This window comes from Streptomyces marinisediminis, assembly GCF_026262575.1.
GTDB classification, from domain to species: domain Bacteria; phylum Actinomycetota; class Actinomycetes; order Streptomycetales; family Streptomycetaceae; genus Streptomyces; species Streptomyces marinisediminis.
Map to the genome: position 1 here is coordinate 227,633 of NZ_JAPKFL010000003.1, position 57,671 is coordinate 285,303.

Below are 57,671 nucleotides of genomic sequence, written 5' to 3' on the forward strand. Positions count from 1 at the left end.
TGCTCACCGAGGCGGTGGAGCGCGCCCGGAGCGGCGGCGGTCCCACGCTCGTCGAGGCCGTGACCTACCGGGTGGACGCTCACACCAACGCCGACGACGCCACCCGCTACCGGCAGGACGCCGAGGTGGCCGCCTGGCGCGAGCACGACCCGATCACCCTGCTGGAGACCGAGCTGGCCACCCGCGGCCTGCTGGAGCGCGACGGCACGGACCTGCGCGCCACCGCCCGGGACGCCGCCGAGCGCATGGCGGCCGACCTGCGCGAGCGCATGCACCGCGAGCCCGCCCTCGACCCGATGGCGCTCTTCGACCACGTCTACGCCGAGCGCACCGGTCAACTGCGCGAGCAGGCGGAGCAGCTGCGCGCCGAGCTGGCCGCGCAGGAGGACGCCGACGACGCCCGCCCCGACGCCGACGACGCCGAAGGAGACGCCCGATGAGCACGGCGGCCACCAGCCACGCAGCGGCCCCGGCCCCGCCCGCGCGGGACCCGGCGCGCAAGCCCACCCCGCTGGCCCAGGCGCTCAACCGCGCCCTGCGCGACGCCATGGCCGAGGACCCGTCCGTCCACGTGCTCGGGGAGGACGTGGGCGCCCTCGGCGGCGTCTTCCGCGTCACCGACGGGCTGACCGCGGAGTTCGGCGAGGACCGCTGCACCGACACCCCGCTGGCCGAGGCGGGCATACTCGGCGCCGCCGTCGGCATGGCCATGTACGGCCTGCGCCCGGTGGTCGAGATGCAGTTCGACGCGTTCGCCTACCCGGCCTTCGAGCAGCTCGTCTCCCACGTCGCCCGGATGCGCAACCGCACCCGGGGCGCGCTGCCCATGCCCCTGACGATCCGGGTGCCCTACGGCGGCGGGATCGGCGGCGTCGAGCACCACAGCGACTCCTCCGAGGCGTACTACATCGCCACCCCCGGCCTGCACGTCCTCACCCCGGCGACGGTGGCCGACGCCTACGGGCTGCTGCGGCAGGCCATCGCCTCCGACGACCCGGTGGTCTTCCTGGAGCCCAAGCGGCTCTACTGGGCCAAGGACGCCTGGGACCCGGGCGCGCCCGCCGCCGTCGAGCCGATCGGCCGCGCCGCCGTCCGCCGCGCCGGCACCTCGGCGACGCTGATCACCTACGGCCCGTCCGTGCCGGTGTGCCTGGAGGCCGCGGAGGCCGCCCGCGCCGAGGGCTGGGACCTGGAGGTGGTGGACCTGCGCTCGCTCGTGCCCTTCGACGACGAGACGGTCACCGCCTCGGTGCGCCGCACCGGGCGGGCGGTCGTCGTCCACGAGTCGGGCGGCTTCGGCGGCCCCGGCGGGGAGATCGCCGCCCGGGTCACCGAGCGCTGCTTCCACCACCTGGAGGCGCCGGTGCTGCGGGTGGCCGGATTCGACGTGCCCTACCCGCCGCCCATGCTGGAGCGGCACCACCTGCCCGGCGTGGACCGCGTGCTGGACGCGGTGGACCGGCTCCAGTGGGAGTCGCGGTGGACGGAAGGGGGCGGGCGCTGATGCCCGAGGTGCGCGAGTTCACGCTGCCGGACCTGGGTGAAGGGCTCACCGAGGCCGAGATCACCCGCTGGCTGGTGGAGGTCGGCGACGTGGTCACCGTCGACCAGCCGGTGGTCGAGGTGGAGACGGCGAAGGCGATGGTGGAGGTGCCCTGCCCGTACGGCGGCGTCATCACCGGGCGGTTCGGCGAGGTCGGCGCGGAGATCCCGGTCGGCGCGCCCCTGGTGACGGTCGCCTCCGCCCCGGACGGCGAGGGCCACGGCTCGGGGTCGGCGTCCGGCTCCGGCTCCGCGTCGGCGTCCGGCTCGGCTTCGGGCTCCGGCGCGGGTTCCGGTTCCGGTTCCGGGAACGTGCTGGTCGGGTACGGCACGAGCGAGACGCCGCGCCGGCGCCGCCGCGCCGCGCGCCCCGGCACCGCTCCGGCGACGCCCCCGCCCCCGGCCCCGGCCCCGGCTCCCGTCGCGGGCACCGCCCCGGCCGCGTCGGTGAACGGCTCGCGGACGCCGGCCGTCATCTCGCCGCTCGTCCGCCGCCTCGCCCGCGAGCACGGCCTGGACCTGCACACGGTCACCGGCAGCGGCCCGCAGGGACTCATCCTGCGCGCCGACGTCGAGCGGGCCGCCCGCCCGGCCCCGGCCGGAGCGCCCGAGGCCCCGGCCGCCCCCGCGCCGCGCGCCGAGGGCGAGCGCGTGCCGCTGAAGGGGGTGCGCGGGGCCGTCGCCGACAAGCTGTCCCGCAGCCGCCGCGAGGTCCCGGACGCGACCTGCTGGGTGGACGCCGACGCCACCGAACTGCTGGCCGCCCGGCGCGCGATGAACGCCGCGGGCGGGGCGAAGATCTCCCTGCTGGCCCTGCTGGGACGCGTCTGCACCGCGGCCCTGGCGCGCTACCCGGAGTTGAACGCCACGGTGGACACCGCGGCCCGCGAGGTGGTGCGGCTGCCCGAAGTGCACCTGGGGTTCGCGGCCCAGACCGACCGGGGCCTGGTCGTGCCCGTCGTCCGGGACGCCCACCGGCGCGACGCCGAGTCGCTCCACGCGGAGCTGCACCGGCTCACCGAGGCGGCCCGGGAGGGAGGGCTCTCCCCGGCCGAGCTCACCGGCGGCACGTTCACGCTGAACAACTACGGCGTCTTCGGGGTCGACGGCTCCACGCCGATCATCAACCACCCCGAGGCGGCGATGCTCGGCGTCGGCCGCATCGTGCCCAAGCCGTGGGTGCACCAGGGCGAGCTGGCGGTGCGCCAGGTGGTGCAGCTCTCGCTGACCTTCGACCACCGGGTCTGCGACGGCGGCACCGCGGGCGGCTTCCTGCGGTACGTGGCCGACTGCGTCGAGTCCCCGGCGGTGCTGCTGCGCACCCTGTGAGCCGCCGACCGGCTCCCGCCCCCGACCCGGGGCGGGAGCCGGTCCCCCTCCACCCCGGGCCTACCCTCGACGGGTGGACACCTACGGCGCGGACCCCGGCGACGCTCCCCCCTACGACGCGGTGATCCTGGCCGGCGGGCGCGGCGCGCGGCTGGGCGGCGTCGACAAGCCGCAGCTCACCGTGGGCGGTCGCAGCCTGCTGGAGCGCACGCTCGCCGCCTGCGCGGACGCGGCGCGCACCGTCGTCGTCGGCCCTGGGTACCCCACCGGCCGCCCCGTGCGCTGGACCCGCGAGCCGAGCCCGGGCACCGGCCCGCTGCCCGCCCTGCACGCCGGGCTGGCGCACGTCACCGCCGACACCGTGCTCGTCCTCGCCGCCGACCTGCCCTTCCTCACCCCGGACGCCGTGCGCCGGCTGCGCGCCGAGCTGGCGGCCGCCCCGGCCGGCACCGACGCCGCGCTCGCCGTCCGCGCGGGCCGCGACCAACCGCTGCTCGCCGTCCACCGGACCGCGTCGCTGCGCCGCGCGCTCACGCTGCTGACGACCGGTCACGGCCGCCTGGAGAACCTGCCGCTGCGGCTGCTCACGGCCGAACTGGCCGTGCACCGCACCACGGCGGTGGACGCCGCCGACTGCGACACCTGGCAGGACATCGCCGCCGCCCGCGCTGCGATCAGGGAGCATGGACGTGTGCTCGAAGAATGGACTGCCGCGGTGAACGCGGAACTCAACCTCGACCTGGACGTCGACGTGCAGGCGGTACTCGACCTCGCCCGGGACGCGGCGCACGGCGTCGCCCGCCCCGCCGCACCCCTGACCACCTTCCTCGTCGGCTACGCCGCGGCCCGCGCCGGCGGCACGCCCGAGGACATCGCCGTCGCCGCCCGCAAGGCGGCCGCCCTGGCCGACCGCTGGGCCGCGGAGTCCCAGGACGGCCCGGCCCCCGGCAAACCCCCCACCAGCCACTGACGGCGGCGAGGAACGTGACCGACATGAGCGACGACTTCGACGACGCCCTCGCCCTGGCCAACGGCTCCCGGCCGAGCCTGGGCGACGCCCACGGCCGCCCGGCCGTGCCCCGGGACCGCACCGCCGGGGCGCCGGGCCACCCGGACCCCGGCGGGGCCGGCGGCGGCCGCGCCGCCACCCCGTGGGACGAGGCCCGCGCCCTGGCCCGCGCCGCCCCCTCCGGCGGCGCGGTGCGGGACCTTCCGCTGGCCGAAGCGCTGGGCCACGTCCTCGCCGAGCCGCTGCCCGCCCTCACCGACCTCCCGGCCTTCGACACCTCCGCCATGGACGGCTGGGCCGTGGCCGGACCCGGCCCGTGGGCGCTGGACCCCGACGACCCCGGCGTCCTCGCCGGGCAGACCCCCGCCCGGCTGCCCGACGGGCACGCCGTCGCCATCGCCACCGGCGCCCGCGTGCCGCAGGGAGCCACCGCCGTCCTGCGCACCGAGCACGCCTTCGCGGGCGGCGGCCGCATCACCGCCCCGGCCACCCCGCCGCAGGGCGCCGACATCCGGCCGCGCGGCCAGGAGTGCCGGGCCGGGGACCTGCTGCTGCCCGCCGGCACCCCCGTCACCCCGGCGGTCCTCGGGATCGCCGCTGCGGCCGGGTACGACCGGCTCGTCGTCACCGGCCGCCCCCGCGCCCTCGTCCTCGTCCTCGGCGACGAGCTGCTCGACGCGGGCGTGCCCGCCGACGGCCGCGTCCGGGACGCGCTCGGGCCCATGGTCGGCCCCTGGCTCACCGCGCTGGGCGCCGAGGTCACCGCCGTGCGGCACGTGGGCGACGGTGCGCAGGCCCTGCGCACGGCGCTCACCGGCGCCGACGACGGGGACGGGCGGCCCGACCTCGTCGTCACCACCGGCTCCACCGCCGCCGGGCCCGTGGACCACCTGCGCCCCACCCTGGAGCACGTCGGCGCCACCCTGCTCGTCGACGGCGTCGCCGTCCGCCCCGGGCACCCCATGCTGCTGGCCGCGCTGCCCGGCGGCGGACACCTCGTCGGCCTCCCCGGCAACCCGCTGGCCGCCGTCTCCGCGCTGCTGACCCTCGCCGCGCCGCTGGTGCGCACCCTCGCCGACCGCGCGCCGGACGAGGGCGACCCCGCGCCGGCCCGGCTGTCCGAGCGGGTCCAGGGCCACCCCCGCGACGCCCGGCTCGTGCCCGTCGCCCTCACCGGCGGCACCGCCCGTCCGCTGCGCTACCACGGTCCGGCTATGCTCCGGGGGGTCGCCTCCGCCGACGCGCTGGCGGTCATCCCGCCCGGCGGTGCCGGTGCGGGCGCCCCCGTCCACCTCCTAGGCCTCCCCCGGAACTGACCGGTGACCTCCCCATGAAGCTCAGCGTCCCGATCGCGGCGCGCCGGCGCAAGAACATCACCTACGCCGACGAGTACACGTTCCGCGTACAGCTCCCCCGGCAGCTCACCGGGCCGCTGATCCAGGTCGCCAAGCGGCTGGTCATGGCGCACGTCGTGCTGTTCGTCGCCGTCGCCGTCGTCTACCTGGACCGGGACGGCTACACGGACGCCGCCGGTGGCCGCATCGGGTTGCTGGACTCGCTCTACTACGTCACCGTCTCGCTCTCCACCACCGGCTACGGCGACATCTACCCCGCCTCCGAGACGGCGCGGCTGCTCACGACGTTCCTCATCACGCCGCTGCGCATCCTCTTCCTGATCATCCTGGTCGGCACCTCCCTGGAGGTGCTGACCGAGCGCACCCGCCAGCAGTGGCGGCTGTCCCACTGGAGGTCCGTCGTGCGCGACCACACCGTCATCGTCGGCTTCGGCACCAAGGGCCGCTCGGCCGCCGAGACCCTGCTGACGGCGGGGGCCACCAAGGAGCAGATCGTGGTGGTCGACCCCAGCGCGAAGGTCATCGACGCCGCCAACGCCGACGGGTTCGCGGGTGTCGTGGGCGACGCCACGCGCAGCAGCGTGCTGGAGCGCGCCCGGCTCGACCGGGCCCGGCAGATCGTCATCGCCACCCAGCGCGACGACACCGCGGTGCTGGTGACGCTGACGGCCCGCCAGATCAACAAGCAGCTCAACATCGTCGCCTCGGTGCGGGAGGAGGAGAACGTGCCGCTGCTCAAGCAGTCCGGCGCCGACTCCGTGATCACCAGTTCGGGGGCGGCCGGGCGGCTGCTGGGCCTGTCGCTGATCAGCCCCAGCGCCGGTCACGTCATGGAAGACCTCATCCAGCAGGGCGAGGGCCTGACCCTGGCCGAGCGCCCGGTGACCAAGGCCGAGGCGGGCCGCTCGCCGCGCGAGTGCCCGGACCTGGTGCTGTCCGTCATAAGGGGCCACCGGCTGCTCAACTTCGACCACCCCGACGCGCGGGTGCTCCAGCCGCAGGACCGCCTCGTCGTCATCCGCCGCGCGCACGACGAGCAGCCCGCGCCCAGGCTCCGCCGGCGGAGCGACGACGACGACACGGGTGAGCTGCGCACGCCGCCCAAGATGCAGCCCGCCCGGCGCGACTGGCAGGCCCCGCGGGACGACCTCGGGCAGTAGCCGGCGCCCGCCCGGGACCCCCGGAGCCGCCGGGCGGGGGATTGCGGGACTCCAGTCGGGGCACGCGTACGGGAGCGTCGGCGTGCGGACACGTCGGCGTCACGGAGCCGTCCCGGGGAAGGAGTAGCGTCAGGGCATGCACGCGATCACGATTCCCGAGTTCGGCGGGCCGGAAGCGCTGACCTGGGCGGAAGTACCCGACCCCGAGCCCCGCGAGGGCGAGGTGCTCATCGACGTCGCGGCCAGTGCCGTCAACCGGGCGGACCTGCTGCAGCGCCAGGGACACTACCCGCCGCCGGAGGGCGCCCCGCCCTACCCGGGCCTGGAGTGCTCGGGGCGCGTCGCGGCCGTGGGCCCGGGCGTGGGGAACGCCTCCGCCTCGTCCGCCGCCGCGGGCGGATGGGCCGTCGGGGACGAGGTGTGCGCGCTGCTCAGCGGCGGCGGCTACGCCGAGCGCGTCGCCGTCCCGGCCGGGCAGGTCCTGCCGCTGCCCGAGGGCGTGGACCTCGTGACGGCCGCCAGTCTGCCCGAGGTCACGGCCACGGTGTGGTCCAACGTGTTCATGCTCGGCAACCTGCGCCCCGGCGAGACACTGCTCGTGCACGGCGGCGCCAGCGGCATCGGCACGATGGCCGTCCAGCTCGCGAAGGCGGTCGGCGCGAAGGTCGCCGTCACCGCGGGCAGCGCCCAGAAACTGGCGCGCTGCCGGGAGTTGGGCGCTGATATTCTCATCAACTACCGGGAGCAGGACTTCGTCGCGGAGCTGCGGTCCGCCACGGACGGCGCCGGGGCCGACGTGATCCTGGACATCGTGGGCGCCAAGTACCTGGAGCGGAACGTCAAGGCGCTGGCGGTGAACGGACGCATCGTGGTCATCGGACTCCAGGGCGGGGTGAAGGGCGAGGTGAACCTGGGCGCGCTGCTCACCAAGCGCGGCACGCTCGCGGCCACCTCCCTGCGCGGCCGCCCGGTGGCGGAGAAGTCGGCGATCGTCGCGGCCGTGCGGGAGCACGTGTGGCCGCTCATCGGCAGCGGGCGCGTGCGGCCCGTCGTCGACCGGACGCTGCCCCTGCGCGACGCGGCCGAGGCCCACCGGGCCCTGGAGCGCGGCGAGCACGTGGGCAAGATCGTGTTGACCCGGTGACCGGCGACCGCGTCGTCACGCCGGGTGCGTGCCACCGCCCGAGATGCCGGACGGGGCACCCCGTGTGACGCTGGTCACTGGCCGGGGTGGGCCGAATGGAGGAACGAGGAAGGCGGCCGACGGCGCGGTCGGCACCGTCCGCGCCGGGGACGGACGAGAGCACCGAAAGCGACAAGTGCGACGCACGCGACGAAAGGGGTGAGACGCGGTGAGGGTGACGAGAACACGGAGCGCGGGCGTCGTCAGCCTGCTCGTCGGCGCCGCGGTCCTGCTGCCGGTCCCCGCCGTGGCCTCGGGACACACGACCCCGGGCCACCCGGACACGGGCCGGCCGAGCGCCAGCCACAGCCAGGCGAGCCCCACCCCCTCCGGTGACCCGGAGACGCCGCCGGAGTGGCTCCCCACCGAGGCCCCGCGGTTCCCGCCCCACCCGGGGGCCGGGCCGGACGGCCCTCCCGAGTGGACCAAGCCCTCCGCGCCGCCGAGCTCGCCGACACCCTCGCCGAGCACCGAGCCCGCCTCCCCGGCCCCCAGCGGCAGCCCCCCACCGAGCGAGCCGCCCGCCCCGTCGCCCACACCGACCGAGCAGCGGCAGGACGCGGCCCCGCCGCCCGTGGAGCAGCGGCAGGCGCCGGAGCGCACCGACCACGGTCACCGCTGGGTGCCGCTGCCCGACGGGCCGCAGGAGACGTTCGGCTCCTACGACCTCTACGCCGACTACGCGGAGGAGAGCGAGGCCCGGCCCGAGCCGGTCGCCGCCGGGACCACCAGCGGGCCCGTGCTCCCCGTGCTCTCCCTCGGCGCGGGCCTGGCCTCCCTCGGCCTCGGCCTCGCCTTCATCGCCCTCCGCCTGCGCCGCGGCTGACCGCTCCCGCGCCGCGCGGAAGCGCCGCTCGGCGCGCCGCGCCCGCGCCGCACCCGCCGCACGCTCATGGCGGCACGGAGCCGCCCGGCTCCGTGCCGCCATGAGCATGCGGGCGCGGACGGGACGCGCGGATCGGCCGTCGCCCTGCCTCCGCGCGGGCTGCGGTCTGCACGGGGCGCGCGGGCGGGCCGCGGCGTGGCGTGCTGCGCGAGCCGGAGCCCGGGCGGGACGGCCGCCCGGTTCCCGGCGTCCACCGTGCGGTCCGCGCGGGGCGCACGGGGCGCGGCGGGGCCTTCGTCGCCCCGGCCCCGAGGGGCGGCCGGTACCTGGCCGGCGGGGTCGGCGGAGGACGGGCCGCCGCACGCCTGCGTGCCCGCCCGCGGCGCCGCACACCGGGGTTCCCGGAGCCGACGCGGCCCCGGCGCCGACGCGGCCCCCGGCCCGCCGGAGGCGTCCGGGGGCCGGGGGCCGCGGGTGGTGTGGTGGGGCCGGGTTACAGGTACGGGCCGCTGCGGCCTTCCGCGCCCTGGGCCGGCTCGTCGGGGATCGCGCCGGGCGGCAGCGCGCGGCGCATCTGTTCGAGCTGGGCCCGCGCCGCCATCTGCTGGGCGAACAGTGCCGTCTGGATGCCGTGGAAGAGGCCCTCCAGCCAGCCGACGAGCTGGGCCTGCGCGATGCGCAGCTCCGCGTCGCTGGGCACGGCGTCCTCGGTGAAGGGCAGCGAGATCCGCTCCAGCTCCTCGATCAGCTCGGGGGCCAGTCCGTCCTCCAGCTCCTTGAGCGAGCTGCGGTGGATCTCCTTCAGCCGGGCGCGGCTCGCCTCGTCCAGCGGGGCGGCCTTCACCTCTTCGAGTAGCTGCTTGATCATGCTGCCGATGCGCATGACCTTCGCGGGCTGCTCGACCATCTCCGTCACCGGCGTCTCGTGCGACTCGTCGTCGCCCTCGCCGCCGGGCTTGCCCAGCGCCATTCCGTCCGGGCCGACCACCAGGACGTGCGAACTCTCCTGCGACCGTTCGTTCATCGGCTGACTCATACCCCCATTCTGCACGCCGACCCGCGGCCGGGCCGGTCCGTCCGACACCGGGTGCCCGGCGGGCCGCCGACCATGCGGCCCCGCGGTCGGCGGGACCGCGGGGGCCGCGGGTGGCGAAGGGGGCGCGGCCCGGCCCGAACGGGCCGGGCCGCGCCCCGCGCTCAGGACCAGGTGATCAGGCGCTTGGGGCGCTCCAGCACCGCGGCCACGTCGGCCAGCACCTTCGAGCCGAGCTCGCCGTCGACCAGCCGGTGGTCGAAGGAGAGCGCCAGCGTGGTGACGTGGCGCGGCTTGACCTTGCCCTTGTGCACCCACGGCTGTTCCCTGACCGCGCCGAAGGCGAGGATCGCCGACTCCCCGGGGTTGAGGATGGGCGTGCCGGTGTCGACGCCGAAGACGCCGACGTTGGTGATGGTCACCGTGCCCCCGGCCATGTCGCCGGGCGCCGTCTTGCCCTCCCGGGCCGTGGACACCAGCTCGCCCAGCGCCCGCGAGAGCTCCGGCAGGGTCATGGCGTGCGCGTCCTTGATGTTCGGCACGATCAGACCGCGCGGGGTCGCCGCCGCGATGCCCAGGTTGACGTAGTCCTTGTAGACGATCTCCTGGTTCTCCTCGTCCCAGGAGGCGTTCACGTCCGGGTGGCGCCGGATGGCCACGAGCAGGGCCTTGGCCACCAGCAGCAGCGGGTTCACCCGCAGCCCGGCCATGTCCTTGTCCTGCTTGAGCTCCTCCACCAGCCGCATCGTGCGCGTGACGTCGACGGTGACGAACTCGGTCACGTGCGGCGCGGTGAAGGCGCTGCTGACCATCGCGGACGCGGTCGCCTTGCGGACGCCCTTGACCGGGACCCGGCGCTCGCGGATGGCCGCCATGGACTGCGGCGCCACCTCCACCCGGTCGGCCCCGGCCGGCTCGGCCGCCGGGGTGGCGGGCTCCGGCTCGGCGGCCGGGGCGGGCGCGGCCGCCGCGTGCACGTCCTCGCGGGTGATGACGCCCTCCGGCCCGCTGGGGGTGACGCGGGCGAGGTCCACACCCAGGTCCCTGGCCAGCTTGCGCACCGGCGGCTTGGCCAGCGGCCGGGTCGCGGCGGGCGAGGTGGGCGCGTCCGGGGCGGGGGTGCCGGGGACCGTGCCGTTCAGCTCCGCCTGCAGCGCCTCCTTCGCGCCCTGCTCGGGCGAGGCGGCGGCCTGCTTGCGCGGCCGGCGCTTCGTCGACGCGGTGGACACCCCGTACCCGACGAGCACGGGTTGCCGCTTGCCCTCCTCCGGCTCCGCCGGCTCGGCGGCCGGGGCGGCGGGCTCCGGCCCGGCGGCGGGAGCGGACTCGGCGGCGGGTGCGCCGCCCGCGTCGGCCGGGCCCTGCCCGGGGTCGGTGTCGACGGTGATGATCGGCGTACCGACGTCCACCGTCGTGCCCTCGTCGAAGTGCAGCTCGCTGACCACCCCGGTGAACGGGATCGGCAGCTCGACGGCCGCCTTGGCCGTCTCCACCTCGCACACCACCTGGCCGTCGGTGACCTCGTCACCGGGCTTGACGTGCCAGGACAGGATCTCGGCCTCGGTCAGCCCCTCGCCGACGTCGGGCATCTTGAACTCGCGGAAGCGCTGCGCGTTCGCGGTCATCGTCACGACTCTCCTCAGCCCTCTCAGTACGCCAGGGCGCGGTCGACGGCGTCGAGCACCCGGTCCAGGCCGGGGAGGTACTCCTCCTCCAGCCGGGCGGGGGGGTACGGCGCGTGGAAGCCGCCGACGCGCAGCACCGGGGCCTCCAGGTGGTAGAAGGACCGCTCGGTGATCCGGGCGGCGATCTCCGCGCCGGCGCCGAGGAACACCGGCGCCTCGTGCACGATGACCAGGCGCCCGGTCTTCTCCACCGAGCGCTGCACCGTGTCGAAGTCGATCGGTGAGATCGAGCGCAGGTCCACGACCTCCAGCGAGCGGCCCTCCTCCTCGGCGGCCGCCGCGGCCTCCAGGCAGGTCTTGACCATCGGGCCGTAGGCGGCGAGCGTCAGGTCGCCGCCCTCGCGGGCCACCCGCGCCCGGTGCAGCGGGGCCGGGATGGCGGAGGTGTCGACCGCCGCCTTGTCCCAGTAGCGCCGCTTGGGCTCGAAGAAGATCACCGGGTCGTCGGACTCGATGGCCTGGCGCATCATCCAGTAGGCGTCGCTCGCGTTCGAGGGCGAGACGCACTTCAGGCCCGCCACGTGCGCGAAGAGCGCCTCGGGCGACTCGCTGTGGTGCTCGACGGCGCCGATGCCGCCGCCGTAGGGGATGCGGATGACGACGGGCAGCCGCACCTTGCCCAGCGCCCGGGCGTGCATCTTGGCGAGCTGGGTGACGATCTGGTCGTAGGCGGGGAAGACGAAGCCGTCGAACTGGATCTCGGCCACCGGGCGGTAACCGCGCAGCGCCAGGCCGATCGCGGTGCCGATGATCCCCGACTCGGCGAGCGGGGTGTCGATGACCCGGTCCTCGCCGAAGTCCTTCTGCAGCCCGTCGGTGACGCGGAAGACGCCGCCGAGCTTGCCCACGTCCTCGCCCATGACCAGGACCTTGGGGTCGGCCTCCAGGGCCGAGCGCAGCGACTCGTTGATCGCCTTGGCGATCGGGAGCTGGCCGGAACTCTTCGCAGCAGCCATGGTCAGTTGCCCCTCTCGGCGGCGGAGTCGGCGGGGTCGTCGGCGAAGGACGCGAGGTACTCGGCGAACTGCGCGCGCTCCTCGTCGATCAGCGCGTGCCCGTCGGCGTAGGCGTTCTCGAAGATCGCCATGGTGTCGGGGTCGGGCATGGTGCGGATCTTCTCCCGCACGCCGCGGCCCAGCTCCTCGCTCTCTTCCTCCAGGCCCGCGAAGAACGCCTCGTCGGCCAGGCCCTCGGCCTCCAGGTAGGCGCGCAGCCGCTGGATCGGGTCCTTGGCCTCCCAGGCCGCCCGCTCGCCGTCGGTGCGGTAGCGGGTCGGGTCGTCGGAGGTGGTGTGGGCGCCCATGCGGTAGGTGAACGCCTCCACCAGCATGGGGCCCTGACCGGAGCGGGCGTGCTCCAGCGCGGCCCGGGTCACCGCCAGCACCGCCAGCACGTCGTTGCCGTCCACCCGCACGCCGGGGAAGCCGTAGCCGGCGGCGCGCTGGTAGATCGGCACCCGGGACTGCTTCTCGGTGGGCTCGGAGATCGCCCACTGGTTGTTCTGGCAGAAGAACACCACCGGCGCGTTGTAGACGGCGGCGAAGGTGAACGCCTCCGCGACGTCGCCCTGGCTGGAGGCGCCGTCACCGAAGTAGGCGACGACGGCCGAGTCCGCGCCGTCCTTGCTCACTCCCATGGCGTAGCCGGTGGCGTGCAGCGTCTGGGAGCCGATGACGATGGTGTAGAGGTGGAAGTTGTTGCTGTTGGGGTCCCAGCCGCCGTTGTTCACGCCGCGGAACATGCCCAGCAGGTTCGCCGGGTCCACGCCCCGGCACCAGGCCACACCGTGCTCGCGGTAGGTGGGGAAGACGTAGTCGTCGTCGCGCAGCGCCCGGCCGGAGCCGATCTGCGCGGCCTCCTGGCCCAGCAGCGAGGCCCACAGGCCCAGCTCGCCCTGGCGCTGGAGCGAGGTGGCCTCGGCGTCGAAGCGACGCGTCAGCACCATGTCGCGGTACAGGCCCCGCAGCTCGTCCGGGCTCAGGTCGATGGCGTAGTCAGGGTGCTCGACGCGCTCCCCCTCGGGGGTGAGCAGTTGCACCAGCTCAGGCTGCGCGGGGGCGGCCGGAGCGGTGGGCTGCGCGGCCTTCCGCTTCGCGGGCGCCTTCTTGGCGGGCGTCTTGGCCGCCGTGCGCTTTCCGCTGCTGCGCGTCGTCCCGCGCGCGGCAGTGCTTTCCACGGTCACGTGTGCTCCTCCGTCTGTCCGGCCCCCGGGGTCTCCGGATGAGCCAGTGCGGCTCGCCCGGTGCCGCTACGGCGCACGGGGTGGGGTGCGGCGCGGTCGGCCCGAGCGGTGACAGCTTGTCCCGTTCGACGGCCCGCCGAGGGCACGTTACCCAGTCTTCCCGTATGGGTGCGAAGCACCTCTGACCTGCAATTTTCCTTGGATTTCCAAGTAAACCGCGCGTGGGGTGGGGGTCAGCCGGGAACGTCACTGGTCACAGCCTTGCAGGCCCGAAGGACAAGCGCACGTTATCCGAGGGGGACGGGCTTCGGGAAGAGCAAGCGGGGGATCAGTATGTGAGACTGGCGTTGTGGGCGAATCGGGTCAGATCCGGGTGTTCCTCCTCGACGATCACGAGGTCGTCCGCCGCGGGGTGCGCGAGCTGCTGGCCACCGAGGCGGACATCGAGGTCGTCGGCGAGGCCGGCACGGCGGCGGAGGCGCTCACCCGCATCCCGGCCGTGCGGCCGGACGTCGCCGTGCTCGACGTGCGCCTGCCCGACGGCAGCGGGGTGGAGGTCTGCCGCGAGATCCGCTCCCGGCACCAGGAGGTGCGGTGCCTGATGCTCACCTCCTACGCCGACGACGAGGCGCTCTTCGAGGCGATCGTGGCCGGGGCCTCCGGGTACGTGCTGAAGGCCATCCGGGGCACCGACCTGCTCGGCGCGGTGCGCGACGTCGCCGCCGGCCACTCCCTGCTCGACCCCGTGGCCACCCAGCGCGTGCTGGACCGGCTGCGCGCCGCCCCCCGGGGCGGCCCGCTGGCCGGGCTGACGGACCAGGAGCGGCGCATCCTCGACCTGATCGGTGAGGGCCTGACCAACCGGGCGATCGGCGCGCGGCTGCACCTGGCGGAGAAGACGGTGAAGAACTACGTCTCCGGGCTGCTGGCCAAGCTCGGCATGGAGCGCCGCGCCCAGGCCGCCGCCTACGTCGCCCGCCTCCACGCCGACGAGTCCCACCACTGACGGCGCCCCCGCGCGCCGGACGCGCCGGGTCGGGGCAGCCGTCCGTCCGGCGTTCCCGGGCCGGGCCCCGCGGCAACGGGGCGGCGGGACTCCGGCGGAGGGCGCGGGGCCCCGGAGCGCGCGGCCACGGGCGTGCAGGCGTGCGGACGGCGTCCGGGCCGCACGGAGCGAGCCGTGCGGACGGGACCCCGGCCGCACGGACGCGAGCCGCGTGGGCGATATCCGGGGTGTGGGGACGCACGCCGTGCGGGAGGGGACCGGGGCGGCCCCGGCCCCCGCGGGCGGGGCCGGGCGTTACGGCGTCGTGCCCACGCCCTCCGCGGTGCCACCCGGCTCGCCGCCACCGGTGTTGCCGCCCGAGGTTCCGGCCGGGTCGCCGCCTCCGCCGCCGGGGGCGCCGCCCTGGTCCCCGCCGCTGGCTTCGCCGCCAGTGGCCTCGCCGCCGCCGCCCGCGTCGTCGCCGCCGCCGCCGGTGTCGCCGCCGCCGGTCTCGCCACCGCCGCCGGTGTCGGTACCGCCGGTGTCGCCGCCGCCGGTGTCCGTGCCGCCGCCGTCCGTGCCACCGGTCGTCGGTTCGCCCGACGGACCGCTCGGGTCGTCGGAGGGCTCCCGCGGAGTGATGGGCGGGTCCGGGGTGCCCGGGTCCCGGGGCTCCGGGTAGCCGCCGCCCGTCCCCTCCTCGGTGGGCGCCTCGTTCGACGGCGTGTCCTCCGGCTCCTGCGACGCCTCGCTCTCCTCGTCGGAGGGGGTGGCCGAGGTGGTCTCGGTGACCGGGCCCGTGCCGCCGCCGTCCTCACCGGTGTTGTTCAGCGCGAACAGGATGCCCGCCGCCACGGCGAGCACCGCGAAGAAGGAGACGAGGGCGTACTTCAGGCCGCTGCCGCCGCGGCCGCCCTCCCGGGGGTCGCCGTCGTAGCCCCCGGAGGCCGCCCGGGGGTGGCCCCAGTCGTCCCGGTCGGGGCGGCCCAGCAGCATGCCGGGCTGCGCCGCGGTGTCGCCCAGCCGCGCGGTGGCGTCGTACCCGCCGCCCGCGGCCCCGGCCACCGCGCCCAGCCCCATCGCCGGGGTGGCGCCGGTGGTGTGCACCGAGCCGGTGTTCCACAGGCCGCCGGTGTGGCTGCCCTGCTCCTGGAGCTGGCGCAGCGCGTACCCGATGAGGCCGCGCATCTCCTCGGCGGACTGGAAGCGGTCGTCCGGGTCCTTGGCCAGCGACCGCATGACCAGGCCGTCCAGCTCGGGCGGCACGCCGTCCGTGACCTCCGACGGCCGCACCGGCTCGTCCTGCACGTGCTGGTAGACCACCGACAGCGGCGTCTCGCCGGTGAACGGCGGGCGGCGCGTCAGCAGCTCGTAGAGCAGGCAGCCCGTCGCGTAGAGGTCGGAGCGGGCGTCCACCGTCTTGCCGAGCGCCTGCTCGGGGGAGAGGTACTGCGGCGTGCCCATGACCATGCCGGTCTGCGTCATCGTCGTGGAGACGCCGTGCAGCGCGCGGGCGATGCCGAAGTCCATCACCTTGACGGCGCCGGTGTCGGTGATGATCACGTTGGCGGGCTTGATGTCGCGGTGCACGATGCCGTGCTGGTGGCTGTAGGCGAGGGCCTCCAGCACGCCGGAGACGATGATCAGCGCCTGGTCCGGGGGCGGGGCGTCCGCGGTGAGCAGCAGCTCGCGGATCGTGCGGCCCTCGACGAGCTCCATCACGATGTAGGGCACCGTCGCGCCGTCCGCCGTGTCCTCGCCGGAGTCGTACACGGCGACGACGGCGTGGTGGTTGAGGCCCGCGACGGACTGCGCCTCGCGGGTGAAGCGGGCCTTGGCCGTCGGGTCCTCGGCGAGATCGGCGCGCAGCAGCTTGACGGCCACGGTGCGGCCCAGCCGGACGTCCTCGGCGGCGAAGACCTCCGCCATGCCGCCCCGGCCCAGGCGCCGCGTCAGCCGGTAGCGGCCGTCCCCGACGAGACCGCCGTTCCCCCACCCTTCGGACCCGGAGGGCGGGGTGGACGCGCCGTTGCCCGGCTCGTCGGGGCCCTGGGGGCCTCCCGGGGTCTGCGTCTGTCCCATCAGTCCTCGCCGTGTCTGGAACCCGCCGGGTGCGGGCGCGCGTGTGGGGGGATGGAAGAGCCATCCAAGCCGCTGCGGGTTGGGCGTGGCAAGTCGCGTCCACGGCGCCGGCTCCGCCCCGGCGCCGGGCCCGCCACATCCCGTGCAACCGGTCACGGAACGGGCACGTGGCTTGACTCGTCACACCCCTGGGGCAGACTTGGGCTGGCATGGGGGAAGCCCGAGCAGCTACAGCAACCGTACATGCGCAGAGCCCGGGCTCCCGGGCCTGCGGCGCCGAGGGGGAACAGGCACCATGAGCGAGGTCGGCGGCGCGCAGCCAGGCGGTTTCGAGGGCGGCACCGTCGGAGGCGGCCGCTACCAGCTCCGGGACCTGCTGGGCGCGGGCGGCATGGCCTCCGTCCACCTCGCCTACGACTCGGTGCTGGACCGCCAGGTCGCGGTGAAGACGCTCCACTCGGAGCTGGGCCGCGAGGCCGCGTTCCGCGAGCGGTTCCGCCGCGAGGCGCAGGCCGTCGCCAAGCTCGCGCACACCAACATCGTCTCCGTCTACGACTCGGGCGAGGACACCCTCCAGGGCGCCGTCGTGCCCTACATCGTCATGGAGTACGTCGACGGCAAGCCGCTGCGCACCGAGCTGGACGAGGACATCCGGCGGCACGGCGCGATGCCCACCGAGAAGGCGCTGAAGATCACCGGTGACGTGCTGGCGGCGCTGGACGCCAGCCACGAACTGGGCCTGGTGCACCGCGACATCAAGCCGGGCAACGTGATGATGACGCGCCGCGGCGTGGTCAAGGTCATGGACTTCGGCATCGCCCGGGCGATGGAGTCCGGGGTGACGTCCATGACGCAGACGGGCATGGTCGTCGGCACCCCGCAGTACCTCTCCCCCGAGCAGGCGCTCGGCCGCGGCGTCGACGCCCGCTCCGACCTCTACACCGTCGGCATCATGCTCTTCGAGCTGCTCACCGGGCGGCTGCCGTTCGACGCCGACTCCCCGCTGGCCATCGCCTACGCGCACGTCCAGGAGGAACCGGTCGCGCCCTCCTCGATCAACCGCTCCGTCCCGCCCGCCGCGGACGCGATCGTCGCCCGCGCGCTGCGGAAGAACCCGAACGAGCGGTTCCCCACGGCCGAGGCGATGCGCGCCGAGTGCGCCCGCGTCGCCGGCTCGGGGGCCGCGGCGGGCGCGGCACCGGTGATCGTCAGCGGCGGCCCCGCCCCCGGCAGCGGCGCGGGGGTGGCGCAGTCCGTCTTCCCACCGGTCAGCGCCACCGGCACCCCGCCCCCGCCGAGCACCCTGCCGATGGGCGGCATGGGCGGCCAGGGCATGGGCGGGCAGCCCGCGGGCGCACAGGGCGGATACGCGGCGCCGTACGGGCAGCCGCAGGGCGGCTACGGCCCGTCCACCCCGCCGCCCGGCCACCCCCAGGGCTACGCCACGCCCCCGCCCGCCTACGGCTACCCGCACCCGCAGGGCCCCGCCACGCCCCCGCCCCAGGGCACCCCGGGCGCGGGCGGTGGCGGCCGAGGCAACCGCGGCGTGCTGATGATCGCGCTGGCCGGGGTCACCGCCCTGGTGATCATCGCGGCCGTGGTCGCCGTCAACCTGCTCAACGACGGCGGGGACGACCCGGTGGCCAAGCCCACCCAGGGGGCCACGGAGGAGCCGGGCGCCACCGAGGGCCCCGGCGGCGAGCCGGGCCCGGACCCCGACCCGACGTTGGTCGGAGACGGCCAGGACGGCGAAGGCGAAGACGACGGCGCGGGCTTCAAGGACGAGGACAAGACCAAGACGATCGACGCCGAGGAGTGCACCGAGGCGTACGACTACAACTGGGGGGACGAGGAGGACGAGGAGGACAACCGCGTGTCCATGCCCGACCTCACCTTCCACCACATCGACTCGGTCAAGGACTGCGTCCGCGAGGCGGGCTGGGTGCTCGACACCGACCTGTCCTACGAGGACGAGAACATCTACGGCAAGAACACCGTCCTGAAGCAGTCCCCGAAGCCCTACGAGGCGTTCGACCCGGACGAGGACAAGGTCAAGCTCGTCGTCTCCACCGGCAACGCGGGCTGACCCCGGCGCCGTTCGAGCAGCCCGCGCACCCGGGCGCCGCCCGCCCCTCCGGGGCTCCCGTGACGCCGCCCGGGTGGGCGCTGGCCGCCCCCCCCGGGGGCTCCCGCGCGGGCGTCGTCCGAGGGGTTGGGTGCCGTGCCGTCCGCTCCGGTGTGTGGCGCGGGCTCGGCCTGCTCGCGTTCCGTGCGTACGTCCGTCTCCGTGCCGCCCGCGTGCCGTCTCCGTGCCGCCCGCGTGCCGCTCCGGCTGAGGGTGCTGCCCGACTCCGGGCGTCCCCGCGCCGGTGCCGCCCACGGTGCTGCGCGCTGCGGCGTCGGTGTGCGGGAGGCGTCGCCGGGTTCCCGCCCGGCACCGTCCCCGAGCCCTCGCGCCGCGCCCGCCGCGGGCTCCCTCGGTGCGGCCGGCGCACGGCGGCGAGCGGTCGGCGTATCGCATCGCGGACGGGGGGCGGGCGTGCATACCTGTTGTATCTAAGATGTGTGCATGCCTTCCGCCGCGCGTGTCGCCGCCGACGCCCCCGCCAAGCCCGTGCCCGCCGCCGAACGGGTCTACGGGCACGTGAAACAGGGCGTGCTGGAACGGCGGTACGAGGGCGGGACGCTGCTGACGGAGGGCGAGCTCGCCGAGGCCGTCGGGGTGTCGCGGACCCCGGTGCGCGAGGCGCTGCTGCGGCTGGAGGCGGACGGCCTGCTGCGGCTGTACCCGAAGAAGGGCGCCCTCGTGCTGCCCGTCTCCGCGCAGGAGATCGGGGACGTCGTGGAGACCCGGCTGCTGGTCGAGGAGCACGCGGCGCGCAGAGCCGCGCCACCGCCACCGGGGCTCGTCGCGGAGCTGGAGGAGCTGCTGGCGCGCCAGCGGGCGCTCGCCGAGGCCGGGGATCTGGCCCAGGTCGCCGTCGTCGACCGGTGCTTCCACGCCACCATCGTCCGCGCCACCGGCAACCAGATCCTCACCCGCCTGTACGACCAGCTCCGCGACCGCCAACTGCGCATGGGCGTCGCGCTGATGCACGCCCACCCCGGCCGCGTGGCCCAGAACCTCACCGAGCACGGCGAGATCCTCGACGCCCTGCGCGCCGGGGACGCGGAGGCCGCCGTGGCCGCCGTCCACCGGCACGTCAGCTCGGTGCACCGGCTGCTGCGCGGAGACCTGCGGTGACGGCCGCCGCCCGGCCGCCCGGGGACCCGCCCGGCGGCCGGCGCGCCGTGGCGATGTGGGGCCTGGGCGTCACCGTCTACTTCGTCGCCGTCACCTACCGCACGTCGCTGGGCGTCGCCGGGATCGAGGCCGCGGACCGGTTCGCCGTCAACGCCTCGGCGCTGTCGACGTTCTCCCTGCTGCAACTCCTGGTCTACGCGAGCCTCCAGATACCCGTCGGCCTGCTCGTGGACCGCTGGGGCACCCGCAGGGTGCTGTCGCTGGGCATCGTGCTGTTCACCTGCGGCCAGTTCGGCTTCGCGCTCGCCGAGTCCTACCCGGTGGCCCTGCTCTGCCGCGCGCTGCTGGGCTGCGGGGACGCGATGACGTTTATCAGCGTGCTGCGGCTGGGCGGGCGCTGGTTCCCCGGGCGGCGCGGTCCGCTGGTCGCCCAACTGGCCGCGCTCATCGGCATGGCGGGCAACCTCGTCACCACGCTCGTGCTGGCCCGCGTGCTGACCGCCTTCGGGTGGACGCCGACGTTCGCCGGGAGCGCCGTGGGCGGCGCCCTGGTGCTCGTGCTGGTGCTGCTGTTCCTGAAGGACCAGCCGCCCGGGTACGAGGCCGGCCCGGTGCGCCACACCGGCCCCGGGTACGTGCGGCGGCAGATCGTCGCGGCCTGGCGGGAGCCGGGCACGCGGCTGGGCATGTGGGTGCACTTCACCACCCAGTTCCCCGCCATGGTGTTCCTGCTGCTGTGGGGACTGCCGTTTCTCGTGGAGGCCCAGGGGATGTCCATCGCGGGCGCGGGCGGGCTGCTCACCGTCGTCGTGCTGTCCAACATGGTGATCGGACTGGTGTACGGACAGACGATCGCGCGGCACCACGGGGCCCGGGCGCCGCTGGCGTTGGGCACCGTCGGCGCCACGGCGCTGCTGTGGGGAACGGTGCTGGCCTGGCCCGGGCAGGCGCCCCTGGCGCTGCTCGTCGCGCTCTGCGTGGTGCTGGGCGCCTGCGGGCCGGCGTCCATGATCGGCTTCGACTTCGCCCGGCCCGCGAACCCGCCGGAGCGTCAGGGCACCGCCTCCGGGATCGTCAACATGGGCGGTTTCACGGCGTCCATGACGACGCTGCTGGCCATCGGCGTGCTGCTGGACGTCACGGGGGACGCCTTCCGCGTCGCCTTCTCGGCCGTGTTCGTGCTCCAGGCGCTCGGCCTCAGCCAGATCCTGCGGCTGCGGCGGCGCGCGGACCGGCGCGAGCGCGAACGCGTCGTCGCCAGCCGCGTGGAGGCCGTCCACGTCCCGGTGTGAGGGACCCGGCCGTACCCCGGCCCCGCCCGCCCGCCGCGACGGCGCCCCGGCGGGGCCCGGCGGCACGCAGCCCGGGCTCAGGCGTCACGGCGTCACGGGATCACGGCGTCACGGGATCACGGCGTCACGGCGAACTCGCGCAGGATCGCGTCGGCCAGCCGCTCGTCGCCCTCGACCTTCACCCGGTCGGCCACCGCCTGCGGACGCACGCGGCCGCAGGCGAGGCGCACGTACGTCTCCCAGTCCAGCCCGAACGTCACCGCCGGACCGAGTGAGGGGCTGCCGTTGACCGAGCCGTTGCCGTTCTCGTCCACCCGCACCGTGCGCATGAACTCCACCGGACCGTGCACGTCGAAGACCACCGCCGAGCGCGCGGGCGCCGAGGCCCGTTCGGCGACGACCTCCGGCAGCGCCTCGATCAGCACGTCCCGCGCCACGTACGCCCCCGGCCCGTCCAGGTTGCCCGGCTCGCCCAGCGCCCGCCGCAGGTCCTGCTCGTGCACCCACACGTCGAACGCGCGCTCCCGCAGCATCGCCTCCAACGTGATCTCGTGGCCCAGCGGGTGACGCAGCGTCCGCTCCGGGCCGCGCTTCTCGTTGCGCAACTGCCGGGCCCGCCGGATGATCGTGTACTCCAGCTCGGCCGTCATCTCCGCACCCGTGTGGTGCCGCCGCACGTCGACCTGGACCTCCATGCGGCGGCTCGTCTCGTCCGTGACGTGGTAGAGGTCGCGCGGCAGGGTGTGGATCGGCCGCGGGTCGCCCAGCAGCTCGCACTCCAGGCCGATGACGTGCGAGACGACGTCCCGCACCGACCAGCCGGGACACGCCGTGGCGCGGTTCCACCCGCTCTCCGGGAGCGGCTGCACGAGCGCGGATATCGCCTCGATCGAGTGAGTCCAGGAGTCGACGTAGGGCTGAAGGCTCGGGTGATCGGTCACGGGACCCCTCGTGGGACGGAACGGTACGGAGCTTTCGCGGGCGGGTGCCCTTCAAGTTAGTCTGCGCACGGGCAGCCGGGCACCGCTTTTGGGTGACGATCGTAGGCGTATCGGCATACGGTGCGGCGCCCGGAGCGGACGCGAGCAGCGAAGGAGGTCCTCCCGGTGCGAGCAGCACTGATCCAGATCGGTGTCGATCAGGACGAGCCGGTCGATTCCCGCCGCGACAGGGCGGCTTCCCTGGTGCGTCGGCAGACCGAGGCCGACCTCGTGGTGCTGCCCGAGCTGTGGTCCGTCGGCGCCTTCGCCTTCGACCGCTTCGAGGCCGAGGCCGAGCCCGTGCCCGGCGGGCCGACGGTCCAGGCCATGGCCGACGCCGCCCGCGCGGCCCACGTGTGGCTGCACGCGGGGTCCGTCGTCGAGCGCGCCATCGACGGCGCGCTCTACAACACCTCCCTCGTCTTCTCCCCCGAGGGCCAGCTCACCGCCACCTACCGCAAGATCCACCGCTTCGGCTTCGACCGGGGCGAGGCGACGCTGATGTCCGCGGGCACCGCCCCCGTCACCGCCGAGGCCGCCGGGACGACGCTGGGCCTGGCCACCTGCTACGACCTCCGCTTCCCCGAGCTGTTCCGCGCGCTCACCGACGCCGGGGCCCAGGTGCTCGCCGTCCCCGCCGGCTGGCCCGCCGCCCGCGCCGCCCACTGGGACCTGCTGGCCCGCGCCCGCGCGGTGGAGAACCAGGCCTACGTCCTGGCCTGCGGCACGGCCGGCACGCACGCCGGCGTCCCGCAGGCCGGGCGCACCGCGGTCATCGACCCCTGGGGGGAGACGCTGGCCGCCGCCGACGACGCCACCGAGCAGGTCGTCACCGCCGACCTCGACCCCGCGCGCGTCGCCGCCGTCCGCGAGGAGTTCCCGGCCCTGAAGGACCGCGTGCTGTGACACCGGCGGCCCGCTCCGGCCACCCCGGGCGGGCGTGCGGCGCCGCGCCCGCGCACCCCGCCGGGGGCACGGGCGCCGGTCGGCCGGAGGGCGGCGGGCGTGAGCGCGGGGCACCGGTGCCCGCGGCGGAGTGCCGTGGGTCCCGGCCGACCGGGGATGGCACCCTGGGCGCATGAACGCTGCCTCTCCCGCCCCGCGCCGTCCCCGCGTCCGTGCTCCCGAGCTGATCGGCAAGGGTGGCTGGCTCAACACGGGTGGCAAGGACCTGACACTCGCGGAACTGCGCGGCAAGTGCGTCGTCGTCGACTTCTGGACGTTCTGCTGCGTCAACTGCCTGCACGTGCTCGACGAGCTGCGGGAGGTGGAGGAGCGGCACCGGGACAGCGTGGTCGTCGTCGGGGTGCACTCGCCGAAGTTCGCGCACGAGGCCGAGCACCAGGCCGTGGTGGACGCCGTGGAGCGGTACGCGGTGCACCACCCGGTGCTCGACGACCCGGAGCTGGCCACCTGGAAGCAGTACGCGGTGCGGGCGTGGCCGACGCTGGTGGTGATCGACCCGGAGGGGTACGTCGTCGCGCAGCACGCCGGGGAGGGGCACGCGCACGCCATCGAGACGCTGGTCACCGAGTTGGAGGCGGAGCACGCGGCGAAGGGCACGCTGCGGCGCGGTGACGGCCCGTACGTGCCCCCGGAGCCCGAGCCCACCGACCTGCGCTTCCCGGGCAAGGCGCTGGCGCTGCCGGGCGGGGGGTTCCTGGTCAGCGACTCCACGCGGCACGCGCTGGTGGAGCTCGCGGCGGACGGCGAGACCGTGCTGCGCCGGGTGGGCAGCGGGGAGCGCGGACTCGTCGACGGCCCGGCGGACACGGCGCGGTTCAGCGAGCCGCAGGGGCTGGCGGTGCTCCCCTCGGGCGAGGTCGTCGTCGCGGACACGGTGAACCACGCGCTGCGCGGCGTGGACCTGGCCACCGGCACCGTCCGCACCCTGGCGGGCACCGGCCGGCAGTGGTGGCAGGGCGGGCCGACGAGCGGCGCGGCGCGCGAGGTGGCGCTGTCGTCGCCGTGGGACGTGGCGTGGTTCGACGGGCGGCTGTGGATCGCCATGGCCGGCGTCCACCAGTTGTGGACGTACGACCCGGAGGCGGAGACGGTGGCGGTCGCCGCCGGCACGACGAACGAGGGCCTGGTGGACGGGCCCGCCGCCGAGGCGTGGTTCGCGCAGCCCTCGGGTCTCGCGGCCACCGGGGAGCGGCTGTGGGTCGCCGACGCCGAGACCTCCGCGCTGCGCTGGCTGGACCGGGACGGCACCGTGCACACCGCGGTCGGCACCGGCCTGTTCGACTTCGGGCACCGGGACGGCCCGGCGGAGCAGGCGCTGTTCCAGCACCCGCTGGGCGTCACCGCGCTGCCCGACGGCTCGGTGGCCGTCAGCGACACCTACAACCACGCGCTGCGCCGCTACGACCCGGCCACCGGCGAGGTGAGCACGCTGGCGACGGACCTGCGCGAGCCGTCCGGCGCCGTCCTCCCGCGCGCGGCGGCGGCCGCGGGCGCCGGTGCCGCTGACGCCCGCACCGGCGGCGGGGGCGCGGGCGGCGTGGAGATCGTCGTCGTGGAGTCGGCGCGGCACCGGCTGACGCGGCTGCGGTTGCCGCAGGAGGCGGTGGCGGTCGACGCCGTCGCGCACCGCACGCGGCGGGCGGCCGCCCCGGTGGCGTCCGGGGCGCTCACGGTGGACGTGGTGTTCACCCCGCCGGCCGGGCAGAAGCTCGACACCCGGTACGGTCCGGCCACCCGGCTGCTGGTCAGTGCCACGCCGCCGGAGCTGCTGGCCGACGGCGGCGGCGCGGGCACGGAGCTGCGCCGCGCGCTGCGGCTGAACCCGGAGGTCGCCGAGGGCGTGCTGCACGTGTCGGCGATGGCCGCCTCGTGCGACGACGACACCGCGGCGGAGTACCCGGCCTGCCACGTCCACCAGCAGGACTGGGGCGTCCCGGTGCGCCAGTCCCCGGACGGCGACGAGCGCCTGCCCCTCGTCCTGGCGGGGCTGGACGCCTAGGCGGCGGCGGGCTTCTCGAGGCCGCCCGGGTACGCGCCCGCGTCGATCCGCCGTGTGGAGAAGGCCAGGAAGCCCGGCATCCCCGGCGAGCATGGACGACGCGGACGGCAGGGGGCGCGGTGGGACGTGGGGGCCGGCGCCGTCCACCGCGCGGTGGCGGCCGCGTCCCCGCGCCGGGTCGGCCGAGGCGTCCCGGCGCGGGCGGTCGGGGACTTCGGGGCGGGCGGTCAGGCCGCCTGGGTCAGCTCCGCGCGGCCGAAGAGGATGGCGTAGCCGGAGGGGAGCTGGGCGAGAACGCGGTCGAGGAGGTCGTCACCGGCCAGGCGGGCGACGGCCGCGAGGACGGTGCCCGCGTCCCAGCGCGTGGTGGCCAGGGTGCCGCCGGTGCGGGTGGCGAGGTCCTTGACGAAGGCCCAGCCGGTCAGGGTGTCGGTGCCGGGCGCCTCGGCGGTGAGCACGCGGGCCGCCTCGGGGGGCAGGCACGCGGCGAGTTCGTCGCGCACCGCGCCGGTGAGCCGGCGGCCCAGCGCGGCCAGGACGGCCCGGGTCACGTCCTCGGCCCGCTGCCGGGTCGGGTAGGCGCCGTCGTACCGGACGCGCGCGAGGAGCTGCTCGTACGTCATGCCGGAAGCGGGGCGGAGGGCCTGGGGAGTGGCGGGCATCGGTGATCGTGGCCTTTCGGTTTCTGGAGCGGGTCGGTCGGGTCGGTCGGGGGGAAGGCGGGGTCGTACGGCGGTGGGCCGGGCGGCGACGGGGCGGTCGGGCGGCGGCGGGCGTGGCGCGGGCGCCCCGGCCGGAGCCCGTGCGGAGGCGGCGGGACCGGAGGGGGCGCGGCCCGCGGCCGACGGGGCCACCGGGGGTGCGGGCGGCCCGCTGAGCGCGGCGCTCCCGCCCGCGCACCGCGCAACCGCCCCGGTGGCGCCCGTGCGCCACGCCGCCGCCCGCCGGACCGCTCCCCGACGTGCGGTCCGGCGGGCGGCGCGGATTCGGCGTGCGGCGCTCCGGCGCCGGGGCCCGGGGCCCGGGGGCCGGTGCCCCGGCCGGTGCGTCCGCCGGGAGCTTCGCCGCTCAGCCGCCGATCTGCTTGCGCGGCGTGGTGCCGACGGGAATCCGGCGGGCTCTGGCGCGCTCGCTGATCGGGATGCGGACGGTCAGCACGCCGTTCTCGTAGTGGGCGTCGATGTGCTCGGTGTCCAGGGTGTCGGCCAGCATGACCTGGCGCGAGAACACCCCCAGCGGCCGCTCGGAGAGCTCCCTCTCCACGTGGTCGCCGTGGGCGGTGGGACGGCGCTCCGCCTTGACGGTGAGCATGTTCCGCTCCACGTCGAGGTCGATGGCGTCGGGGGCGACTCCGGGCAGGTCGACGGCGATGACGTACGTGTCGCCGTCCCGGTAGGCGTCCATCGGCATCGCGGACGGCTTCGTCCACGTTCCCGAGGGGCTGAGGAACTGCTGGGTGATCCGGTCCAGCTCGCGGAACGGGTCGGTGCGCATCAACATCACGAAACACCTCCAGCACAGGTCAGGTACTTGCTTGCCAATGCGCGGCACCTGCTTCTCTTGTAGCATGTCATCCGAACGATGACAACCTCGACCGTCATGCGAACGATGACCCCGGAGGGAGGTTCTCCGTGCCGACGGACGACCCGTCACCCGCCGCGCGCGAGGCCCGCGTCCCCGCGCCCGCCTTCTTCGCCGCCCTCGCGGCCCTGCGCACGATCCAGCAGGCCGTGCACGCCGGGCACCCCGACCGCATACCGCGGGAGGGGGCCCCGGACGCCGCGAGCGGCCCGCCCACCGCCGACCAGGCCCTGGCCGCCCTGCTGGCCCTGCGGGAAGTGCGCGAACAGCTCGCCTGCTGGGAACCGCCGCTGATCGAAGCGGCCCGGCAGGCGGGCGCGAGCTGGGCCGAGCTCGCCCCGCCGCTGGGCGTGGCCAGCCGCCAGGCCGCCGAACGCCGCTACCTGCGGGTGCGCCCCGGGGCGCCGGGCAGCACCGGCGAGCAGCGCGTCCAGGCCACCCGGGACCGCCGCGCCGCCGACCGCACCGTCACCACCTGGGCCCGGGGCAACGCCGCCGCGCTGCGGCAGCTCGCCGGGCAGATCACCGCGCTGACCGACCTGCCCGCCCGCGCCCGCACGCCGCTGGACGCCGCGCTCGCCGACGACGACGCGGCCGCCCTCATCACGCCGCTCGCCGACACCCGGTCCCACCTGGAGAGCCACCACCCCGACCTGGCGGCCCGCCTCGCCACCATCGCCCGGCACACCGAGCGGCTCCGGCAGGACAGCCGGGACCAGCGCGCGGGCCCCGCCTGAGGGTCCGCCGCACGCCGGTGGGGACGGCGGACGGGACGAGGGGCGCACCGCCGGCGCGCCCCTCGTCCCGTCCCCCTCCGGGCTCCCCCGTGTCCCCCGTTCCCGGGTGCCCGGCCCCCGTCGCCCCCGTTCTCCCCCGTTCTCCCCCGTGGGAGTAACTGTGCCCAGCGGTTTTCACAGGGGTGTCACGGCGGGGGCCCCGCCGCGTCACGGGCCCGCCGCCGCCGGGCGGGGACGCGGTGGGGGCGGGCCCGTGGCGCGGCGGGTGGCGCGGTGGCGCCGTGCGCGGGGGCGGGGCGTGCGGGAACATGGTGCAGGCGAAGCCGCGCCGCGAATGAGGTGTGTCGTCGATGTCCACTGGAGCCGAGCGTGCGTCACTGCGGCAGTTCGCCGTGCCCAACCTCGCGGCGGCCGTGCTCGACGACGCGGGCACGGTCGTCTCGTGGGCCGACACGGCGCAGCGCCTGCTGGGCTGGTCGGCCGGGGAGGTGTGCGGGCGGCCCGCGAGCGGGCTGCTGGCCGACCCCGGGCAGTGGGAGCGGCTGCGGCGCCAGTGCCGCGACGCGAGCTGGGAGGGCGACACCGGGCTGCGGCACGCCGACGGGCACGAGGTCTCGGCCGGCGTGGTGTCGATGCCGATCCGGACGGACGCCGACGGGCCCGCGCTGCACCTGGTGCTCGGCGCCGAGGTGGGCCTGCTGCGGCTGTGGCGGCAGAACCACTCGCTCGTGCAGGAGCTGTTCGCGCAGGACCGCATCGGGCTGACCGTCTTCGACACCGACCTGCGCATCGTCCGCACCAACACCCAGCTCTTCCCCTACACCGGTGTCCCGGCGGACCCGACGGGCCACCGGCTCGCGGACTTCCTCACGCCGCGGGACGCCCCGGTCGTCGAGGGCCTGCTGGGCAAGGTCCTGCGCACCGGGGGGCCGGAGGTCGGCGTCACCATGCGGCTGCGGACGCGGGACGATCCGCGCGCGGGGCGGCTGCTGTCCATGTCGGCGTTCCGGCTGCACAGCCCGGCGGGGACGCCGATGGGCGCGGCGGCGGCGTTCACGGACGTCACCGAGCACGAGGCGGCCGGGGAGCGGCTCCAGCTCCTGCACCGGGCCACGGCGGTGCTGGGCGCCTCGCTGTCCATCACGCAGACGAGTGAGGATCTGGCCGGGGTGCTGGTGCCGGCGCTGGCGGACTGCGTGCTGGTCGGGCTGGCGGAACCGGTGCTGGTGGGCGACGAGCCGGCGCCGGACGGCAACGGGCGGGTCGTCCTCGCTCGCACCGCCGTCGTCGGCGCCGACGCGCGGGCCCTGCCGGAGTCGGCCAGCGTCACCGTGCCGCCGCCCCCCGGGCGCGGCGGGCGCGGCGGCGTCGTCCTCACCGACCTCGCCCGCCCCGGGGCCGCGGGCCGGGAGCCCGGGGGGCACAGGCCCGGGCACCACTGGGTGCCGCCCCTGCCCGGCGCGCACTGCGCGCTGAGCGCTCCGCTGCGCGCCCGCTCCGCCTACCTGGGCACGGTGACGCTCTGGCGCACCCACAGCGCGGTGCCGTACGACGAGGAGGACCTCGCGCTGCTGGAGGAGATCGCCGCCCGCGCGGCGCTCGCCGTGGACAACGCGCGCCGCTACACCCGCGAGCACCGGGCCGCCGTCAGCCTCCAGCGCAGCCTGCTGCCGCCCGCGACGGCGGAGAACGCCGCGGTGGAGACCGCCAGCGTCTACCTTCCGGCCGACATCGGCGGCGGGGTCAGCGGCGACTGGTTCGACGTCATCCCGCTCTCCTCCGCTCGCGTGGGCCTCGTCGTCGGCGACGTCGTCGGGCACGGCCTCCAGGCCACCGTCACCATGGGGCGCCTGCGCACCGCCGTGCGCACCCTGGCCGACCTCGACCTGGACCCGGAGGAGCTGCTCTCCCACCTGGACGACCTGGTCACCCAGCTCGACGTCGCCACCAGTGAGGAGGCCCGGCACGCGGACCGCGAGTCGCTGGGCGCGACCTGCCTGTACGCCGTCTACGACCCGGTGGCGCGCAAGTGCGTGTTCTCCAGCGCCGGCCACCCGCCGCCCGTCCTGCTCGCGCCCGACGGCACGGCGGAGTTCGTCGAGGTGCACCCGGGGCCGCCGCTGGGGGTGAGCGCGCTGCCGTTCGAGCCGGTGGAACTGGCCATCCCGCCCGGCAGCGTCCTCGCCTTCTACACCGACGGGCTGGTGGAGCTGGGGCGGGGCGACATCGAGACGGGCATGTCCGAGCTGCGCGGCAGGCTGCGCCGCTCGGACGCCGTGGCCCGGCCGCTGGCCGACACGGCCGAGGCGGTCGTCGCCGCGCTGCCGCGGGAACCGCTCTCCGACGACGTGACGCTGCTGCTGGCCCGCACCCGCGCCGTCCCTCCGCACGACACCGTGCGGTGGGCCCTGGAGGGCGAGCCCGCCGCCGTCCCGCGCGCCCGGGAGCTGGCGCTGGGGCAGCTCGCGGCCTGGGACCTGGACGCGCTGGCCTTCACCACCGAACTGGTCACCAGCGAGCTGGTGACCAACGCCGTGCGCTACGGCGGCGGCGGGGCGATCGAACTGCGGCTCACCCGCGCCGACACGCTCATCTGCGAGGTGTCCGACCTCAGCAGCACCCAGCCCCGGATGCGCCGCGCGCGCCTGACCGACGAGGGCGGGCGCGGCCTGTACCTCGTCGCGCAGCTCACCCACCGCTGGGGCAGCCGCTACACCCGGCGCGGGAAGACGATCTGGACGGAGCAGGTGCTCACGCCGCCGGGCGGGCCGGCCCCGTGACGCGGCGGCCTCGGCCGCGCCCGCCGGGCCGCGCCCGCCGGGCCGCGCCCGTTCGGGCGCGACCCCGTTCTCCCCCGTTCCCCCGTTTGCCCGGTTTCCCCGGGCCCCCGTCTCCCCGTGGCCACCACGGTGGCCCGCGCGTTTCACGAAGGTGTCATGATCACGGCTCGGACGCGTCACGGTTCACGGCGTCTGCCGCCGCGCCGCGGTGACCGCCGCGGTCGCCTCACGCCGTCAGGAACGCCGTCAGCGCGCCGGCCAGGTGGTGCGGGTCGTCGGCGCCGGCCAGCTCGCGCGCGGAGTGCATGGACAGCAGCGCGACGCCGATGTCCACGGTCGCGATGCCGTGCCGGGCCGCCGTGATCGGGCCGATCGTCGTCCCGCAGGGCACGGCGTTGTTGGACACGAACGTCTGCCACGGCACGCCCGCGCGCTCGCAGGCGGCGGTGAAGACGGCGCGCCCGGTGCCGTCGGTGGCGTACCGCTGGTTGACGTTGACCTTGAGGATCGGCCCGCCGTTGGGCAGCGGGTGGTGCGTCGGGTCGTGCCGCTCGGCGTAGTTGGGGTGCACGGCGTGTCCGGTGTCCGAGGACAGGCACACGGTGGCCGCGTAGGCGCGCGCCCGGTCCTCGTAGCCGCCGCCGCGGGCGAAGACGGAACGTTCCAGCACGTTGCCCAGCAGCGGGCCGTCCGCGCCGGTGTCGGACTGGCTGCCGTTCTCCTCGTGGTCGAACGCCGCCAGCACCGGGACGTGGGACAGCGCGCGGCCCGCCTCGGCGGCGTGCACCAGGGCCGCCGTGCCCGCGTGCAGCGACAGCAGGTTGTCCATGCGCGGCCCGGCGATCAGCTCCCGGTCCCGGCCCAGGTAGGCGGGCGGCTCGACGGCGTGCAGCATCAGGTCCCAGCCGACGATGTCGGACGCGGGCAGGCCGCTCTCCTCGGCCACGAAGGCCAGCAGGTCGCCCTCGCGGCCGTCGCCCAGCCCCCACACGGGCGTCATGTGCCGCTGCCGGTCCAGTTTCAGCCCGTCGTTGACGGCGCGGTCCAGGTGGATGGCGAGCTGCGGCACGCGCAGCAGCGGCCGGTCGGCGTTGACCAGCCGGGTGCCGCCGTCGCGCAGGGCGAGCCGCCCGGCCAGGCCCAGGTCCCGGTCGAGCCAGGTGTTGAGCAGGGTGCCGCCGTAGATCTCGACGGCGAGCTGCCGCCAGCCGTGCGCCCCGGTGTCCGGCCGCGGCTTGACGCGCAGGTTCGGCGAGTCGGTGTGCGCCCCGACGACGCGGAAGGGCGTGGCCGGGGCGGCGCCCTCGGGCACGTACCAGGCGACGATCGCGCCGCCGCGCAGCACGTACCGGCCGCCGGGCGCCCCGTCCCACTCCTCGGTTTCCGACACCGCGCGGAAGCCGGCCTTCTCCAGCCGCTCGGCCGCGTTCGCCACCGCGTGGTAGGGCGTCGGCGAGGCACCGAGGAAGGTGAGCAGGTCGTCGGTGTGCCGACGGTCGAACGGGGTGGTGGAAGCACACATGCCGCCCAGCATACGGACAGCCCCGCACCCGGTCGGCGCGGCTTTGGGCGGGGCCGGGGCGGGCGCCGGCCGGGCCGGGCGGTGCGCGGCGGGCGTCAGCCGTCCGCGTCCAGCGCTCCGCGTTCGACGCAGAACTCGTTGCCCTCCGGGTCCGCCATGGTCACCCAGCCCCGGTTCCGCGGGCCGCGGTGGTCGGCCAGGACGGTGGCGCCCAGGGTGCGCAGCCGCTCGACCTCCTCGTCGCGGGTGCGGTCCCGCGGACGCAGGTCGAGGTGGACGCGGTTCTTCACGGTCTTGGCGTTGGGCACGGTGACGAAGAGCAGCGTCACCCCGTCCGCCCTGACGAGCGCCTCGGGGTCGCCGGGGTAGTCGTCGTCCGCCAGGGAGGCGCCCAGGGCGTCGGCCCAGAAGGCGCCGAGCGTGTAGGCGTCGGCGCAGTCGATCGTCACGTGGCGTATCGCGGAAGTCATGGCCGCCACTATGCGTGACCGGCCCGGCGGGTGTCGAAGGGATTGCGGCGCGGGGCCCGCCCGCCTCGACGGCACGGGCCCGCCCCCCTCGACGGCGAGGGCCCGCTCCCCCCGACCGGGAGCGGGCCCTCGTCACGCGGCGGACGGGCTCAGAACGCGGCCTCGTCCAGCTCCATCAGCGACAGGTCGACGGCCTCGGCCATCTCGCGCTGGACCCCGACACCGGGCAGGACGTTGGCGGCGAAGAACTTCGCCGCGGCGATCTTGCCGGTGTAGAACGCCTTGTCCTTGGCGGCGGCCGTCGGCAGCTTCCCGGCGGCCACGGCGGCGCCGCGCAGCAGCAGGTAGCCGATGACCACGTCGCCGGAGGCGAGCAGGAAGCGGGTGGTGTTCAGGCCGACCTTGTAGAGCGACTTCACGTCCTGCTCGGTGGCGGCCAGGTCGGTCAGCATGGTGCCGACCATGGCCTCCAGGTCGCCGGCCGCCTTGGCCAAGTGCTCGCGGGCCCCGGCCAGGTCCTCGCCGCCGGCCGCGTCGGCCAGGAACTTCTTGATGTCCTCGGACAGCGTGGTCAGCGCCTGGCCCTGGTCGCGGACGATCTTGCGGAAGAAGTAGTCCTGGCCCTGGATCGCGGTGGTGCCCTCGTAGAGCGTGTCGATCTTGGCGTCGCGGATGTACTGCTCGATCGGGTACTCCTGCAGGTAGCCGGAGCCGCCGAAGGTCTGCAGGGACTGCGCGAGCTGCTCGTAGGACTTCTCCGAGCCGTAGCCCTTGACGATCGGCAGGAGCAGGTCGTTCAGCCGGTGCGCGGCGGAGGCGTCCTCGCCGGCGGCCTCCTTGAGCAGAATGTCGTCCTGGACGGAGGCGGTGTAGAGCACCAGGGCGCGCATGCCCTCGGCGTACGCCTTCTGCGTCATCAGCGAGCGGCGCACGTCCGGGTGGTGGGTGATGGTGACGCGCGGCGCGGTCTTGTCGGTGAACTGGGTGAGGTCGGCGCCCTGCACCCGCTCCCGGGCGTACTCCAGCGCGTTGAGGTAGCCGGTGGAGAGGGTGGCGATGGCCTTCGTGCCGACCATCATCCGGGCGAACTCGATGATCTTGAACATCTGGCGGATGCCGTCGTGCTTCTCGCCCAGCAGCCAGCCCTTGGCCGGGTGCTTGTCGCCGAAGGTCATCTCGCAGGTGTTGGAGGCCTTCAGGCCCATCTTGTGCTCGACGTTGGTGGCGTAGGCGCCGTTGCGCTCGCCCAGCTCGCCGGTCTCCCAGTCGAAGTCGTACTTCGGCACGATGAACAGGGACAGGCCCTTCGTGCCGGGGCCCGCGCCCTCGGGGCGGGCGAGCACGAAGTGGACGATGTTCTCGGACATGTCGTGCTCACCGGAGGTGATGAAGCGCTTCACGCCCTCGATGTGCCAGCTACCGTCGGCCTGCTGGGTGGCCTTGGTGCGGCCCGCGCCGACGTCCGAGCCCGCGTCCGGCTCGGTCAGCACCATCGTGGAGCCCCACTGGCGGTCCACCATGCGCTGCGCGATCTTGTGCTGCTCCTCGGTGCCCTCTTCGTACAGGACGCCGGCGAAGGCCGGTCCCGAGGCGTACATCCACACCGCCGGGTTGGCGCCCAGGATCGTCTCGGCGAAGGCCCACAGCAGCGAGCGCGGGGCGGTGGTGCCGCCGATCTCCTCCGGGATGCCCAGGCGCCACCACTCGGCGTCCATGTAGGCCTGGTAGCTCTTCTTGAACGACGCGGGGACGGGCGCGGTGTTCGTCTCCGGGTCGAAGACCGGCGGGTTGCGGTCGGCGTCCTCGAAGGAGGCGGCCAGCTCGTTCTCGGACAGCCGGGCGATCTCGGAGAGCACGCTCTTGGCGGTCTCCACGTCCATCTCGGCGAACGGCCCGTTGCCGTACACCGAGTCGCGGCCGAGCACCTCGAAGAGGTTGAACTCGATGTCGCGCAGGTTCGACTTGTAGTGGCCCATGGGCGCAGGCTCCGTAGGGACGGGGAGGCGGGCCTCCAGTGCGTACCAGTTAGTAGCCCCCATCATGCTACCGGCGGGTAATAACGGCAAGCCCAGTGCGCCCGGATGTGACCGGCCTGGCAGGAAATCGCCCCGGAAGCGCCCCCCGGCACCCGTCGCGGCCCGCGCGCCGGGTCGCACTCAGTACCCTCTAGTGCGTGTACGGATACGAGCAGCACGCCTCCGCGGGGCACCAGCAGTACGGGGCCCCGCCGCCCGGGTACGGGCAGCCCCCGCCCGGGGCTCCGCCGCACGGGGCGCAGCCGCCCCAGGCGCACTACCCCGAGCCGTCGCCGCCCTCGCTCGCCGACGCCGTGCGCGGCTTCGCCACCGGTGCGCTCTCGCCGGAGGACTTCCAGGGCATCTTCCACAACGCGCGCGTCTACTGCCCCCGCGGCGAGACGCCCGGCTTCCTGGCGCTGCACAACACCCAGCAGCCGGTGATCCCGATGTTCACCTCGCTGAAGGAGCTGCGCGCCTACGCGGGCAAGGAGTCCCGGTACTTCGTCATCACCGGGGCCGAGGTGCTGGACCTGCTGCCGACGGGGTACGGGTTCGTGCTCGACATGGAGGGCGACCACCGGGTCGTCTTCGACGCGAAGGCGGTCGAGGAGATGGTCGACTTCGCGATGCACCGCATGTACGGATAGCCCGCCCCGCGCCACCCCGCCGCGGCGCCACCCGGCCGCGGCGCCACCCGGCCGCGGCGCCACCCACGGCGGGGCCGCGCCGCCCGGGCCCCGGCCCCGCCCCGCGTCCCGCCGGGCCGCGCCCGCGCCGCGCCCGGGCCGGGACTCCGTGCGCCGGTCGCCCGCGCCAGCCCGCCCGGAGCCCCGCCCGCCCGCATCCCACCCGCACACCAAAGAGGCCCGAGGCATGCACACCGAGCAGGACTGGATCACCACCCCCGTCACCGCGCGGCTCCTGCGCGGGGCGCTCGACGTCGAGCACACCGAGCGCGGCGTGCTGCCCCACCGGCTGCCGGCGTGGGCGCGGGCGCAGTGCGGTGACGGGCAGCTCGCGATGGCGGAGTCCCAGCCCTCCGGGGTCCGGCTGGCCTTCCGCACCCGGGCCACCGCCGTGGAGCTGGACGTCCTGGCCACCAAGCGGGTCTACCCGGGCCTGCCGCCGCGGCCCGACGGCACCTACGAGCTGCTGGTGGACGGGCGGCTGACGGAGCGGGCCCAGGTGACCGAGGGCGACGTGCTGACCCTCGACCTGGCCTCCGGGTCCGCGCGCACCCGCCCCGGGCCCGTGCGGACCCTGCGGTTCACCGGCCTGGCCGACGCGGAGAAGGACGTCGAGATCTGGCTGCCGCACGACGAGACCACCCGGCTCGTCGCCCTGCGCACCGACGCGCCCGTCGAGCCCGCGCCGCGCGGCGACCGCCCGGTGTGGCTGCACCACGGCAGTTCCATCAGCCACGGTTCCAACGCCACGTACCCGACCGCCACCTGGCCCGCGGTGGCCGCGCGGCGCGGCGGGGCAGAGCTGGTGAACCTCGGGTTCGGCGGCGGCGCGCTGCTCGACCCCTTCACCGCGCGGGCGATGCGGGACACCCCGGCGGACCTGATCAGCGTCAAGCTCGGCATCAACGTCGTCAACACCGACCTGATGCGGCTGCGCGCCTTCGGCCCCGCCGTCCACGGCTTCCTCGACACCCTCCGCGAGGGGCACCCCACGGCCCCGCTGCTGGTCGTCACGCCGCTCTACTGCCCCGTGCACGAGGACACCCCGGGGCCGGGCGCGCCGGACGCCGCGGCGCTCGCCGAGGGGCGGCTGCGGTTCGTGGCCACGGGCGACCCCGCCGAGACCGCCGCCGGGAAGCTGACCCTGACCGTCATCCGGGACGAGCTGGCCCGCGTCGTCCGGCAGCGCGCCGCCGACGACCCGCACCTGCACCTGCTCGACGGCCTCGACCTGTACGGCGCGGCGGACCACGCCGAGCTGCCGCTGCCCGACGGGCTGCACCCGGACGCCGCCACCCAGCGCCGCATCGGCGAACGCTTCGCGGCGCTGGCCTTCGCCGCCGACGGCCCGTTCGCCACCGGACGCGGCTGACCGCACCGGCGCCGTCGGCCGCGCCCCGCCGCGGGGTGGGCCGCCCCGGGACGGGGAATGCGCACGGCTTGGCAGAGGTTCAACTTTCAACTAGATTGGACGCCGGTTCGAAGGAGGCCGTCATGCCCGCGATCACCGTGGAGAACCCGCTCACCCTGCCCCGTGTCGCCGCCCCCGAGGGGCAGCCGCGCGGCGTGCTCGCCGTCACCACCGCGCCCAGCGGCTTCGAGGGCGAGGGCTTCCCCGTCCGCCGCGCGTTCGCCGGGATCACGTACGCGTACCTGGACCCGTTCATCATGATGGACCAGATGGGCGAGGTGGAGTACCAGCCCGGGGAGCCGAAGGGGACCCCGTGGCACCCGCACCGGGGCTTCGAGACCGTCACCTACATCATCGACGGGATCTTCGACCACCAGGACAGCCAGGGCGGCGGCGGCACCATCACCAACGGCGACACCCAGTGGATGACCGCCGGGTCGGGCCTGCTGCACATCGAGGCGCCGCCGGAGCACCTCGTCGTGTCGGGCGGCCTCTTCCACGGGCTCCAGCTCTGGGTGAACCTGCCGGCCAGGGACAAGATGATGGCGCCGCGCTACCAGGACATCCGCGGCGGCAGCGTCCAGTTGCTCACCTCGCCCGACGGCGGCGCGCTGATGCGCGTCATCGCCGGTGAACTGGACGGCCACCAGGGCCCCGGCGTCACCCACACGCCGATCACCATGATCCACGCCACGCTGGCGCCGGGCGCGGAGGTCACGTTGCCGTGGCGCGAGGACTTCAACGGCCTCGCGTACGTCCTCGCGGGCCGCGGGACGGTCGGCGCCGAGCGCCGGCCGATCCACCTCGGCCAGACCGCCGTCTTCGGCGACGGTTCCTCGCTGACCGTCCGCGCGGACGAGAAGCAGGACGCCCACACGCCGGACATGGAGGTCGTCCTCCTCGGCGGACAGCCCATCCGTGAGCCGATGGCGCACTACGGCCCGTTCGTCATGAACTCCCGGGAAGAGCTCCAGCAGGCGTTCGACGACTTCCAGAAGGGGCGCCTGGGGACGGTTCCGGCCGTGCACGGGATGTCCGAGGGCGGACTGTAGGGCGACCCGGAGCCGCGCGCGGGGCGAGCCGGACCGGGGCGGGCCGGGGCGAGCCGCCTCCTGGCCCGCCGCGACGAGCCGCCCCGGCCCGGGCGGCCCCGCCCGGCCGCCCCCGCCCGGGCCGACACCGCCCGCGCCAAGGGGCTCGACGTCCACAGCGACCCGGGGAGCCCCCCCGCCAGGCCGCGCCGTGCCGCGCGGGCGGGCCGGGCCGAGCCGGGACGCGCACCGAGCCGGGCCGAGCCGGGACGCGCACCGGGCCGGGCCGGGGCGAGCCGCGCCGTGACGCGCGGGCGGGCTGCGCCGGGCGGGGCCGTCAGCCCCAGTCCGGCGGCGGGGCGTCCTCGCGCAGCTCGAACCAGATGGCCTTGCCCTCGCCGCGCGGGTCCACGCCCCAGCTCCCGGCGAGCAGCTCCAGCAGCACCAGGCCGCGCCCGGAGGAGGCCAGCTCGCCGGGGTTGCGGCGGTGCGGCAGCTCGTCGCTGCCGTCGGCGACCTCCACGCGCAGCCCGCGGGTGCCGCGCCGGCCGGTGACCTCGGCCACCATGAGCGCGTCGCCGTCGGTGTGCACGAGCACGTTCGTCAGCATCTCCGAGAGCATCAGCACCGCGCCGTCCACCTGGTCCGGCGCGGTCCAGTCGTAGAGCAGGTCGCGGAGCTGGCCGCGGGCGTCCGCGATGCGGGAGGCGTCGGACTGGGCGACGCTGAGCACCGTGCGGCGGCCGGTCTCGCGCGGTGGCACGGCCTGCGCGTCCCGGCTGAGGAGCAGCAGGGCGATGTCGTCCTCGCGCCGGTCGGCCAGCGGCCCCGGCCAGTGGTGGGACGCCGGGCCGTGCACGGTGCGCACCAGGGCGTCGGCCAGCTCCTCCAGGTCAGCCTCCGGGTGCTCGGCGAAGACGCTGCGGATGCGCGCCCAGCCGGTGTCGATGTCGTGGCCGCCGGTCTCGATGAGGCCGTCGGTGCACATCAGCAGGGTCTCGCCGGGGCCCAGGACGAGCCGGGTGGTGGGGTAGTCGGCCTCCGGGTCGACGCCCAGCGGCAGCCCGCCCGCGGTGGGCCGGACCATCAGCGTGCCGTCCGGAAGCCGGATCGCCGGGTCCGGGTGGCCCGCGCGGACGATGTCGAGCGTGCCCAGCGCGGGGTCGGCCTCGATGTAGAGGCAGGTCGCGAAGCGGTCCTCCACGTGCTCGACGGTGTCCGGGTCGTCGTAGTGGGCGACGCCCGCCATGCCGGACAGGAACCGCGAGGCGCGCGAGAGCACCGCCCCGGGGCTGTGGCCCTCGGCGGCGTACGCGCGCAGCGCCACCCGGAGCTGGCCCATCAGCCCGGCCGCGCGCACGTCGTGGCCCTGGACGTCCCCGATGACGAGCGCGGTGCGGCCCGCGTGCAGCGGGATGACGTCGTACCAGTCGCCGCCGACCTCCAGCCCGCCGCCGGTGGGCACGTACCGGGCGGCCACCGTCATGCCCTTGATGTCGGGCTTGTGGGCCGGGCGCATGGTGCGCTGCAACCCCGCCGACAGCTCCCGCTCCGACTCGTGCACGGAGGCCCGCGAGAGCGCCTGCGCCAGCATGCGGGCGACCGTCGTCAGCACCGAGCGCTCGTCGGGGGTGAACGCCGCGGGGGAGGAGAACGCCGCCATCCAGGCCCCGAGCGTGCGACCCCCGGCCACCAGGGGCAGGAACGCCCACGCCTGGCGGCCGAAACGTTCCGCCAGCGGCCAGGTCGCCGGGAACCGGCGCTGGTACTCCGCCGGGCTGCTCAGGTAGACGGCGCGGCCGTTGCGGATGACGTCGGCCGCCGGGTAGGGCGTCGTCAGCGGCATGTCCAGGAACGGTGTCTCGTCGCTCTCGCCGTGCCCGTAGTGGCCGATCACCACCAGGTGGTCGCCCTTGACGCCGAAGACCGCCAGCCCGTCCGGCGAGAACCCGGGCATGGCCAGCCCCGCCGCCACCCGCAGCACCTCGGCCGTGGAGCGGGCCTCGGCCAGCGCCCGTCCGGCGTCCAGCAGGAACGCCTCCCGCGAGCGCCGCCAGTCCCCGGTGACCGCGGAGCGCGCCTCCGAGGACTCCGGCGCCTCCACCAGCGTGCCCACCAGCACCGAGCCCGTGCCCACGCCGGGGCGGCGCACGGCGCCCGCGCCCCGGTCGGCGTCCAGGTGGCGCAGCCGGGCCCGTACCGTCCAGCGCACCCGCCCGTCGTCGCCTACCACGCGCAGCCGGCCCTCCGCGATGCCGCCCTCGGCCGCCGCGAGCGTGATGATGCCGTCGAGCTCGACGAAGTCCACCGGGTGCAGCTTCGCCCGGACGACGGACGTCGAGACGGTCACCGGCTCCGGGGCCAGGCCCATCAGCTCGGCGGCCCGCGCGTCCATCGCCACCGAGCCGGCGGCGTGGTCCCAGCGCCACATCCCGGTCCCGGTGGCGTCCAGCACCTCCCCCACCCGCGGCGGGGAGGCCCCGTGATCGGTGCGCATGTGCCCCACTTTATGGACCTTGGTGGGCTCCCGCCCGGCAGGGCTCGCGTGGACCGGTACCCTGATGGGCGCCGGAGGGCCCGTGCGGTAAGGGCCCGCGACCCGCACCTCGCGCACCGCGCCCCTGACGACTTTGGACATGAATGATGCATCGGTACCGGTCCCACCACTGCGGCGAGCTCCGAGCACCGGACGTCGGCACGGACGTCCGGCTGAGCGGCTGGCTGCACAACCGTCGTGACCTGGGCGGCATCCTCTTCATCGACCTGCGCGACCACCACGGTCTGGTGCAGCTCGTCGCCCGTCCCGGCACGGCCGCCAACGAGGCGCTCGGGCATCTGACCAAGGAGACCGTCGTCCGGGTGGACGGCACGGTGGTGAACCGGGGCGCGGAGAACGTCAACCCCGAACTGCCGACCGGCGAGATCGAGGTCGAGGTCACCGACGTGGAGGTGCTCGGCGCCGCCGAGCAGATCCCCTTCACCATCAACGCGGAGGACGGCGTCAACGAGGAGCGCCGCCTGGAGTACCGCTTCCTGGACCTGCGGCGCGAGCGCATGCACCGCAACATCATGCTGCGCACCGCCGTGATCTCCGCGATCCGGCAGAAGATGACGGCGCTCGGCTTCAACGAGATGGCCACGCCCATCCTGTCGGCCACCTCGCCCGAGGGCGCGCGCGACTTCCTGGTGCCCTCCCGGCTGCACGCGGGCCGGTTCTACGCGCTGCCGCAGGCCCCGCAGCAGTTCAAGCAGCTCCTGATGATCGCCGGGTTCGACCGCTACTTCCAGATCGCGCCCTGCTTCCGCGACGAGGACGCCCGCGCCGACCGCTCGCCGGGCGAGTTCTACCAGCTCGACGTGGAGATGAGCTTCGTCGAGCAGGAGGACGTCTTCCAGGTCATCGAGAAGGTGATGACCGAGCTGTTCGAGGAGTTCGGCGACGGCCGGCACGTCACCTCGCCGTTCCCGCGCATCCCGTTCCGCGAGGCCATGGACCGGTACGGCTCCGACAAGCCGGACCTGCGCGCCCGCCTGGAGCTGGTGGACGTCACCAGCGTCTTCGAGGGCTCGGAGTTCAAGGCGTTCGCGGGCAAGCACGTGCGCGCGCTGGCCGTGCCGGACACCGCCGACCAGCCGCGCAAGTTCTTCGACCAGATGGGTGAGTACGCCGTCGAGCAGGGCGCCAAGGGCCTGGCCTGGGTCCGCGTCGGCGAGGACGGCGGGCTCACCGGCCCCATCGCGAAGTTCCTCACCGCGGAGAACACCGCCGCGCTGCTGTCCGCGCTGGACGCGAAGCCCGGCACGGCCGTCTTCTTCGGCGCCGGCGCGTACGACGAGGTCTCGAAGATCATGGGCGCCGTGCGCGTCGAGGCGGCCCGCCGCACCGGCCACTTCGACGAGGGCGTGTTCCGGTTCTGCTGGATCGTCGACTTCCCGATGTACGAGAAGGACGAGGAGACCGGCCGGATCGAGTTCTCCCACAACCCCTTCTCCATGCCGCAGGGCGGCCTGGAGGCCCTGCGCACGCAGGACCCGCTGTCCGTCCTGGCCTGGCAGTACGACATCGTGTGCAACGGCGTGGAGCTGTCCTCGGGCGCCATCCGGAACCACGAGCCGGAGGTCATGTACGAGGCGTTCGAGATCGCGGGCTACTCGCGCGAGGACGTCGAGCGCGAGTTCGGCGGCATGCTGCGGGCCTTCTCCTTCGGCGCCCCGCCGCACGGCGGCATCGCCCCGGGCATCGACCGCATCGTGATGCTGCTGGCCGACGAGCCGAACATCCGCGAGACGATCGCCTTCCCGCTCAACGGCAACGCGCAGGACCTGCTCATGGGCGCGCCCAGCGAGGTCGACGACGCCCGCCTGCGCGAGCTGCACCTCTCGGTGCGCAAGCCGAAGTAACCGCCGCTGGCGCGGCGCCCGCCGGGTGCGGGTGTCCGCCGCGTGTTGGCGTCTGCCAGGTGCGGGTGTCCGCCGGGGGCGCGCTGTGCGACCGGGAGCCCCGCGCCGGCCGGGGCCGACGGGCCGCCGCCGGGAGCCGGGGCGGCCCGGACGGCGGTCACCGCCGCCGGGGGGTCACTCCTCCGCGCCGCCGAAGCGCTCGCGGTACGCGGCGAGGTCGTCCTCGGAGATCTTCGCGAACAGCACCGGGGGCACCGTGAACGGCGTGCCGGCCGGCACGGCGGTCAGGGCGCGCGCCTGCTCCGGGGTGACCCAGGTGGCGGTGTCGCCGTCCAGCGCGAACGCGTCGCGCATCGCGCGCGCCGAGGCGGGGATGAAGGGCTCGGAGACGATCGCGTACAGGTGGATGAGGTTCATCGCCGTGCGCAGGGTGAGGGCCGCGGCGTCCTGGTCGGTCTTGATCTCCAGCCAGGGCGCCTTCTCCTCCAGGTAGACGTTCCCCGCGCTCCACAGCGCGCGCAGTGCCTGCGCGGCCTTGCGGAACTGCAGGGCGTCCAACTGCTCCTGGTACTCGGTCAGCAGCTCGGCGATCTCCGCGCCCAGCCGCTCCTCGGCCGGGCCGGCCGGGGCGCCCGCCGGGACCTCGTCACCGAACCGCTTGCGGGAGAAGGACAGCACCCGGTTGACGAAGTTGCCCAGGGTGTCGGCGAGGTCCTTGTTCACCGTGGCGGTGAACAGCTCCCACGTGAAGCTGGTGTCGTCGGACTCCGGGGCGTGGGCCATCAGGAAGTAGCGCCAGTAGTCGGCCGGGAGCAGCTCCAGCGCGGCGTCGGTGAACACGCCGCGCTTCTGCGAGGTGGAGAACTTGCCGCCGTAGTACGTCAGCCAGTTGAACGCCTTGACGTAGTCGACCTTCTTCCACGGCTCCCGGGTGCCGAGCTGGATCGCCGGGAACATCACGGTGTGGAAGGGCACGTTGTCCTTGGCCATGAACTCCGTGTAGCGCACGTCCTCGGCGCGGTACCACCAGGACTCCCAGTCCCGCTCGGCCGGGGCGTGGTCAGCCCACTCCTTCGTCGCGCCGATGTACTCCACGGGCGCGTCGAACCAGACGTAGAACACCTTGCCCTCGGCGGCCAGCTCGGGCCAGGTGTCGGCCGGGACCGGCACGCCCCACTCCAGGTCCCGGGTGATGGCGCGGTCCTGGAGGCCCTCGGTGAGCCACTTGCGCGCGATCGAGGACGCCAGCGTCGGCCACTCCCCGCCGACGGCGTCGATCCACGCCTCCACCTCGTGCGCCAGCTTGGACTGGAGCAGGAACAGGTGCCGGGTCTCGCGGACCTCCAGCTCGCTGCTGCCGCTGATCGCGGAGCGGGCGTCGACCAGGTCGGTCGGGTCCAGCACGCGCGTGCAGTTCTCGCACTGGTCGCCGCGGGCCTTGTCGTAGCCGCAGTGCGGGCAGGTGCCGACGATGTAGCGGTCCGGCAGGAAGCGGCCGTCGGCCAGCGAGTACACCTGCCGGATCGCCCGCTCCTCGATGAAGCCGCCCGCGTGCAGGCTCCGCGCGACGCGCTGGGTGATCTCCACGTTCTGCGGCGAGGAGCTGCGGCCGAAGTAGTCGAACGCCAGGTGGAAGCCGTCGTACACGGCCTTCTGCGCCTCGTGCTGCTGCGCGCAGAACTCCGCCACGGGCAGCCCGGCCTCCTTCGCGGCGAGTTCGGCGGGGGTGCCGTGCTCGTCGGTGGCGCAGACGTAGAGCACGTCGTGCCCGCGCTGCCGCAGGTAGCGGGCGTACACGTCGGCCGGGAGCATGGACCCCACCATGTTGCCCAGGTGCTTGATCCCGTTGATGTAGGGGAGGGCGCTGGTGATGAGGTGTCGAGCCATTGCGGCTGCTCCAAGGTCGTTACCGTGCGTGACTGAATTGCGGCGGGAGGCGCTCGCCATCGTATCGGAGCGGGGGAAGCGGACCGCCGCCCGTTTCGGCTCGTCCGGGGCCCGGTGCCCGGGGCGCCCCGCCGCGCGGTTCCCCGCCGCGTCCGCCGGGGAGTGCGGGGCGCCGGGCGGCGTCAGCCCGCGGTGGCCGGGCGCAGCTTCACCGACAGGTCGTTGGCCACGGTGTAGTACGGCTCGGCGACCGCCGCCGTCCCGGGCACGGGGGCGGACGGCAGCGCGAGGACGCGCCGCTTGTCGTGCACGTCGTCCAGCAGGCGGCCCAGCCGGGCGGCCGGGGCGTCCGCGCCGCCGGTGCGCACGTACAGGTCCCAGACGGCGTCGGCGGCGGACTCGGCGAGCGCGGGCGTGGGCAGCGTGAAGCGGCAGTCGGGCGCCCCGCCCTCCCGCCAGGCGCCGGGCACGGTGTGCACCAGTTCGCGGCGGCCGCGGCAGCGGGCCTCCAGCCGGGGCGGCGCGTCGGTGGGGACGTCGCCCAGCAGGCGGGCGTCGACGGCGAGCCGGCCGTCGGCGCCCAGGTGGACGGCGCCGGCCTCCGCGTGCCGCCGCCGGGTCCACACGCGCACGGTGAGGTGGTCGTGGGCGGTGCGGTAGGGCAGCAGGACGTGCAGCGGCGTGGTGGCCGTGGAGCGGATCAGCCGCCGGGTGTCCAGCAGGCCGCGGCCGTCCAGGCGGCGCGGCCCGGCGCCGTCGAAGGCGGCGTGGGCGTCCCAGCGGCCCTCGTACAGCCCGGTGGCGGCCGCCGGTACCTCGGCGGCGACCCGGGTGCCGGCGAACAGGGGGCGGCCGGCGAGGTCGCGCCCGGCCGGCCGCAGCGGGAACCGGAGCCGGTCCCCGGGCTCCCGGGGCTTGCGCGGCACGAGCAGCAGCGTCCCACCGGGTGGGAGGGCGGGCGCCCCCGGACCCTCGTGGTAGACCTGGACGGTGAGGGCGCCGGCGTCGTCCACGGCGCAGTCGGCCAGCAGGGGGTTCACGGGCGCACTCTCCTCACGGTGCGGCGCAGCGAGCGGTCGGCGCGGCGGGCGACCCGGCGGGCGTAGCGCCCGGCGCTGGTCCGGCCGACGGCCAGCCGGCCCCGGACACGGGCCAGCGGCGGGGTGGGTTCGCGGCCGCCGCGGTCGGCCAGCTCGGCGAACAGCTCCTCGTAGCGCTCGGCCACCCGCTGCGGGTCGAACCGGGCGGCGGCGCCCTCGCGGGCCGCGCGCCCCATGGCGGTGCGGCGGGCGTCGTCGCGCATCAGCTCCAGCAGCGCGTCACCGAGGGCCGCGGTGCTGTGCACGGGGACGAGCCGTCCGTCCACGCCGTCGCGGATGATCTCGCCGGGGCCGTGCGGGCAGTCGGTGCTGACCACGGGCAGGCCGCACCGCATGGCCTCCACGATCGTCATGCCGAAGGACTCCAGCGAGGAGGAGACGGCCGCGACGGAGCCCTTGACCCACTCGGCCTCCAGGGGCGCGGCCGGGCCCATGAGGAGGACCTCGTTGTGCAGGCCGTGCCGGGCGACGCGGGCCGCGATCCGGTCGCGCTCCGTGCCGCCGCCGTAGATCCGCAGCGACCACCCCGGGCAGGCCGCGTTCGCCCGCGCGAAGGCGTCGACGAGCTTGCCGTAGCGCTTGACCGGCGCGAGGCGGCCCGCCGCGACGATGATCCGGGAGGTGCCGTCCGCGGGCGGCAGACCCGGCTCCGGGACGCTGTTGGGCAGGGCCAGCACGCGGGTGTGCGGCAGCCACATGCCCCGCCGGTGGGCGCGCGCGTCGGCCTCCGTCATGGTGACCAGCGCGTCGAGGCCGACGTAGGCGTCCTGGAGCTCGGTGCGCAGGCGGTGCGGGTGGTAGCCGTGGGTGAGGTGCTCCTGCCCGACGCGCACCGCGTGGGCCGGCCCGAACCGCGCCAGCAGGGCGTTCAGCCCGCACCGGGCGCTGACGACCACGTCGGCGTCCGTCTCCCCGAGCCACCGGACGATCCGCTCCTCGGCGAGCCGGTGGTACTGCCCCGCGCGGGGCTCGGCGCGCGGGAAGAGGGTGCCGGGCTGGTGGACCCGTGGGTCCGCGAGGTCGGCGGAGCCCTCGCGCCGGTCCACCAGGGCCCGCAGGGCGACGCCGGGGGCGCGGCCGAGCTGCGGTTCGTCGCGGTGCCGGAAGACGGAGACCAGCTCGACGTCGTGGCGCGCGGCCAGCGCCCCGGCGAGCGTCAGCGTCGTGCGGGTGGTGCCGCCGATGGCGTAGGCGTTGTGCAGCAGGAAGGCTATGCGCATCGCGGGCTCCCCCCAGTGCGGCCCGTGCGGCCCGTGCGGCCGACGCGGCCAGCGCGGCGCCCGGGCGCCCGGTGGGGAACTCTGGGCGGGGCGGGGCGTCCCCTCGCGTGCGTGCTCATCTACGCGTGTCCTCCCCCGTGACTCGTCGGCCTCCCGGTGCCGCGCTCCGGGCGGGAGCGGCCGTGCCCCGGTCGCGGGCGCGGGCCGGTGGCACCGGCACTGTTCGGGCGGCGACGGTCTGCTCACCCTTCACCACCGCATCACCCACAGTACACACAGTGTTCCCGTCGCGGGGCGGCGGACGGCGGCCCCGCACCCCGGCTCCCCGGGCGCCGCGGGGCGGTCCCGCGGGCGGCGGAAGCGGGCGCCCATCCGGTTCCTCCCGGCGCCCGACTGGGGGGTTCACGGCGCGTTCATGCCCGTGTGGCCCAGGGGTCGGTACCAGGCTCTAGCTTCTCGCGCCGTACGGCTGATGACGGAGAGGTCCCCCATGCGCAAGCAACTGCCGCTGATGTCCACCCACCCCGGCGGCCGGTCCGCCATGACCTGTCACTACCGCTGCGGTGACGCCTGCTTCAAGGAGGTCCCCAACGCCAGCGACAACGCGTACTTCGGGGACATCGTCGCCGGGATGTCGCGCCGCACCATGCTGCGGGCCGGCGCGGTGGCCACCGTCGCCGCCGCGGCGGGCGGCACCGTCCTGGGCGGCGCCCCGGAGGCGGCCGCCCACGGACGCCCGGACTGGGCCGGCAAACCCGGCCATCCGGGACGGGGGCACGGACGCGGAGCCAGAGGGCTGCGCTTCGCACCCGTCGCGCCGAACACCGAGGACGCCGTCACCGTCGCCGAGGGCTACACCCAGAACACCGTCATCGGCTGGGGCGACCCGATCCTGCGCGGGGCCCCCGCCTTCGACCCCGACCGGCAGAGCGCCCGCGCGCAGCAGGGCCAGTTCGGGTACAACAACGACTTCCTCGCCCTGCTCCCGCTGCCCGGCGAGCGGCACCGCCAGGTGCTCTTCGCCAACCACGAGTACACCAACGAGGAGCTGATGTTCTCCGGCTACGACCCGGAGAACCCGACCCGCGAGCAGGTCGAGATCGCCTGGGCCGCGCACGGCCTGTCCGTCGTCGTCGTGCAGGAGGAGCGCCGCACCGGCAAGCTCACCGCCGTGCCCCGGCACCACCTCAACCGCCGCTTCCACAACGGCACCCCGTTCGAGCTGACCGGCCCGGCGGCCGGCGGCGACCTGCTGAAGACCTCCGCCGACCCGAGCGGCCGCACGGTCCACGGCACGCTGAACAACTGCGCGGGCGGCACCACCCCGTGGGGCACGGTGCTCAGCGGCGAGGAGAACTTCAACCAGTACTTCGCCCACGCCCGGGACGTCACCGACCCGGCGACCAGGGAGCGGCTCGCCCGCTACGGCATCGGCGGCGGCGCCACCTCCCGCAAGTGGGAGCGGTTCGACGACCGCTTCGACGTCACCAAGGAGCCCAACGAGGTCAACCGCTTCGGCTGGGTCGTCGAGGTGGACCCCTACGACCCCGACTCCACCCCGCGCAAGCGCACCGCGCTCGGCCGCTTCAAGCACGAGGGCGCGGAGCCGCGGCTCACCGCCGACGGCCGCGCGGTGGTCTACATGGGTGACGACGAGCGGTTCGACTACCTGTACAAGTTCGTCTCCAGCAAGCGCATGCGGCGCGGCGACAGCCGCTGGGCGCGCGAGCACAACATGACGCTGCTGGACGAGGGCACCCTGTACGTCGCCCGGCTCACCGGCGACAGCCCGCGGGAGCAGATCGACGGCAGCGGCCGGCTGCCGCGCGACGGCGAGTTCGGCGGGCGCGGCGAGTGGATCAAGCTGGCCAGCGGCGACCGCTCCCACGTGCCGGGCATGACGGCCGAGGAGGTCTACGTCTTCACCCGGCTGGCCGCGGACCGGGTGGGCGCGACGAAGATGGACCGCCCCGAGGACGTGGAGCCCAGCCCGCGCACCGGCAAGGTGTACGTGGCGCTGACCAACAACACCGCGCGCGGCACGGCCGGCAAGGCGGGCGCCGACGAGGCCAACCCGCGCGACCGGAACAAGCACGGCCAGGTGCTGGAGCTGACCGAGCGCTGGAACCACCCGGCGGCCGAGAGCTTCCACTGGCGGCTGTTCCTGGTGTGCGGCGACCCCGAGGACGAGAGCACCTACTTCGGCGGCTTCCCCAAGGACCAGGTCAGCCCGATCTCCTGCCCGGACAACCTCACGTTCGACCGCTACGGCAACCTGTGGATCTCCACCGACGGCAACGCCCTGGGCACCCACGACGGCCTGTTCGGCGTGGCCACGCGCGGCCGTGAGGAGGGCCAGGTCAAGCAGTTCCTCACGGTGCCCAAGGGCGCCGAGACCTGCGGCCCGCTGGTGCAGGACCGGCGCGTGCTGGTCGCCGTCCAGCACCCGGGCGAGCTGGACGGGGCGTCGGCCGACAACCCGCTGTCGCAGTGGCCGGACGGACCGGGCCGGGTGAACCGGCCGTCCGTCGTCGCCGTGTGGCGCGAGGACGGCGACGACATCGGCTGCTGACGGACGGCACCGGCCGCCGACGGGGGCGGGCGCCGGGGACTTCGGCACCGGCGCCGAGCCCCGGGCCGGGCCCCGGCCCCGGCCCCGGCCCGGGCCCCGGCCCGGGGCCCGGTCAGACGGCCGGTGCCACGGAGCCGGTCATCCGATCGGGCCCCGAGCGGGTGCGCCCGGCCGCCCCGGTGCGGAGGCTGGGCGCATGCCACCACGCTCCCACGCCCGCGCGCACGCCAAGGAGCGGCGCGGCTTCCTCGGCGAGCTGCGGGGCGCCGTCACCCTGCGCGCCGCCCTGCTGGTGCTCGGTGTGCTCGCGCTCCAGCTCGCCTTCGTCGCCTCCTACGTCGGCGCCTTCCACCAGCCCAGTCCGGACGACGTGCCGGTGGCGGTGGCGGCGCCCGACGCCGTCCGCTCCCAGCTCGTCGACGACCTCGAGGCGCTGCCCGACGACCCCCTGGAGGTGGCCCTCGGCACCGCCGACGCGGACGAGGCCCGGCAGGCGGTGGAGGACCGCACCGTCGACGGCGCCCTCGTCGTGGACCCGGCGGGCGACACCGACACCCTGCTGCTGGCCGGCGGCGCGGGCACCGCGCTGGCCGACGCGCTGACCCGCGTCTTCGAGGGCGTGGCCGAGGAGCGCGGCCGCTCGCTGACCGTCGAGGACCTGGTGCCGGCCCAGCGCGGCGACGCGCGCGGGCTCACCTCGTTCTACCTCGTCGTCGGCTGGTGCGTCGGCGGCTACCTGTGCGCGGCGATCCTGGCCATGAGCTACGGCGCCCGGCCCGCCAACCTCGCGCGGGCCCTGGTGCGGCTGCTCGCGCTCGCCGTGGTCGCGGTGGCGGCCGGGCTGGGCGGGGCGGCCGTCGTGGGGCCGCTGCTGGACGCGCTGCCGGGCGGGCTGTGGCCGCTGGCCGGGCTCGGCGCGCTGGTCGTCTTCGCCGTCGGCGCGGCCACCCTGGCGCTCCAGGGCGTCGCGGGCGTCGTCGGCGTCGGCCTGGCGATCCTGCTGGTCGTGGTGTTGGGCAACCCCAGCGCGGGCGGTGCGTTCCCCGGCCCGCTGCTGCCGCCGTTCTGGCGGGCCATCGGGCCGTTCCTGCCGCCGGGCGCCGGCACCTGGTCGACGCGCTCGATCGCCTACTTCGACGGGGCCGCGCTCACCGGCCCGCTGGTCGTCCTGGCCGCGTGGGCGGTGGTGGGCACCGCCCTCACCCTGCTGGCGGCCGTGCTGCGGCGGCGGAGCCGGGAGCCGGAGCCCGCTAGAACAGCGGTCCGCTGAGCATCAGCCCGACGCCGTCGCCCTCGGTGGCCAGCAGCGCGAACAGCATCAGCGCGGCGCCGGCCAGCGCCAGGTCCTTCTGGAAGTGCAGCATCTCCTGCTGCCGCGCGCCGGGGTCCCGCTCCGTCCAGAACGGGTGCATGAGGAACGCCGTCGGCAGCAGGAACAGGAACAGCAGCAGGGCGCCGAGGTCGGCCCACAGGCCGAGGAGCACCAGCAGCGCGCCGACCAGCAGCAGCACGCCGCTGGCCAGGGTGGCGGGCCGGGAGGCCGGCACGCCCTTGGACTCGGCGTACGCGGCCATGTCGGCGGTCTTGGTCAGGTGTCCGACGGCCGAGCCGAGGAAGAGGATGACGAACAGGATGCGGCCGATGAGGATCAGCACGTCCATGACGACCTCCAAGGTGTGACCTGGGTCACGTGGTGTGGTCTTCGGGGTCAACGCTCCCGGCCGCGGTCCTGTTCCGGGCCGGTGGCGTCGGCGGGACGGGCGGCGCGGGTCGTGCCCGGGCGTTCGCCGCCCGCGCGGTCGCCCTCGGCCCGGGACGGCGCGCGCCGCCCGGGCGCCGCGCCGCGGCCCGTCCGGTGCCGGGCGTCGCCGGTTCCCCGGTCCTGGTCGGCGCCCTGCCGGTCGTCGCGGTCCCCTTCGGCCTGGGACGGGGTGGGCTCGCCCATGACGCGGCTCCTTCCGTGGGTCTGCGTGCCGTGCGCCCCTCCGGTGGTGCGCACCCGGGCGCGGGTACCCGGCGGGCGCGGAGTCAGCCGTCGTCCGCCCCGGTTATCGGACGGCCCCCTCGGAGCGGTCGGCGCGGCCCCCGGCCAGGACGTCGTCGCCCAGGCGCCGGCGGGCCAGGTAGTACAGCACCGCCCCCGCCTCCAGCGGCGCGTCCCAGGCCGGGGCCACCTCGACGCGGCCGTGCTGCCGGACGGCGATGACGGTGGCGCCGCACTCCCGTCCGAACCACGTCTGGCAGGCGCCGAACGGCTGCCCCGCCCACCGGGCGGGCAGCGGCGTCGAGTAGGTGTTCCCGGCCTCGGTGGTGGCCAGCAGCTCGGTGTAGACCTCGGTGATGCCCGGGTCCAGCGCCTCCTCGGTGAGCAGGCTGGGCATGTGCCACTGCACGCAGTGGATGCCCGGGCTGACGTAACGGAGCTGCTGGGTGCGGTTCAGATCCCGCAGGGCGGCGACCATGTGCGTGTGCGGCGCGAGGTGGGCGGCGGCGACGACGAGGGTCAGCGCCTCGTTGTCGTCCCGCGCGTCGACCACCACCGTGGCCGCGCGGTGGACGCAGGCCCGCTCCAGCACGTCGACGGCGGCCAGGTCGCCGCGGACGAAGGCCACGGAGTCGTGCTCGGGCATCGGGTGCTCGGGCACGTCCTCCCACGCGCACACCACGATGTCGCACCGGTCCTCGGTGAGCAGGTCGCGCACGAGCCGCTCGGTGCGGCCCGCCGTGTACCCCAGGATGACGATGTGACCGGTGCGGTCGAGTGCGACGGCGCCCCTCATGCGCTTCCCCTTGATCGTCTCGATGTGCGACGCCAGCTCGGTGAACAGGATCGTCAGCGTGGCGATGCCGCCGCAGATCACGTAGGCCCCGACCAGGCGGCCCGGCACCGACACCGGGTGGAGGTCGCCGTAGCCCACCGTCGAGGCGGTCACCAGGAACCACCACCAGTAGTTGCCAGGGTCGGCGAGCTCGCTGGACGGCGGCTCCAGCAGCCACATCGCCAGCCAGCTCGTGCCGAACACCAGCAGGACCACGGCGAGCGCCGAGCGCCAGCCGCGCAGCCGGGCGCGGGCGAGGCGAAGGAACCTGGCGAGGAGGATCGGCACGGGCGGGCTCCCGGACTCCGGAGCGGGGGCGGGCGGGCAGGCCGCATCGTACCGGGACCGCCGCCGAGGTCCGCGCCCCGCGTCCGCCCGGTGGTACCCGTCACGTCGGGGTCAGTGGCGCGCACCCGCTTGGCGGACCGCGTACGCCGCCGCCCCGACCGCCAGCACCGCGGCGCCCGCCAGCACCGAGGGCCGGGGCAGCACGCAGGCCAGCACCAGGCAGCCCAGCAGCCCGGCCACCGGCACCGCGCGCGGCGGCCGCCCCTCCCCGGCGCCCAGCCGCAGCGCGGCGGCGTTGGCGACGGCGTAGTACGCGAGCACGCCGAAGGAGGAGAAGCCGATCGCTTCGCGCAGGTCCACCGTCGCGGCCAGCACGGCGACGACCGCGCCCACCGCCAGCTCCGCGCGGTGCGGCACCTGAAAGCGCGGGTGCACGGCGGCCAGCACGGGCGGCAGGTGGCGGTCGCGCGCCATGGCCAGCACCGTGCGGGAGACGCCGAGCACCAGCGCCAGCAGCGCGCCGAGCGCGGCGACCGCGGCCCCGACCCGCACCACGGGCGCCAGCTCCGGCACCCCGGCGGCGCGCACGACCTCCGCCAGCGGCGCCGCCGCCCGGGCCAGCCCGTCGGCGCCCAGCACGCTCACCGCGGCCAGCGCCACGGCCAGGTAGACGACGAGCGTGACGCCCAGCGCCAGCGGTACGGCGCGCGGGATCGTGCGCGCCGGGTCGCGCACCTCCTCACCCAGCGTGGCGATGCGCGCGTACCCGGCGAAGGCGAAGAAGAGCAGGCCCGCGGCCTGGAGCACCCCGGCCGCCGAGGTCCCCGCGGCGTCCCCGAACGGGTGGAGCCGGGCGGCGTCCGCCGTGCCGGAGGTGGCGGCGGCCACCACCACGGCCGCCAGCACCGCCAGCACGGCGGCGACGATCGCCCGCGTCACCCACGCCGACTTGCGCACGCCCGCGTAGTTCACCGCCGTCATCGCCACCACCGCCGCCACGGCCACCGCGTGCGCCTGGCCCGGCCACGCGTAGGCGCCCACGGTCAGCGCCATCGCCGCGCAGGACGCCGTCTTCCCGACGACGAACGCCCACCCGGCCAGGTAGCCCCAGAACGGGCCCAGCCGCTCGCGTCCGTAGACGTAGGTGCCGCCCGATTCCGGGTGGCGGGCGGCCAGCCGGGCCGAGGACGTCGCGTTGCAGTACGCCACGACGGCGGCGAGGGCCAGGCCGAGCAGCAGCCCGGCCCCGGCCGCGCGGGCCGCGGGGGCCAGGGCGGCGAACACGCCCGCACCCAGCATCGCGCCCAGCCCCACGAACACCGCGTCCTTGACCCCGAGCCGTCGGCTGAGCCGTGCACCGTCCACCGTGCGTCCTTCCGCCGTGCCGCCCTGGCGCTCGCGTCCCGGCGGGCCCGCCGTGCGTGCTTTGGGTCCGCGTCGCGGCCGGTGTGCGGCGGACCCCGGCACGGTAGCCCGTCCGGGTTACGGTGGGGAGGGAGACGTGGGCACCGCCGCCCACGCGGGAGCGAACGCCGTCCGCCAGGAGGCCGCCATGTCCGCATCTCCAGCCCCGCACCCGGTGCGCGGCGTCGTCCTGCTGGTGGCCGCCCTCGCCCTCCTCGCCTTCGCCCCGGCGGCCGCCGCCGCTCCGGCCGCACCCGCACCCGCACCCGCCCCGGCCGCCGCTCCGGCACAGGCCGGTCTCGACGAGGTGGCCCGGAGCCTGCGCGAGAACCCCGTCTACGTGCATCCCCAGGCCCGCGACCAGCTCCCGGCCGACGAGGCCGCGGCCCTCGAAGAGCGGATCGAGGACGCCGACAAGCCCGTGTTCGTCGCCGTCCTGCCGGACACCGAGGCGTTCCCCGAGGAGTCCGTGCTGCCCGACCTGCGCACCCTGACCGGCGTCAGCGGCGTGTACGCCGTCCGGCTCGGCGACGGCTTCGACGCGGGCGCCGACCCGGCGGTGCTGCCGACCGAGGCCGTGGACAACCTCGTCGGCGCCGTCCAGCGCACCGCGGGCGACGACGCGGGCGAGCAGCTCGGCCTCTTCGTCGACCAGGCGCTCCCGCAGGCCGAGGGGCGGGCCCCGGCGTCCTGGAACGACGGCGGGGGCGACGGGTCGCCGCTGCCCGGGCTGCTCATCCTCGGCGGCCTCCTCGTCGCCGGGGGCGCGCTCGTCTTCGCGGCGCGCCGCCGCGCGACCACCCGGCGCCGCGAGCGCGAGCGCGCCGAGCTGGAGAAGCTGCGCGTGGTGGTCGACGAGGACATCACCGCCTTCGGCGAGGAGCTCGACCGCCACGACCTCGACCCGGCCGCCCCCGGCACCACCGAGGCCATGCGCGAGGACTACACCCGCGCCCTGGACTGCTACGACGCGGCCAAGCGGAAGATGGCCGACGCCCGCCACCCGGCGGACGTGCGCCCGGTCACCGAGACGCTCGGGGAGGGCCGCTTCGCGCTGGCCGTGCTCGCCGCGCGGCGGGCCGGGCGTCCGCTCCCCGAGGCCCGGCCGCCGTGCTTCTTCGACCCGCGGCACGGCCCGTCGGTCACCGACGTGCACTGGGCACCGCCCGGCGGCACCGCCCGCGACGTCCCGGCCTGCCAGGCCGACGCCGACCGGCTGGCGCGCGGCGACGAGCCCGAGGCGCGCATGGTCGACACCGAGCACGGCGCGCGGCCGTACTGGAACGCCGGCCCCGCCTACGCCCCCTGGGCCGGCGGCTACTTCGCCGGCGGCATCCTGCCCGGCATGCTCGTGGGCACCATGCTGGGCAGCATGATGATGGCCCCCGGCGCCTACGCCGCCACGGGCGAGGCCGCCGCCGCGGGCGGCGACTACACCGGCTCCGACTTCGACGGCGGCGGCTTCGGCGGCGACTTCGGCGGCGGTGGCGGCGACCTGGGCGGCGGCGGCTTCGGCGGCGGCGACTTCGGCGGCTTCTGACCCCCACCGGCCCCCGCCCGCCCCGGGGCCGTCGCTGCGGGGCGGGCCCCTGGTCCCGCGCCCGCTGGCCCGCGCGTCGATCCCCGCGCGGTCGCCGCCGCTCGCTCCCGCGTCCGTCGGTCGGGGCACGGGCCGCCGTCCCGTACGCCGTCGGGGGGTCCGGTCGCGCGTTGGCGCCGGTCCGTGGCGTGGGGCTGGGCGCGGGCTGTCGCGGCCCCGCGCCGGGGGTCCGCACGCGCCGCCGCGCCCCGTGGCGCCGGCCGGCGTGCGCGCCGCCGCCCCGTCCGGGCGCGTCCCCGGCCCGGGTGGGCGCCGTCGCCTTCCGCGCGCCCGCGGCCCCGAGTGGGGTGGGGGAAGGGGGTGCGGGGGGTACGCGGTGGCGGGAGTAGCGCGGAAGGAGAGGCGCATGGGTGTCGGGAACACCGAGTACGGGCGGAAGCGGTTCACCCGGTCGAAGAGCCACTTCGCGGACCGGATCACCCGGGACGGCCGGGACGGGTGGCCGGTGGAGGCGGGGCGGTACCGGCTGGTGGTGAGCCGGGCGTGCCCGTGGGCCAGCCGGGCGCTGGTGGCGCGGCGCCTGCTGGGCCTGGAACCGGCGCTGTCGCTGGCCGTCGCCGACCCCGTGCAGGACGACCGGAGCTGGCGGTTCACGCTCGACCCGGACGGGCGGGACCCGGTGCTGGGCATCCGCTATCTCAGCGAGGCGTACGACGCCCGGGAGGCGGACTACCCCGGGGGCGTCAGCGTCCCGGCGGTCGTGGACGTGCCCAGCGGGCGCCTGGTCACCAACGACTACCAGCGCATCACCCTGGACCTGGCCACCGAGTGGACGGAGCTGCACCGCCCGGGCGCGCCGGAGCTGTACCCGCGGCCGCTGCGGGCGGAGATGGACGAGCTGATGGACGGCGTCTACCGGGACGTGAACAACGGCGTCTACCGGGCCGGGTTCGCGACCGGCCAGGAGGAGTACGAGGCGGCGTACGCGGACGTGTTCCGGCGCCTGGACCAGCTCTCGGAGCGGCTGGCGGACCGGCGCTACCTCATGGGGGAGACGATCACCGAGGCCGACATCCGGCTGTTCACCACGCTGGTGCGGTTCGACGCGGTCTACCACGGCCACTTCAAGTGCAACCGGAACAAGCTCACCGAGGACCCGGTGCTCTGGGCCTACATGCGGGACCTCTACCAGACGCCCGGCTTCGGCGACACCGTCGACTTCGACCACATCAAGCGCCACTACTACCAGGTGCACACCGGCATCAACCCGACGGGCATCGTCCCGGCCGGGCCGGACCCGACCGGTTGGCTGGCACCGCACCACCGCGAGGAGCTCGGCGGGCGCCCGTTCGGGGACGGCACGCCGCCGGGGCCGCCGCCGGAGGCCGAGCGCATCCCGGCGGCGGGACGGCCGTGAGCGGGCGCCGGCCCGCCCGGGGGCGCCGAACCGCGTGGCTCGGTTTCCGGGCGGCTCGGCTCGCGGGACGGTTTCCGGGCGCGGCCGCTCCGACGGGCCGCTCCGGGCGGGCAGCGCGGCCGTCGGGCGTTCCTACGAGCGGCCCGGCACCTGCGGCGTAGAAAACTCCGAAACCTTGTATCCACCAGGCAGAACCCCCTAGCGTGACGCACATGCAGGCGTACACCATGGGGCAGGCGGCGCGGCTGCTGGGCGTGAGCCCGGACACCGTGCGCCGCTGGGCGGACGCCGGCCGCGTCAGGACACACCGCGACGCGGGCGGCCGCCGTCTGATCGACGGCCGGGACCTGGCCGCGTTCTCCGTGGAGGTCGGCCAGGGCCAGGGCGACGACGACGAGGACGGGGCGGCCTACACCACGGCCCGCAACGCCTTCCCCGGGATCGTGACGGCCGTGCGGCTCGGCGACGTCGCGGCGCAGGTGGAGATCCAGGCAGGGCCGCACCGGCTGGTCTCGCTGCTGACGCGGGAGGCCGTCGAGGAGCTCGGGCTGGAGGTCGGGGTGCGGGCGACGGCCCGCGTGAAGTCCACCAACGTGCACATCGACCGCGTGCCGGACGCCTGACCGCCCGGCACGCCCGCGACCAGGAGCCACCCGTGCCGCTCTCCGCCCGCCCCGCCCCGCGCCCCCGGGCCCACCACGCCCGTCGTCCCCGGTGGCGCTCAGCCCGCCGTCCCGCCACCCGCCGCAGCACGGCGCTGCTGGCCGCCGCCGCGCTCGCGCTGCCGCTCGCCGCGTGCGGCCGGGCGGACGGCCGGGCACCGGCCGGCACCGAGCTGACCGTGCTGGCCGCCTCCTCGCTCACCGACGTGTTCCGGACGCTGGGCGAGGCGTACGAGGAGGCGAACCCGGGTACGGAGATCACCTTCTCCTTCGCGGGGTCGCAGGAGCTGGCCGCGCAGGTCGGGCAGGGCGCGCCCGCCGACGCGCTGGTCACCGCCGACACCCGGACGATGGAGCGGGTGCGGGGCGAGACCGGCGAACCGGTCGTCATCGCGCGCAACGGGCTCGTCATCGCCGTCCGGGAGGGCAACCCACGCGGCGTCCGCTCCCTGGCGGACCTGGCCGACGGCGGCCTCGCGGTGGTGCTGGCCGCCCCGGAGGTGCCCGTCGGCCACTACAGCGCGGACGTGCTCGACCGGCAGGGCGTCACCGTGCGCCCCGTCTCCCAGGAGCCGAACGCGCGGGCCGTGCTCGCCAAGGTGAAGCTCGGCGAGGCCGACGCGGGCCTGGTGTACCGCACGGACGCGGTCGCCGAGCGCGACGCGGTGGACGCCGTGGAGATCCCGGACGCCCGCAACACGACCGCCCGGTACCCGGCGGCGACCCTGAACGCCTCCCGGAACGCACCGGCCGCCGCGGCGTTCGTGGCGTGGCTGACCGGCGCCGAGGCCCGGCGGACCCTGGAAGCGGCCGGGTTCCAGACGCCGTGACGCCCCGCCCGCGCCCTCCCCGCCCCCCTCGCCGTCTCCGCCCTCTCCACCCGCCTGGGCGACCGCCCCGCCGCCCGCTGGACGAACCGGTGGAGGCCCCGGTGGACGACCCGGGGGGCGACCCCGCGCCCCGCCCCCCGCGCCGGCCGCCGCTCGCGCTCGCGGTGCCCGCGCTGCTGGCCGTCGCCTTCCTGGCGCTGCCGCTCGCCGGCATCCTCGCGCGCACCTCCTGGGGCGAGCTGGGCGACCACCTGACCAGCCCGGCCGCGACGCAGGCGCTGCGGCTGTCCCTGGTCGTCTCCGGGTGGGCGCTCGCCCTCAGCCTGCTGCTGGGCGTGCCGCTGGCGTGGCTGCTGGCCCGCGTCCCGTTCCGGGGCAAGGCCGTCGTCCGCTCGCTGGTGCTGCTGCCGATGGTGCTGCCGCCCACGGTCGGCGGCGTCGCC

Annotated in this window: 45 protein-coding genes and 1 pseudogene (2 of these 46 running past the window's edge); 27 read left to right on the forward strand and 19 right to left on the reverse strand. The window is 75.8% G+C overall.

Annotated elements, in window-relative coordinates; translation table 11 throughout:
• From pdhA (OSB71_RS04025) to OSB71_RS04060, 8 genes are all read left to right on the forward strand, one after another.
• Window positions 1–440: the 3' end of a pyruvate dehydrogenase (acetyl-transferring) E1 component subunit alpha gene (gene pdhA / locus OSB71_RS04025; RefSeq protein ID WP_265944213.1), read on the forward strand. It extends 736 nt beyond the left edge of the window; only the last 440 of its 1,176 coding nucleotides appear in the window; its start codon lies off the left edge, out of view; it ends in the stop codon at window positions 438–440.
• Window positions 437–1,504 carry an alpha-ketoacid dehydrogenase subunit beta gene (locus OSB71_RS04030; protein WP_265944214.1) on the forward strand — a complete coding sequence of 356 codons (1,068 nt, stop codon included), beginning with the start codon at window positions 437–439 and terminating at the stop codon, window positions 1,502–1,504. Before pdhA (OSB71_RS04025) ends, OSB71_RS04030 begins: the two co-directional genes overlap by 4 nt.
• Complete coding sequence (locus tag OSB71_RS04035) at window positions 1,504–2,871, forward strand: dihydrolipoamide acetyltransferase family protein (RefSeq protein ID WP_265944216.1); 1,368 nt, start codon at window positions 1,504–1,506, stop codon at window positions 2,869–2,871. Before OSB71_RS04030 ends, OSB71_RS04035 begins: the two co-directional genes overlap by 1 nt.
• A 73-nt stretch (window positions 2,872–2,944) precedes the next feature.
• Window positions 2,945–3,841, forward strand: coding sequence for an NTP transferase domain-containing protein (locus tag OSB71_RS04040; RefSeq protein WP_265944218.1), 897 nt, complete (start codon window positions 2,945–2,947; stop codon window positions 3,839–3,841).
• A 23-nt stretch (window positions 3,842–3,864) separates the two neighbouring features.
• A complete protein-coding gene (locus tag OSB71_RS04045; RefSeq protein WP_265944220.1) occupies window positions 3,865–5,196 on the forward strand; it encodes a molybdopterin molybdotransferase MoeA in 1,332 nt (443 codons plus the stop codon).
• 14 nt (window positions 5,197–5,210) lie between these two features.
• Window positions 5,211–6,395 (forward strand): potassium channel family protein, encoded by a 1,185-nt coding sequence (locus OSB71_RS04050; RefSeq protein WP_265944222.1) that lies wholly within the window; start codon window positions 5,211–5,213, stop codon window positions 6,393–6,395.
• A 136-nt stretch (window positions 6,396–6,531) separates the two neighbouring features.
• A complete protein-coding gene (locus OSB71_RS04055; protein WP_265944224.1) occupies window positions 6,532–7,539 on the forward strand; it encodes an NAD(P)H-quinone oxidoreductase in 1,008 nt (335 codons plus the stop codon).
• Window positions 7,540–7,753: 214 nt separating this feature from the next.
• Window positions 7,754–8,404: a hypothetical protein gene (locus tag OSB71_RS04060; protein ID WP_265944226.1), complete on the forward strand. Its 651-nt coding sequence runs from the start codon at window positions 7,754–7,756 to the stop codon at window positions 8,402–8,404.
• Between the two features lie 493 nt (window positions 8,405–8,897).
• Here the strand turns inward: OSB71_RS04060 and OSB71_RS04065 are convergent, their stop codons facing one another.
• The 4 genes from OSB71_RS04065 to pdhA (OSB71_RS04080) form a co-directional block, all read right to left on the reverse strand.
• Window positions 8,898–9,440: a bacterial proteasome activator family protein gene (locus OSB71_RS04065; protein WP_323055248.1), complete on the reverse strand. Its 543-nt coding sequence runs from the start codon at window positions 9,438–9,440 to the stop codon at window positions 8,898–8,900.
• Window positions 9,441–9,601: 161 nt separating this feature from the next.
• The gene (locus tag OSB71_RS04070; RefSeq protein ID WP_265944337.1) at window positions 9,602–11,062 is read right to left on the reverse strand and encodes a dihydrolipoamide acetyltransferase family protein; all 1,461 of its coding nucleotides are present in this window, start codon (window positions 11,060–11,062) and stop codon (window positions 9,602–9,604) included.
• 23 nt (window positions 11,063–11,085) lie between these two features.
• Window positions 11,086–12,078 (reverse strand): alpha-ketoacid dehydrogenase subunit beta, encoded by a 993-nt coding sequence (locus OSB71_RS04075; RefSeq protein WP_265944228.1) that lies wholly within the window; start codon window positions 12,076–12,078, stop codon window positions 11,086–11,088.
• Between the two features lie 2 nt (window positions 12,079–12,080).
• Entirely contained in the window at window positions 12,081–13,304 is a 1,224-nt protein-coding gene (gene pdhA / locus OSB71_RS04080; RefSeq protein WP_265944230.1) for a pyruvate dehydrogenase (acetyl-transferring) E1 component subunit alpha, read from the reverse strand.
• A 349-nt stretch (window positions 13,305–13,653) separates the two neighbouring features.
• Between pdhA (OSB71_RS04080) and OSB71_RS04085 the strand changes: the two genes are divergently transcribed.
• Complete coding sequence (locus OSB71_RS04085) at window positions 13,654–14,310, forward strand: response regulator (RefSeq protein ID WP_265944232.1); 657 nt, start codon at window positions 13,654–13,656, stop codon at window positions 14,308–14,310.
• 294 nt (window positions 14,311–14,604) lie between these two features.
• Here OSB71_RS04085 and OSB71_RS04090 read toward each other — a convergent pair whose 3' ends face one another.
• Window positions 14,605–16,371, reverse strand: a complete 1,767-nt coding sequence (locus OSB71_RS04090) for a protein kinase domain-containing protein (protein WP_265944234.1) — start codon at window positions 16,369–16,371, stop codon at window positions 14,605–14,607.
• A 295-nt stretch (window positions 16,372–16,666) separates the two neighbouring features.
• Here OSB71_RS04090 and OSB71_RS04095 point away from each other — a divergent pair, with 295 nt between their 5' ends.
• The 3 genes from OSB71_RS04095 to OSB71_RS04105 all read left to right on the forward strand — a co-directional run bounded on the left by OSB71_RS04095 (window position 16,667) and on the right by OSB71_RS04105 (window position 20,907).
• Window positions 16,667–18,457, forward strand: a complete 1,791-nt coding sequence (locus tag OSB71_RS04095; protein ID WP_265944236.1) for a Stk1 family PASTA domain-containing Ser/Thr kinase — start codon at window positions 16,667–16,669, stop codon at window positions 18,455–18,457.
• Between the two features lie 483 nt (window positions 18,458–18,940).
• Entirely contained in the window at window positions 18,941–19,615 is a 675-nt protein-coding gene (locus OSB71_RS04100; RefSeq protein ID WP_265944238.1) for a GntR family transcriptional regulator, read from the forward strand.
• 53 nt (window positions 19,616–19,668) lie between these two features.
• Window positions 19,669–20,907, forward strand: a complete 1,239-nt coding sequence (locus tag OSB71_RS04105; RefSeq protein WP_265944339.1) for an MFS transporter — start codon at window positions 19,669–19,671, stop codon at window positions 20,905–20,907.
• A 116-nt stretch (window positions 20,908–21,023) separates the two neighbouring features.
• Here the strand turns inward: OSB71_RS04105 and OSB71_RS04110 are convergent, their stop codons facing one another.
• A complete protein-coding gene (locus OSB71_RS04110; RefSeq protein ID WP_265944240.1) occupies window positions 21,024–21,848 on the reverse strand; it encodes a maleylpyruvate isomerase family mycothiol-dependent enzyme in 825 nt (274 codons plus the stop codon).
• Window positions 21,849–22,013: 165 nt separating this feature from the next.
• On the opposite strand from OSB71_RS04110, the gene OSB71_RS04115 reads away from it, so the two are divergent.
• Both OSB71_RS04115 and OSB71_RS04120 read left to right on the forward strand, forming a co-directional pair.
• The gene (locus OSB71_RS04115; protein ID WP_265944243.1) at window positions 22,014–22,793 is read left to right on the forward strand and encodes a carbon-nitrogen family hydrolase; all 780 of its coding nucleotides are present in this window, start codon (window positions 22,014–22,016) and stop codon (window positions 22,791–22,793) included.
• A gap of 172 nt (window positions 22,794–22,965) precedes the next feature.
• Window positions 22,966–24,852, forward strand: coding sequence for an NHL domain-containing thioredoxin family protein (locus tag OSB71_RS04120; RefSeq protein ID WP_265944245.1), 1,887 nt, complete (start codon window positions 22,966–22,968; stop codon window positions 24,850–24,852).
• A 227-nt stretch (window positions 24,853–25,079) separates the two neighbouring features.
• On the opposite strand, the gene OSB71_RS04125 is transcribed toward OSB71_RS04120, so the two are convergent.
• A complete protein-coding gene (locus OSB71_RS04125) occupies window positions 25,080–25,514 on the reverse strand; it encodes a DUF2267 domain-containing protein (RefSeq protein ID WP_265944247.1) in 435 nt (144 codons plus the stop codon).
• Between the two features lie 406 nt (window positions 25,515–25,920).
• Window positions 25,921–26,352, reverse strand: a complete 432-nt coding sequence (locus tag OSB71_RS04130) for an Hsp20/alpha crystallin family protein (RefSeq protein ID WP_265944249.1) — start codon at window positions 26,350–26,352, stop codon at window positions 25,921–25,923.
• Between the two features lie 131 nt (window positions 26,353–26,483).
• On the opposite strand from OSB71_RS04130, the gene OSB71_RS04135 reads away from it, so the two are divergent.
• The gene (locus tag OSB71_RS04135; protein ID WP_265944251.1) at window positions 26,484–27,170 is read left to right on the forward strand and encodes a type III effector protein; all 687 of its coding nucleotides are present in this window, start codon (window positions 26,484–26,486) and stop codon (window positions 27,168–27,170) included.
• A 350-nt stretch (window positions 27,171–27,520) separates the two neighbouring features.
• Complete coding sequence (locus OSB71_RS04140) at window positions 27,521–29,950, forward strand: SpoIIE family protein phosphatase (protein WP_265944253.1); 2,430 nt, start codon at window positions 27,521–27,523, stop codon at window positions 29,948–29,950.
• A 226-nt stretch (window positions 29,951–30,176) separates the two neighbouring features.
• Here the strand turns inward: OSB71_RS04140 and OSB71_RS04145 are convergent, their stop codons facing one another.
• The 3 genes and pseudogenes from OSB71_RS04145 to OSB71_RS04155 all read right to left on the reverse strand — a co-directional run bounded on the left by OSB71_RS04145 (window position 30,177) and on the right by OSB71_RS04155 (window position 33,918).
• Complete coding sequence (locus OSB71_RS04145) at window positions 30,177–31,472, reverse strand: M18 family aminopeptidase (RefSeq protein WP_265944255.1); 1,296 nt, start codon at window positions 31,470–31,472, stop codon at window positions 30,177–30,179.
• Window positions 31,473–31,579: 107 nt separating this feature from the next.
• A pseudogene (locus OSB71_RS04150) lies at window positions 31,580–31,942 on the reverse strand (VOC family protein); the annotation flags it as partial.
• Window positions 31,943–32,091: 149 nt separating this feature from the next.
• Window positions 32,092–33,918 carry an acyl-CoA dehydrogenase gene (locus OSB71_RS04155; RefSeq protein ID WP_265944257.1) on the reverse strand — a complete coding sequence of 609 codons (1,827 nt, stop codon included), beginning with the start codon at window positions 33,916–33,918 and terminating at the stop codon, window positions 32,092–32,094.
• Window positions 33,919–34,115: 197 nt separating this feature from the next.
• Between OSB71_RS04155 and OSB71_RS04160 the strand changes: the two genes are divergently transcribed.
• From OSB71_RS04160 to OSB71_RS04170, 3 genes are all read left to right on the forward strand, one after another.
• Window positions 34,116–34,607, forward strand: a complete 492-nt coding sequence (locus tag OSB71_RS04160) for an SseB family protein (RefSeq protein ID WP_265944259.1) — start codon at window positions 34,116–34,118, stop codon at window positions 34,605–34,607.
• Between the two features lie 226 nt (window positions 34,608–34,833).
• Window positions 34,834–36,018: a GDSL-type esterase/lipase family protein gene (locus OSB71_RS04165; protein WP_265944261.1), complete on the forward strand. Its 1,185-nt coding sequence runs from the start codon at window positions 34,834–34,836 to the stop codon at window positions 36,016–36,018.
• A 122-nt stretch (window positions 36,019–36,140) separates the two neighbouring features.
• Entirely contained in the window at window positions 36,141–37,109 is a 969-nt protein-coding gene (locus OSB71_RS04170; protein ID WP_265944264.1) for a pirin family protein, read from the forward strand.
• Between the two features lie 316 nt (window positions 37,110–37,425).
• Here OSB71_RS04170 and OSB71_RS04175 read toward each other — a convergent pair whose 3' ends face one another.
• Complete coding sequence (locus OSB71_RS04175; RefSeq protein ID WP_265944266.1) at window positions 37,426–39,585, reverse strand: SpoIIE family protein phosphatase; 2,160 nt, start codon at window positions 39,583–39,585, stop codon at window positions 37,426–37,428.
• Between the two features lie 146 nt (window positions 39,586–39,731).
• Between OSB71_RS04175 and aspS the strand changes: the two genes are divergently transcribed.
• Window positions 39,732–41,489, forward strand: coding sequence for an aspartate--tRNA ligase (gene aspS / locus OSB71_RS04180; protein WP_265944341.1), 1,758 nt, complete (start codon window positions 39,732–39,734; stop codon window positions 41,487–41,489).
• Between the two features lie 174 nt (window positions 41,490–41,663).
• Here the strand turns inward: aspS and metG are convergent, their stop codons facing one another.
• From metG to OSB71_RS04195, 3 genes are all read right to left on the reverse strand, one after another.
• The gene (metG, locus tag OSB71_RS04185) at window positions 41,664–43,376 is read right to left on the reverse strand and encodes a methionine--tRNA ligase (protein ID WP_265944268.1); all 1,713 of its coding nucleotides are present in this window, start codon (window positions 43,374–43,376) and stop codon (window positions 41,664–41,666) included.
• A gap of 182 nt (window positions 43,377–43,558) precedes the next feature.
• On the reverse strand, window positions 43,559–44,416 hold the full coding sequence (locus OSB71_RS04190) for a hypothetical protein (protein ID WP_265944270.1): 858 nt from the start codon (window positions 44,414–44,416) through the stop codon (window positions 43,559–43,561).
• Window positions 44,413–45,696: a glycosyltransferase gene (locus tag OSB71_RS04195; protein ID WP_265944272.1), complete on the reverse strand. Its 1,284-nt coding sequence runs from the start codon at window positions 45,694–45,696 to the stop codon at window positions 44,413–44,415. The genes OSB71_RS04190 and OSB71_RS04195 overlap by 4 nt, the downstream gene beginning before the upstream one ends.
• A gap of 490 nt (window positions 45,697–46,186) precedes the next feature.
• On the opposite strand from OSB71_RS04195, the gene OSB71_RS04200 reads away from it, so the two are divergent.
• The gene (locus tag OSB71_RS04200) at window positions 46,187–48,268 is read left to right on the forward strand and encodes a PhoX family protein (RefSeq protein ID WP_265944274.1); all 2,082 of its coding nucleotides are present in this window, start codon (window positions 46,187–46,189) and stop codon (window positions 48,266–48,268) included.
• A 196-nt stretch (window positions 48,269–48,464) separates the two neighbouring features.
• A complete protein-coding gene (locus tag OSB71_RS04205; RefSeq protein ID WP_265944276.1) occupies window positions 48,465–49,538 on the forward strand; it encodes a DUF3533 domain-containing protein in 1,074 nt (357 codons plus the stop codon).
• On the opposite strand, the gene OSB71_RS04210 is transcribed toward OSB71_RS04205, so the two are convergent.
• The 4 genes from OSB71_RS04210 to OSB71_RS04225 form a co-directional block, all read right to left on the reverse strand.
• Window positions 49,519–49,929 carry a DoxX family membrane protein gene (locus OSB71_RS04210; RefSeq protein ID WP_265944278.1) on the reverse strand — a complete coding sequence of 137 codons (411 nt, stop codon included), beginning with the start codon at window positions 49,927–49,929 and terminating at the stop codon, window positions 49,519–49,521. The genes OSB71_RS04205 and OSB71_RS04210 overlap by 20 nt on opposite strands.
• A 47-nt stretch (window positions 49,930–49,976) precedes the next feature.
• On the reverse strand, window positions 49,977–50,213 hold the full coding sequence (locus OSB71_RS04215) for a hypothetical protein (RefSeq protein WP_265944280.1): 237 nt from the start codon (window positions 50,211–50,213) through the stop codon (window positions 49,977–49,979).
• Window positions 50,214–50,316: 103 nt separating this feature from the next.
• A complete protein-coding gene (locus OSB71_RS04220; protein ID WP_265944282.1) occupies window positions 50,317–51,375 on the reverse strand; it encodes an ion channel in 1,059 nt (352 codons plus the stop codon).
• A gap of 111 nt (window positions 51,376–51,486) precedes the next feature.
• Window positions 51,487–52,740, reverse strand: a complete 1,254-nt coding sequence (locus tag OSB71_RS04225) for an APC family permease (protein WP_265944284.1) — start codon at window positions 52,738–52,740, stop codon at window positions 51,487–51,489.
• A 187-nt stretch (window positions 52,741–52,927) separates the two neighbouring features.
• Between OSB71_RS04225 and OSB71_RS04230 the strand changes: the two genes are divergently transcribed.
• From OSB71_RS04230 to OSB71_RS04250, 5 genes are all read left to right on the forward strand, one after another.
• On the forward strand, window positions 52,928–54,319 hold the full coding sequence (locus tag OSB71_RS04230) for a hypothetical protein (protein ID WP_265944285.1): 1,392 nt from the start codon (window positions 52,928–52,930) through the stop codon (window positions 54,317–54,319).
• Between the two features lie 406 nt (window positions 54,320–54,725).
• The gene (locus tag OSB71_RS04235) at window positions 54,726–55,736 is read left to right on the forward strand and encodes a glutathione S-transferase family protein (protein WP_265944287.1); all 1,011 of its coding nucleotides are present in this window, start codon (window positions 54,726–54,728) and stop codon (window positions 55,734–55,736) included.
• A gap of 212 nt (window positions 55,737–55,948) precedes the next feature.
• Window positions 55,949–56,359, forward strand: coding sequence for a TOBE domain-containing protein (locus tag OSB71_RS04240; RefSeq protein ID WP_265944290.1), 411 nt, complete (start codon window positions 55,949–55,951; stop codon window positions 56,357–56,359).
• A 134-nt stretch (window positions 56,360–56,493) separates the two neighbouring features.
• A complete protein-coding gene (gene modA, locus OSB71_RS04245; RefSeq protein ID WP_265944343.1) occupies window positions 56,494–57,228 on the forward strand; it encodes a molybdate ABC transporter substrate-binding protein in 735 nt (244 codons plus the stop codon).
• A 101-nt stretch (window positions 57,229–57,329) separates the two neighbouring features.
• Window positions 57,330–57,671, forward strand: the 5' end (the start) of a protein-coding gene (locus OSB71_RS04250; protein ID WP_265944292.1) for an ABC transporter permease. Its footprint extends 1,590 nt past the window's final position; only the first 342 of its 1,932 coding nucleotides appear in the window; the start codon lies at window positions 57,330–57,332; its stop codon lies beyond the right edge, outside the window.

Bases quoted from the DNA above. Each gene is read 5' to 3' on its own strand.
- OSB71_RS04030 (WP_265944214.1), top strand. From the start codon at position 437: ATGAGCACGGCGGCCACCAGCCACGCAGCGGCCCCGGCCCCGCCCGCG.
- OSB71_RS04035 (WP_265944216.1), top strand. From the start codon at position 1,504: ATGCCCGAGGTGCGCGAGTTCACGCTGCCGGACCTGGGTGAAGGGCTC.
- OSB71_RS04045 (WP_265944220.1), top strand. From the start codon at position 3,865: ATGAGCGACGACTTCGACGACGCCCTCGCCCTGGCCAACGGCTCCCGG.
- OSB71_RS04050 (WP_265944222.1), top strand. From the start codon at position 5,211: ATGAAGCTCAGCGTCCCGATCGCGGCGCGCCGGCGCAAGAACATCACC.
- OSB71_RS04055 (WP_265944224.1), top strand. From the start codon at position 6,532: ATGCACGCGATCACGATTCCCGAGTTCGGCGGGCCGGAAGCGCTGACC.
- OSB71_RS04065 (WP_323055248.1), bottom strand. From the start codon at position 9,440: ATGAGTCAGCCGATGAACGAACGGTCGCAGGAGAGTTCGCACGTCCTG.
- OSB71_RS04070 (WP_265944337.1), bottom strand. From the start codon at position 11,062: ATGACCGCGAACGCGCAGCGCTTCCGCGAGTTCAAGATGCCCGACGTC.
- OSB71_RS04075 (WP_265944228.1), bottom strand. From the start codon at position 12,078: ATGGCTGCTGCGAAGAGTTCCGGCCAGCTCCCGATCGCCAAGGCGATC.
- OSB71_RS04090 (WP_265944234.1), bottom strand. From the start codon at position 16,371: ATGGGACAGACGCAGACCCCGGGAGGCCCCCAGGGCCCCGACGAGCCG.
- OSB71_RS04095 (WP_265944236.1), top strand. From the start codon at position 16,667: ATGAGCGAGGTCGGCGGCGCGCAGCCAGGCGGTTTCGAGGGCGGCACC.
- OSB71_RS04100 (WP_265944238.1), top strand. From the start codon at position 18,941: ATGCCTTCCGCCGCGCGTGTCGCCGCCGACGCCCCCGCCAAGCCCGTG.
- OSB71_RS04105 (WP_265944339.1), top strand. From the start codon at position 19,669: ATGTGGGGCCTGGGCGTCACCGTCTACTTCGTCGCCGTCACCTACCGC.
- OSB71_RS04120 (WP_265944245.1), top strand. From the start codon at position 22,966: ATGAACGCTGCCTCTCCCGCCCCGCGCCGTCCCCGCGTCCGTGCTCCC.
- OSB71_RS04125 (WP_265944247.1), bottom strand. From the start codon at position 25,514: ATGCCCGCCACTCCCCAGGCCCTCCGCCCCGCTTCCGGCATGACGTAC.
- OSB71_RS04130 (WP_265944249.1), bottom strand. From the start codon at position 26,352: ATGTTGATGCGCACCGACCCGTTCCGCGAGCTGGACCGGATCACCCAG.
- OSB71_RS04140 (WP_265944253.1), top strand. From the start codon at position 27,521: ATGTCCACTGGAGCCGAGCGTGCGTCACTGCGGCAGTTCGCCGTGCCC.
- OSB71_RS04145 (WP_265944255.1), bottom strand. From the start codon at position 31,472: ATGTGTGCTTCCACCACCCCGTTCGACCGTCGGCACACCGACGACCTG.
- OSB71_RS04155 (WP_265944257.1), bottom strand. From the start codon at position 33,918: ATGGGCCACTACAAGTCGAACCTGCGCGACATCGAGTTCAACCTCTTC.
- OSB71_RS04165 (WP_265944261.1), top strand. From the start codon at position 34,834: ATGCACACCGAGCAGGACTGGATCACCACCCCCGTCACCGCGCGGCTC.
- OSB71_RS04170 (WP_265944264.1), top strand. From the start codon at position 36,141: ATGCCCGCGATCACCGTGGAGAACCCGCTCACCCTGCCCCGTGTCGCC.
- OSB71_RS04175 (WP_265944266.1), bottom strand. From the start codon at position 39,585: ATGCGCACCGATCACGGGGCCTCCCCGCCGCGGGTGGGGGAGGTGCTG.
- aspS (WP_265944341.1), top strand. From the start codon at position 39,732: ATGCATCGGTACCGGTCCCACCACTGCGGCGAGCTCCGAGCACCGGAC.
- metG (WP_265944268.1), bottom strand. From the start codon at position 43,376: ATGGCTCGACACCTCATCACCAGCGCCCTCCCCTACATCAACGGGATC.
- OSB71_RS04195 (WP_265944272.1), bottom strand. From the start codon at position 45,696: ATGCGCATAGCCTTCCTGCTGCACAACGCCTACGCCATCGGCGGCACC.
- OSB71_RS04200 (WP_265944274.1), top strand. From the start codon at position 46,187: ATGCGCAAGCAACTGCCGCTGATGTCCACCCACCCCGGCGGCCGGTCC.
- OSB71_RS04205 (WP_265944276.1), top strand. From the start codon at position 48,465: ATGCCACCACGCTCCCACGCCCGCGCGCACGCCAAGGAGCGGCGCGGC.
- OSB71_RS04210 (WP_265944278.1), bottom strand. From the start codon at position 49,929: ATGGACGTGCTGATCCTCATCGGCCGCATCCTGTTCGTCATCCTCTTC.
- OSB71_RS04215 (WP_265944280.1), bottom strand. From the start codon at position 50,213: ATGGGCGAGCCCACCCCGTCCCAGGCCGAAGGGGACCGCGACGACCGG.
- OSB71_RS04230 (WP_265944285.1), top strand. From the start codon at position 52,928: ATGTCCGCATCTCCAGCCCCGCACCCGGTGCGCGGCGTCGTCCTGCTG.
- OSB71_RS04235 (WP_265944287.1), top strand. From the start codon at position 54,726: ATGGGTGTCGGGAACACCGAGTACGGGCGGAAGCGGTTCACCCGGTCG.
- OSB71_RS04240 (WP_265944290.1), top strand. From the start codon at position 55,949: ATGCAGGCGTACACCATGGGGCAGGCGGCGCGGCTGCTGGGCGTGAGC.